The 57,671-nt window shown below is 49.4% G+C and carries 44 protein-coding genes; 34 read left to right on the forward strand and 10 right to left on the reverse strand.

The window, feature by feature from the left end; translation table 11 throughout:
* The first annotated feature begins 361 nt into the window (after positions 1 to 361).
* The 9 genes from B5F78_RS01300 (at position 362) to B5F78_RS01340 (ending at position 21,746) form a co-directional block, all read left to right on the forward strand.
* On the forward strand, positions 362 to 3,103 hold the full coding sequence (locus tag B5F78_RS01300) for a SusC/RagA family TonB-linked outer membrane protein (RefSeq protein ID WP_087405758.1): 2,742 nt from the start codon (positions 362 to 364) through the stop codon (positions 3,101 to 3,103).
* Positions 3,104 to 3,114: 11 nt separating this feature from the next.
* Positions 3,115 to 4,752, forward strand: coding sequence for a RagB/SusD family nutrient uptake outer membrane protein (locus tag B5F78_RS01305; protein ID WP_087398082.1), 1,638 nt, complete (start codon positions 3,115 to 3,117; stop codon positions 4,750 to 4,752).
* A gap of 100 nt (positions 4,753 to 4,852) precedes the next feature.
* Positions 4,853 to 8,833 carry a two-component regulator propeller domain-containing protein gene (locus tag B5F78_RS01310; RefSeq protein ID WP_087405759.1) on the forward strand — a complete coding sequence of 1,327 codons (3,981 nt, stop codon included), beginning with the start codon at positions 4,853 to 4,855 and terminating at the stop codon, positions 8,831 to 8,833.
* A 92-nt stretch (positions 8,834 to 8,925) separates the two neighbouring features.
* Entirely contained in the window at positions 8,926 to 11,496 is a 2,571-nt protein-coding gene (locus B5F78_RS01315) for a hypothetical protein (protein WP_087405760.1), read from the forward strand.
* Between the two features lie 73 nt (positions 11,497 to 11,569).
* Positions 11,570 to 14,545: a SusC/RagA family TonB-linked outer membrane protein gene (locus B5F78_RS01320; protein WP_087405761.1), complete on the forward strand. Its 2,976-nt coding sequence runs from the start codon at positions 11,570 to 11,572 to the stop codon at positions 14,543 to 14,545.
* 56 nt (positions 14,546 to 14,601) lie between these two features.
* Positions 14,602 to 16,188 carry a RagB/SusD family nutrient uptake outer membrane protein gene (locus B5F78_RS01325; protein ID WP_087405762.1) on the forward strand — a complete coding sequence of 529 codons (1,587 nt, stop codon included), beginning with the start codon at positions 14,602 to 14,604 and terminating at the stop codon, positions 16,186 to 16,188.
* Between the two features lie 57 nt (positions 16,189 to 16,245).
* Positions 16,246 to 17,946, forward strand: coding sequence for a DUF5114 domain-containing protein (locus tag B5F78_RS01330; protein WP_087405763.1), 1,701 nt, complete (start codon positions 16,246 to 16,248; stop codon positions 17,944 to 17,946).
* 86 nt (positions 17,947 to 18,032) lie between these two features.
* Positions 18,033 to 19,106, forward strand: a complete 1,074-nt coding sequence (locus tag B5F78_RS01335; protein ID WP_087405764.1) for a glycoside hydrolase family 53 protein — start codon at positions 18,033 to 18,035, stop codon at positions 19,104 to 19,106.
* Positions 19,107 to 19,265: 159 nt separating this feature from the next.
* A complete protein-coding gene (locus tag B5F78_RS01340; protein WP_087405765.1) occupies positions 19,266 to 21,746 on the forward strand; it encodes a glycoside hydrolase family 2 TIM barrel-domain containing protein in 2,481 nt (826 codons plus the stop codon).
* 810 nt (positions 21,747 to 22,556) lie between these two features.
* Here B5F78_RS01340 and B5F78_RS01350 read toward each other — a convergent pair.
* Genes B5F78_RS01350 through B5F78_RS01360 form a run of 3 tightly spaced genes read right to left on the reverse strand, consistent with a single transcriptional unit; the run spans position 22,557 to position 24,118 of the window.
* The gene (locus tag B5F78_RS01350; RefSeq protein WP_239473436.1) at positions 22,557 to 23,366 is read right to left on the reverse strand and encodes a DUF4099 domain-containing protein; all 810 of its coding nucleotides are present in this window, start codon (positions 23,364 to 23,366) and stop codon (positions 22,557 to 22,559) included.
* A 6-nt stretch (positions 23,367 to 23,372) separates the two neighbouring features.
* Positions 23,373 to 23,771, reverse strand: a complete 399-nt coding sequence (locus B5F78_RS01355; protein ID WP_230586222.1) for a helix-turn-helix domain-containing protein — start codon at positions 23,769 to 23,771, stop codon at positions 23,373 to 23,375.
* The gene (locus tag B5F78_RS01360; protein ID WP_087405767.1) at positions 23,768 to 24,118 is read right to left on the reverse strand and encodes a helix-turn-helix domain-containing protein; all 351 of its coding nucleotides are present in this window, start codon (positions 24,116 to 24,118) and stop codon (positions 23,768 to 23,770) included. Before B5F78_RS01360 ends, B5F78_RS01355 begins: the two co-directional genes overlap by 4 nt.
* Before the next feature lie 305 nt (positions 24,119 to 24,423).
* Here B5F78_RS01360 and B5F78_RS01365 point away from each other — a divergent pair, with 305 nt between their 5' ends.
* Both B5F78_RS01365 and B5F78_RS01370 read left to right on the forward strand, forming a co-directional pair.
* On the forward strand, positions 24,424 to 24,714 hold the full coding sequence (locus B5F78_RS01365; RefSeq protein ID WP_087247925.1) for a helix-turn-helix domain-containing protein: 291 nt from the start codon (positions 24,424 to 24,426) through the stop codon (positions 24,712 to 24,714).
* Between the two features lie 32 nt (positions 24,715 to 24,746).
* On the forward strand, positions 24,747 to 25,040 hold the full coding sequence (locus B5F78_RS01370) for a helix-turn-helix domain-containing protein (protein ID WP_032570631.1): 294 nt from the start codon (positions 24,747 to 24,749) through the stop codon (positions 25,038 to 25,040).
* Between the two features lie 89 nt (positions 25,041 to 25,129).
* On the opposite strand, the gene B5F78_RS01375 is transcribed toward B5F78_RS01370, so the two are convergent.
* Together B5F78_RS01375 and B5F78_RS01380 are read right to left on the reverse strand one after the other, a co-directional pair.
* Complete coding sequence (locus B5F78_RS01375; RefSeq protein WP_087247920.1) at positions 25,130 to 25,492, reverse strand: hypothetical protein; 363 nt, start codon at positions 25,490 to 25,492, stop codon at positions 25,130 to 25,132.
* A gap of 27 nt (positions 25,493 to 25,519) precedes the next feature.
* On the reverse strand, positions 25,520 to 26,755 hold the full coding sequence (locus tag B5F78_RS01380) for a site-specific integrase (protein ID WP_087405768.1): 1,236 nt from the start codon (positions 26,753 to 26,755) through the stop codon (positions 25,520 to 25,522).
* 349 nt (positions 26,756 to 27,104) lie between these two features.
* On the opposite strand from B5F78_RS01380, the gene B5F78_RS01385 reads away from it, so the two are divergent.
* The 11 genes from B5F78_RS01385 to B5F78_RS01445 all read left to right on the forward strand — a co-directional run bounded on the left by B5F78_RS01385 (position 27,105) and on the right by B5F78_RS01445 (position 40,730).
* Entirely contained in the window at positions 27,105 to 28,079 is a 975-nt protein-coding gene (locus B5F78_RS01385; protein WP_022039477.1) for a GNAT family N-acetyltransferase, read from the forward strand.
* Between the two features lie 18 nt (positions 28,080 to 28,097).
* Positions 28,098 to 29,096, forward strand: coding sequence for an aldo/keto reductase (locus tag B5F78_RS01390; RefSeq protein WP_087249924.1), 999 nt, complete (start codon positions 28,098 to 28,100; stop codon positions 29,094 to 29,096).
* Positions 29,097 to 29,943: 847 nt separating this feature from the next.
* Positions 29,944 to 31,206, forward strand: coding sequence for a metallophosphoesterase family protein (locus B5F78_RS01405; RefSeq protein WP_087405770.1), 1,263 nt, complete (start codon positions 29,944 to 29,946; stop codon positions 31,204 to 31,206).
* Positions 31,207 to 31,299: 93 nt separating this feature from the next.
* Positions 31,300 to 34,749 carry an AAA family ATPase gene (locus B5F78_RS01410; RefSeq protein ID WP_087405771.1) on the forward strand — a complete coding sequence of 1,150 codons (3,450 nt, stop codon included), beginning with the start codon at positions 31,300 to 31,302 and terminating at the stop codon, positions 34,747 to 34,749.
* A gap of 154 nt (positions 34,750 to 34,903) precedes the next feature.
* Positions 34,904 to 35,308 carry a methylmalonyl-CoA epimerase gene (gene mce / locus B5F78_RS01415; RefSeq protein ID WP_013618834.1) on the forward strand — a complete coding sequence of 135 codons (405 nt, stop codon included), beginning with the start codon at positions 34,904 to 34,906 and terminating at the stop codon, positions 35,306 to 35,308.
* 113 nt (positions 35,309 to 35,421) lie between these two features.
* Positions 35,422 to 36,975: an acyl-CoA carboxylase subunit beta gene (locus B5F78_RS01420; RefSeq protein ID WP_087207801.1), complete on the forward strand. Its 1,554-nt coding sequence runs from the start codon at positions 35,422 to 35,424 to the stop codon at positions 36,973 to 36,975.
* 138 nt (positions 36,976 to 37,113) lie between these two features.
* Complete coding sequence (locus B5F78_RS01425; protein WP_087405772.1) at positions 37,114 to 38,043, forward strand: OadG family transporter subunit; 930 nt, start codon at positions 37,114 to 37,116, stop codon at positions 38,041 to 38,043.
* A 21-nt stretch (positions 38,044 to 38,064) separates the two neighbouring features.
* Positions 38,065 to 38,493 (forward strand): acetyl-CoA carboxylase biotin carboxyl carrier protein, encoded by a 429-nt coding sequence (locus B5F78_RS01430; protein WP_022039469.1) that lies wholly within the window; start codon positions 38,065 to 38,067, stop codon positions 38,491 to 38,493.
* A 2-nt stretch (positions 38,494 to 38,495) separates the two neighbouring features.
* Entirely contained in the window at positions 38,496 to 39,656 is a 1,161-nt protein-coding gene (locus tag B5F78_RS01435) for a sodium ion-translocating decarboxylase subunit beta (RefSeq protein WP_013618830.1), read from the forward strand.
* Positions 39,657 to 39,885: 229 nt separating this feature from the next.
* Positions 39,886 to 40,140, forward strand: a complete 255-nt coding sequence (locus tag B5F78_RS01440; RefSeq protein ID WP_087405773.1) for a cyclomaltodextrinase C-terminal domain-containing protein — start codon at positions 39,886 to 39,888, stop codon at positions 40,138 to 40,140.
* Positions 40,141 to 40,235: 95 nt separating this feature from the next.
* A complete protein-coding gene (locus B5F78_RS01445; RefSeq protein WP_204428223.1) occupies positions 40,236 to 40,730 on the forward strand; it encodes a GNAT family N-acetyltransferase in 495 nt (164 codons plus the stop codon).
* Positions 40,731 to 40,836: 106 nt separating this feature from the next.
* Here the strand turns inward: B5F78_RS01445 and B5F78_RS01450 are convergent, their stop codons facing one another.
* The 3 genes from B5F78_RS01450 to B5F78_RS01460 form a co-directional block, all read right to left on the reverse strand.
* A complete protein-coding gene (locus B5F78_RS01450; protein ID WP_087207803.1) occupies positions 40,837 to 41,349 on the reverse strand; it encodes an ECF transporter S component in 513 nt (170 codons plus the stop codon).
* Positions 41,350 to 41,549: 200 nt separating this feature from the next.
* A complete protein-coding gene (locus B5F78_RS01455) occupies positions 41,550 to 42,728 on the reverse strand; it encodes a MalY/PatB family protein (protein ID WP_087405774.1) in 1,179 nt (392 codons plus the stop codon).
* 96 nt (positions 42,729 to 42,824) lie between these two features.
* Positions 42,825 to 43,388: a DapH/DapD/GlmU-related protein gene (locus B5F78_RS01460; protein ID WP_087405775.1), complete on the reverse strand. Its 564-nt coding sequence runs from the start codon at positions 43,386 to 43,388 to the stop codon at positions 42,825 to 42,827.
* Positions 43,389 to 43,550: 162 nt separating this feature from the next.
* On the opposite strand from B5F78_RS01460, the gene B5F78_RS01465 reads away from it, so the two are divergent.
* The 5 genes from B5F78_RS01465 to bla all read left to right on the forward strand — a co-directional run bounded on the left by B5F78_RS01465 (position 43,551) and on the right by bla (position 47,444).
* A complete protein-coding gene (locus B5F78_RS01465) occupies positions 43,551 to 44,927 on the forward strand; it encodes an NAD(P)/FAD-dependent oxidoreductase (RefSeq protein ID WP_022039463.1) in 1,377 nt (458 codons plus the stop codon).
* Positions 44,928 to 45,115: 188 nt separating this feature from the next.
* Positions 45,116 to 45,592: a GNAT family N-acetyltransferase gene (locus B5F78_RS01470; RefSeq protein ID WP_022039462.1), complete on the forward strand. Its 477-nt coding sequence runs from the start codon at positions 45,116 to 45,118 to the stop codon at positions 45,590 to 45,592.
* Between the two features lie 10 nt (positions 45,593 to 45,602).
* Positions 45,603 to 45,983 carry a hypothetical protein gene (locus B5F78_RS01475; RefSeq protein WP_087405776.1) on the forward strand — a complete coding sequence of 127 codons (381 nt, stop codon included), beginning with the start codon at positions 45,603 to 45,605 and terminating at the stop codon, positions 45,981 to 45,983.
* Entirely contained in the window at positions 45,980 to 46,528 is a 549-nt protein-coding gene (locus B5F78_RS01480) for a hypothetical protein (protein WP_087207809.1), read from the forward strand. Before B5F78_RS01475 ends, B5F78_RS01480 begins: the two co-directional genes overlap by 4 nt.
* Positions 46,529 to 46,559: 31 nt before the next feature.
* Positions 46,560 to 47,444: a class A beta-lactamase gene (gene bla / locus B5F78_RS01485; RefSeq protein ID WP_022039459.1), complete on the forward strand. Its 885-nt coding sequence runs from the start codon at positions 46,560 to 46,562 to the stop codon at positions 47,442 to 47,444.
* On the opposite strand, the gene B5F78_RS01490 is transcribed toward bla, so the two are convergent.
* On the reverse strand, positions 47,415 to 48,365 hold the full coding sequence (locus B5F78_RS01490) for a DMT family transporter (RefSeq protein ID WP_087249950.1): 951 nt from the start codon (positions 48,363 to 48,365) through the stop codon (positions 47,415 to 47,417). The two genes, bla and B5F78_RS01490, sit on opposite strands and share 30 nt — an antisense overlap.
* A gap of 122 nt (positions 48,366 to 48,487) precedes the next feature.
* Between B5F78_RS01490 and B5F78_RS01495 the strand changes: the two genes are divergently transcribed.
* From B5F78_RS01495 to B5F78_RS01525, 7 genes are all read left to right on the forward strand, one after another.
* Entirely contained in the window at positions 48,488 to 48,913 is a 426-nt protein-coding gene (locus B5F78_RS01495) for a PaaI family thioesterase (protein ID WP_087207811.1), read from the forward strand.
* Positions 48,910 to 50,049: an isochorismate synthase gene (locus B5F78_RS01500; protein WP_087405777.1), complete on the forward strand. Its 1,140-nt coding sequence runs from the start codon at positions 48,910 to 48,912 to the stop codon at positions 50,047 to 50,049. Before B5F78_RS01495 ends, B5F78_RS01500 begins: the two co-directional genes overlap by 4 nt.
* Before the next feature lie 363 nt (positions 50,050 to 50,412).
* The gene (menD, locus tag B5F78_RS01505; RefSeq protein ID WP_087405778.1) at positions 50,413 to 52,059 is read left to right on the forward strand and encodes a 2-succinyl-5-enolpyruvyl-6-hydroxy-3-cyclohexene-1-carboxylic-acid synthase; all 1,647 of its coding nucleotides are present in this window, start codon (positions 50,413 to 50,415) and stop codon (positions 52,057 to 52,059) included.
* Positions 52,060 to 52,071: 12 nt separating this feature from the next.
* The gene (gene menB, locus B5F78_RS01510; protein WP_022039454.1) at positions 52,072 to 52,893 is read left to right on the forward strand and encodes a 1,4-dihydroxy-2-naphthoyl-CoA synthase; all 822 of its coding nucleotides are present in this window, start codon (positions 52,072 to 52,074) and stop codon (positions 52,891 to 52,893) included.
* Between the two features lie 19 nt (positions 52,894 to 52,912).
* Positions 52,913 to 53,995, forward strand: a complete 1,083-nt coding sequence (locus B5F78_RS01515; protein WP_087405779.1) for an o-succinylbenzoate synthase — start codon at positions 52,913 to 52,915, stop codon at positions 53,993 to 53,995.
* A complete protein-coding gene (locus B5F78_RS01520) occupies positions 53,992 to 55,134 on the forward strand; it encodes an AMP-binding protein (RefSeq protein WP_087207818.1) in 1,143 nt (380 codons plus the stop codon). The genes B5F78_RS01515 and B5F78_RS01520 overlap by 4 nt, the downstream gene beginning before the upstream one ends.
* Before the next feature lie 6 nt (positions 55,135 to 55,140).
* Positions 55,141 to 55,713 (forward strand): helix-turn-helix domain-containing protein, encoded by a 573-nt coding sequence (locus B5F78_RS01525; protein ID WP_022039451.1) that lies wholly within the window; start codon positions 55,141 to 55,143, stop codon positions 55,711 to 55,713.
* A gap of 468 nt (positions 55,714 to 56,181) precedes the next feature.
* Here B5F78_RS01525 and B5F78_RS01530 read toward each other — a convergent pair whose 3' ends face one another.
* The gene (locus B5F78_RS01530) at positions 56,182 to 57,489 is read right to left on the reverse strand and encodes an inositol-3-phosphate synthase (protein ID WP_087405780.1); all 1,308 of its coding nucleotides are present in this window, start codon (positions 57,487 to 57,489) and stop codon (positions 56,182 to 56,184) included.
* Positions 57,490 to 57,671: the final 182 nt, after the last annotated feature.

The following is a 57,671-nucleotide window of genomic DNA, read 5'->3' on the forward strand; positions in this document are numbered from 1 at the left end:
CCGCTTCTGTTCTTCGTCAGATAGCCCGCTATCTTCCTCATCACAGAAGCGAAAATGCCTCAAAAACTCATCCCAAATCATCGCACGATAAATTCAAAACAGCTTCTAAGACAAAATTTGTTTGTGAAAAAAGAGGGTGTATCAAATTCCGGCACACCCTCTTTTTATTGAAATACCCTTATGAGAAACAGCTCTTTCTAAAAACCAACACAACCAGCATATAAATCGTCTATGTCCTGGCTCAAGCACATATTTGGGACAATTTGGGACAATATCCGAAAACTTATAATCTGTATCCATAATAATAGGAATTGTCGATAATATTACATATATTTGCATAAACCATGTTCCTTAGACGCTTATGAAAAAAGAAAAACACTTTTTGACAACATGTATTATCGTCTCTTCTTTTTGCCTGCAACCCTTGTCGGCACAAGAAAAAAAACAACATACGGAATCGATTCCCGATTCTGTATTGAACATCGGATATGCACAAGGCAGCCTGATAAACCTTTCAGGTTCGGTAGAACGGATTACCGAACAACAGATGAATAAAGAACAAATCACCAACCCTTTAGAAGCCATCCAAGGACGAGTGGCAGGACTTACCATTCTGAAAAGCAGCAACGGTATGGCTGCACTGGAATCTGTACGTATGCGGGGCACCACTTCACTGACTAGCGGAAACGACCCGCTAATCATTGTCGACGGTGTACTGGGTGACTTAACGATGCTGACATCCATTTACCCAGCCGACATCGAAAGTTTCACCATCCTGAAAGATGCATCAGAAACTGCCCAATATGGTTCTCGGGGAGCTTCGGGAGTCATCAATATTGTCACTAAAAAAGGGACGGCAGGGAAAACACGGATAAATTACAGCGGAAGCTTCGGCATAGCCCACGTCTACCGCCACTTGGACATGCTTTCAGGAACAGAATATCGAAGAGTGGCAACCGAAAACGGTCTGCACTTTCTGGACAAAGGTTATGATACAGACTTCCAAAAGGAAATAGAACAAACCGGATTGCAACAAAATCATAACATCGCATTTTATGGAGGAGGTGAAACATCGAACTATCGTGTCTCACTAGGCTTCCAGAACCGTGAAGGAGTTGTCCGACACGAAAATATGAAACTATTCACCTCGAATATGAATATGAACCAGAAATTATTGGATGGCTTCATTGATTGCGAACTGGGACTGTTCGGCTCAGTAAAGCGTAACCGCACCTTGTTCGATTATCAAAAGACATTCTACTCGGCAGCAACGTTCAACCCTACCTACCCCAACCACAAAAATCCTGAGACAGGAGGATGGGACCAGATAACCACAGCCAGCCAGATAACAAACCCCTTGGCGTGGATGGAAGTGAACAACCAGAATGCCACATCATATTTTAGTGCCCACGCCCGCCTGACCTTCCACCTGTTGAAAGACCTGAAGCTGGTTCTGTTCGGTTCGTACACATACAGTGACAGCGAAGACTCGCAATATCTTCCTACCAGTGTATGGGCACATGGGCAGGCTTACCGAGGCGACCGAAAATCTGAATCACTTTTGGGAAATCTGATGCTTACCTACCGCAAACACAAAGGAGTGCATTTCTTTGACGCACTGGCACTGGGCGAACTGGAGAAAGATATTTATAAAGGATTTTATACAACCGTGACTAACTTTTCTTCCGATGAAACCGGATTCGATAACCTGCAAGGCGGAGCACTCCGGCCATGGGAAGGCACCGGTTCATATTTCGAAGAACCGCATCTGGTTTCATTCTTGGGACGCGTGAACTATACATTCGACAACCGTTACGTACTGACCCTGAATGCACGTACAGACGCTTCATCCAAATTCGGTAAAAACCATAAATGGGGATTTTTCCCTTCGGCATCCATTGCATGGAACATTTCGGAAGAAGCATTCATGAAACGTTTCCGCTACATAGACAACCTGAAAATACGTATGGGATACGGGCTTGCAGGCAATCAGGCAGGTATCGATTCGTATACCACCATGGCATTAGTCCGTCCTAACGGAATAACACCTACTGGCAATGCCCCATTGGTCACATACGAAAACCTCCGGAACATCAACCCCAACTTAAAATGGGAAGTGAAACGCACGTTCAATGCAGGATTCGATGTGGGATTATACGGCAATCGGCTCCTGCTTTCGGTCAATTACTACAACTCGAAAACCACAGACATGCTTTATTCCTATAATGTAAGCGTACCTCCCTTTGCCCACAACACCTTACTGGCAAATCTGGGTTCCATGCGGAACAGCGGAACAGAAATATCCATAGGCATCACACCACTGAAAACACAAGACATGGAACTGAACATCAACGCAAACATTACTTTCCAACAAAATAAACTCCTCTCGTTAAGCGGCATGTATAACGGAGAATACGTCTCGGCTTCCGAATACACCGCCATCGCCGGATTAAACGGTGCTGGTACACACGGAGGATACAACAACATCGTGTATCAGATTGTAGGACAACCTTTGGGCGTATTTTACTTACCACATTGCGAAGGACTTGCAGCAGACGGAAAAGGAGGATATACTTATCAGATTGCCGACCTGAACGGTGGCGGGGTAAACCTGGAAGATGGCGAAGACCGCTACATAGCCGGACAAGCCATTCCGAAAACGCTATTGGGTTCGAACATCAGTTTCCGCTACAAAAATATAGACATTTCCTTACAGATAAACGGAGCATTCGGACATAAAATATACAACGGGACATCCCTCTCGTATATGAACATGAACAGCCTGCCTGATTACAATGTGCTGGCAGAAGCCCCCAAACAAATGATAAAAGACCAGACCGCTACCGATTACTGGTTGGAAAAAGGCGATTATGTCAACTTCGATTACCTGACTATCGGATGGACCATCCCTCTGAAACATACCCGTTTCCTGAAAGGAGTACGCCTGGCAGGCACTGTCAACAATTTGGGAACCATCAGCAGCTATTCGGGACTGACTCCATTAATTAACTCCAGCTTAGCAGACAACACGCTAGGGGTAGACGACAAACGTACCTATCCGCTTTCGCGCACATACACAATCAGTCTTAGTCTTAACTTCTAATTACGAGCCTTATGAAAAGACAGTATACCTTTATTTTTTTGTTGCTTTCCCTCTTGTTGGGAATGCCTTCGTGCAGCAAGTTTCTGGAAGAAGACCCACGCGACAGCCTTGACGAAGACACCGCTTACGAAACGTTACAAGAGTTATTCCAAAACGGAGTCTTGTCGCTCTATAACCATATCGGCGGATACAACGACAGTCAGGGACTGCAAGGAACCGGACGTGGCGTATACGACCTGAATACTTTCACAACCGATGAAGCCATTATGCCCACACGGGGTGCCGACTGGTTCGATGGAGGATTCTGGCAAGGACTTTACCTGCACCGGTGGGGAGTGAACAACGATGCGATACACGACACATGGGAATACTTGTACGGAGTCATCATTTTGTGCAACAAGTCGCTGAAGAAAATCCAATCGTACGCAGAAAAACATCCAGATGAAGACACCCGTATCTATGCTGCAGAAGTACGGGCACTGAGAGCCATGTTCTATTATTATACCATGGACCTGTTCGGTAATATTCCCCTGCTCTTATCTTCCGACCTACATGTCAGCGACATCGAACAACAAAAGCGAAGTCAAACATTCCGTTTCATCTTCGATGAACTGCAAGATGCAGTTCCTTTCTTAAGTAAAGAACGCAGTAACCAACCAGGCATCTATTACGGAAGAATCACACAGCCAGTAGCATACTTCTTGCTGGCCAAACTGGCATTGAATGCAGAAATCTATGCCGATGACCTCTGGACAGACTCCGACAAGCCAGACGGCAAACAATTATTCTTCGACATAGATGGCAACCGGCTGAACGCATGGGAAACCGTACAATATTATTGCAGGCAGATTACCTCGGCCGGATACAGACTGGAAGCAGACTACACACTCAACTTCGCTATTTTCAACGAATCATCGCAAGAAAACATTTTTGTCATACCGATGGACAAGACACTATATACCAACCAGTTCATCTATCTGTTCCGCTCACGCCATTACAACCATGCCAAAGCGTATGGCTTAGGTGGCGAAAACGGTTCGAGTGCTACCCTCGAAGTGTTGGAAACATTCGGATACGATACCCCTGATACAGATCCCCGCTTCGATTTCTGCTATTTTGCCGGTCCGGTAAAAGACCTTGACGGGAATCCGATATTGCTGGATGACGAGCAGACACCTTTGGTCTACGAACCTTGGCAAGTCAGTCTTGACCTGTCTGGAACCGCATACGAACAAACCGCCGGAGCCAGGATGAAAAAATACGAAGTAGACAAAACCGCGCTAAAGGACGGAAAACTAATCAACAACGACATTGTCCTGTTCCGCTATGCCGACGTGTTGCTGATGCAAAGCGAAGCCAAAGTACGCAACGGAGAAGACGGCAATGCCGAACTGAATGAAATACGTAACCGGGCAGGTGCATCGCCACGAACTGCTACCCTTGAGAACCTGCTGGCTGAAAGACAATTGGAATTGGCATGGGAAGGCTGGCGCCGTCAAGACATGATCCGTTTCGGTACTTTCACCCGTCCTTACAGTTTTCGCCCCCAGGTAGAAAACGAAACAAGCGGTTTTACCACCGTATTCCCCATTCCACAAAAAATACTTGGTATGAACAAAGCCATGAAACAGAATCCGGGATACGAATAACAGATTGGCTTGATATCACAGAAGCAAAATCCTTTGCCCCGAAGCCCGTTGTTACCTAAAAAAAGTTTATCTTTGCAATAAAACACTTAAAATACATGCCATGCAAAAACAGATACATACATTATTCATATTCCTTTTGAGCCTTTTGTTTGCGGAGCTACCGTCCGTCCAAGCCAATGGGAACCTTTCTGATTACAATTTGTTCCACCGGGTGGAATTAGAAACAGAAACAGCAGTGGTCACCTGCCTACTGCAAGACACAGAAGGAGTCTTGTGGGCCGGATCAGACCGCGGACTGTTTTGTTATGACGGCTACAACTCTCGTCCGTACTATCAATATGGCACCCCCAGCAACACGCGCATCTACTGCGGCGCGGTGGTGGACAACACCTTTCTCTATTTAGGAGCAGACAACGGACTGCTGATCTATAACTACCGGAAAGACCAGTATGCCAACCTTGGCATCACTTTTCCTAAAGACATCCGTGCCTTGGCCTGGTTTGACGGCTGCTGGTGGTTGGGCACACTGCATGGATTGTACACCTATTGTCCGGATTCGGGGAAGGTGACTGACGTGAGCGAGGGGTTGCCTCATCGAGCCGTGTACGCCTTGCTGCCAGCCGCAGACGGACGCCTTTACGTAGGGACATACGACGGTTGCTGCCGGTACTCGCCCCGCGACACGCCGACTTACACCCCCATTTCTCTTCCGGTCAGCAAAAGCAACCTCTTTGTCAACGCTTTGCTGGAAGACAAGGAAAGAGGATGCATCTGGATAGGCACGGAAGGGAACCTGCTGAGATATGACTACCAGACCAACGGAAGGGTGCAGACGGTGGAAGGCGTGGAAGGCAATTCGGTCAAAACGCTCACCCTCGACAATGACGGTTGCCTGCTGGCCGGAACAGACAACGGGCTCTACGTCTACGACGGGCAAAAGGCACTGGCACACATCACCCACGACTCACGCAACCCGCAGTCTCTCTCCAGCGACATCATCTGGACCATGCTGAAGGATGACGAGGGAAACATCTGGCTCGGGACAGACTATGGCATTTCCATGTCGAGAAGCCACGCCGCCCTGCGCCGCATTCCTCTCTCGTCCATCACCGGCACGGGCAAAGGAAACCGTCTCTACGCCATGCTCCACAGCCGCGACGGCAGTTTCTGGCTGGGCGGCACCAATGGGCTGATGCGGTTTTCCCAGTCTGCTCTCAATCCAAGCACACGGACGATAGGAACGTATGAATGGTACAAAATGGGGGACGCCCGTTTTCCTCTCTCACACAACCGCGTCCGCCAACTCTATGAAGACCGCGACGGCATCTTATGGGTGGCCACAGACGGCGGAGTCAACCGCTACGATGCGAAACGCCACCGCTTTGTGCCCTACCACATCGTAGACAGCACCCGCCGCTATCACGCCAACTGGGTTTACAGCCTTTTTGAGGACAACGACGGACGACTGTGGATCGCCACGTGCTTGGGCGGCATCTTCGTGGTGGACAAACAATCACTGCTCCGGGAAAAGCAGGATGTCTACGTGGCCCGGCAGATGTACACCACGGAGAACGGGCTTTCCGGCCTTTTCGTCAACCAGATGGTGCAGGATCATCGAGGACAAGTCTGGGTACTGTTTTACAACAACGCCAACAGCATCCAGAAGATCGACCCGCAGACCGGACGGGTGAACCGCGTGGCCTCCGAAAGCCTGAACGGCCAACAACCGCCCAACTACATCCTATGCAGCAACGACGGGCACATCTGGATCGGCTTCCAGGGAGGAATCATGCGCATCGACCCGGAGGACGACAGCATCCGCACCCTGAGCTTCGGCAACGGATTCCACCAAGAAGTGCTCTGCATGGCCGAGGCCGAGGGAAGAATCTGGATTTCCACATCCAAAGGCTTTTTGGTGGCCGACAGCGAAGCGACCTCCCTGCGCAGGCTGAACGTGGCCGAGCAACGCTTCACCTCCTTATATTATAATCCGCAAGAGCGGCTGCTCCACTTGGGCTATGTGGACGGATTTGCCGTGGCCTCTCCTGCCCGCCTGCTGGAGGAACGCCCTCATCGCCCGTTACGCCTGACGGGACTTTACGTCAACAACCGTCCCTACCGGCCCGCCAACGATGAAACAGCCGAGAGCATCCGCTATACGCGCCACCTCCGCCTGCAGCATCATCAGAACAACGTAGCCTTCGAATTTTCCGACCTTCCCTATTCGTCTGAAGAGAAAAGCCGCCTCATCCACCGCTGGGGAAAAGAGGATAACAAATGGATCGTCATGCAGGCCGATGCCAACCGCATTACCTTCAACAACCTCGATTATGGGAAGCACCGCCTGATGGTCAACAGGCTTGCCCCCGACGGACGCCCCAACGACCAGCCCTACCTGCTGGACGTGGAGATTCTGCCGCCTTGGTATGCTTCTCCGTGGGCAAAGACAGCCTATGTCCTGCTGGCACTGGCACTGGCCGCTTGGACCGTCAACTTCTTCCGTGTCAAAAACCGCCTCAAGCTGGTCCGTCTGGAGAAGGAAAAGATCTTGGAGCAATCTCAAGCCAAGATGGAATTTTTCACCAACCTCTCCCACGACCTGAAAGCACCGCTCAGCATGATCATCGCGCCGGTGAGCCGTCTCTTGCCCGCTATCCGAAACAAACAGGAGAAACTGGTGCTCGAACAGGTGCAGCGCAACGCCATGAAGCTGAACTCACTCATCCATCGCGGACTGGACATCGACCGGGTGGAAAGCGGACGAAACCTCCTGCTGATCCAGTCGCATATCGAGCTAGTGCAGTTTGCCCGCAATCTCTTTTCCATCTATGCTGACGACCCGTCCCGTGGAAAGGAACTGCAGTTTGAGTTCCAGTCCACCCAACGCGAAGTCTATATCCAGATGGATGCCGTCAAGCTGGACTCCATCCTGGACAACCTCCTCTCCAACGCCGTCAAGTACACCCCTGAAGGCGGAAAGGTGACACTGCGGATCGATTTGGACAAAAGCGGCAAGGAGGTCCGGCTCTCCGTGTCAGACTCTGGCGTGGGCATCCCGCTGCCGGATCAGCCATACGTGTTCCAACGTTTCTTCCAGTCGTCACGCACGGCAGGCAAGACAGCCGGCACCGGCATCGGCCTCTACTTGGTGAAGACCTATACCGAACTGCATGGAGGAAGTGTCAACCTGAAGTCATCGGAAGGCGCGGGCACCACCGTGACTGTCGTCTTGCCAGGCGTGGAGAGCGCATTGCCCGCTTCCTGCAGCGATGCCCCATCCACCGGAGGTTCCCCCGTCCCGGCAACCGTTGCTTCAGAGGAGGTCCCTCTCCCGGCAGACGCGCCGACAGTGCTGGTGGTGGAGGACGACCACGACACAGCAGAGTTCATCCAGACCGTGCTGCGCGCGCACTACCGCTGCCGTTTAGCGGCCAACGGGCAGGAAGGACTCGAACAAGTGGGGCAGAAAGTGCCCGACCTGGTCATCTCGGATGTAATGATGCCCGTCATGGACGGTTTTGAAATGGTGCGGCAGCTGAAGAAGTATGTCCCCGCCTCCACCGTTCCCATCATCCTGCTGACTGGAAAGTCCGACCAGCAGACCGAACTGGAAAGCATCCGCCTGCACGTCGATGCGTTCATCAGCAAGCCCTTCGAACCGAACATCCTCCTCTCGCGGGTGGAGCAACTTCTCTCCAACCGGCATGCTTTCGAGGCCAAGGCACGGATGGAAGCCATCGCCACACCCCAGGAAGTGGAGGCCGCCTCGGCTGATGAGGTCTTCCTGACCGACATCACCCAGCTGATCGAAAAGCACCTGTCCGAATCCGAACTGAACGTGAACGCCCTGTGTGAATGGAGCGGCATCAGCAACAAACAGATGTACCGCAAGGTCAAACAGCTGACCGGCCTGACCCCTGTGGAATACATCAAGTCCATCCGCATGAAGAAGGCGGCCATCCTGCTGAAGCAACATAAATTTACCGTGGCGGAAGTGATGTATATGGTGGGCTTTTCCAACCATTCCTACTTCTCCAAATGCTTCCAAAGTGCGTTTGGAGTCTCTCCGAAGCAGTATTAGTCCGTTTTTTATCCTTTTATGTCCGATTTGTGCTTTCACACACAAACGGCAGTATCTACCTTTGCCATCAGAAAACTTTTAAATTTGATGGCATGAAAAATTACATTTTCCTTTTACTTGCCAGCCTCGTGGCTGGCATCACATCGGTTCAAGCCGATGAGAAAATCGCCACCGTCTATGTGGACAAGCAAGGAGTGATGCGCTGGTCGGACACGAAGGCCGAGGCATCCTTCTTCGGAGTGAACTACACCCTGCCTTTCGCACACGCCTACAGGGCGATGGGGTATCTGGACGTGGACCGCAAGTCTGCCATTGACCGCGATGTCTACCACATGGCTCGTCTGGGCATCAACGCTTACCGCATCCATGTGTGGGACGTGGAAATATCAGACAGCGAAGGACATCTGCTGACCAACGAACATCTGGACCTGCTGGATTACCTCCTCTCCAAACTGGAGGAACGCGGCATACGCATTGTGATCACGCTGCAAACCAACTTCGGCAACGGTTACCCCGAACGAAACGAGCCTACAGGCGGCTATTCCTATCTATATGATAAATGCTCCGTCCACCAAGATCCGGATGCCATCGCCGCACAAGAGCGGTATGCAGCCGCTTTGGTGCGCCACGTCAACGCCTATACAGGCAAAAGTTATAAGGACGACCCCTACATCATCGGATTTGAAATCAACAACGAGCCTTGCCATCCCGGGACACTGGACGAGACCCGTTCCTATATCGAGACCATGCTCCGCGCCCTGAAGCGTGCCGGCAACCGCAAACCGGTGTTTTACAACGTCAGCCACAACGGGCACGTGGTCCAAGCCTATTATGACACCGACATCCAAGGCACCACCTACCAATGGTATCCCACCGGCCTGGTATCCGGCCGCACCCGTACAGGCAATCTCCTACCCGCCGTAGACCGGTATGACATTCCGTTTTCCAACGTAAAAGGGTTCTCCTCCAAAGCACGGCTGGTCTATGAGTTTGACCCCGGCGACGTCTGGAGCACCTATTTGTACCCCGCCACGGTGCGTACCTTCCGGTCTGCCGGTTTCCAATGGATCACGCAGTTTGCCTACGACCCCATCGACATGGCTGCCTACAACACCGAATACCAGACGCACTACCTGAACACGGCCTACACGCCGGGCAAGGCTGTGGGGCTGATGATTGCCGCCGAAGTGGCGCAACAGGTAGACAGGGGGGAGCAGTTTCCCGCCTATCCCGCCGACACGACCTTCCACGGTTTCCGCGTGAGCTATGCCGAAAACCTGAGTGAACTGGACGAGGATGGAAAGTTTTATTATACCAACAACACCCGCACACAGCCCCAAGACGCCACACGGCTGAAAGCCATCGCCGGATGCGGCAGCTCTCCCGTTGTGGACTACGAAGGCACAGGGATGTATTGGCTGGACCGGCTGGAAGAAGGAGTATGGCGACTGGAAGTAATGCCCGATGCCATGCAGGTGTCCGACCCCTTCGCCAAACCATCACTGGACAAAAAAGTGGTGCAGATTATAGATACCGCATGGGACATGACCCTGACATTGCCTGACTTAGGAGAAACATTCAGCGTGACAGGACTGAACGAAGGCAACACACGCCGGGACATGGCAACACACGGCCTCCTCTCCGCCCTGCGCCCCGGTGTTTATCTCTTGCAGCGGCAAGGGGCGACCCCGTCCCGTCAGTGGACAGCGGACAGCTTCTGGCGGAACATCCGGTTGGGTGAATACGTGCAACCCTCCTCAAGCTTGACGGCAGAGGAAGGATTCATCGTCCGACATCGACCTTTCAGCAGTGTGAATGCTGGAGAGGACATGCCTCTGGAAGCGCTCATTGCCGGAGCGGTGCAGCCGGATTCCGTCCTGATCTACACTGACCGCATCTCTTTTTGGAACCAGACCAACCCTTACCTCAAGATGCAGCATGCCGGCGGATATACGTGGAAGGCCACAGTGCCTGCCTCCGAACTGAACGAGGGAGTTTACCGCTACAACATCGTCGTCTTTGCCGGAGGACGGAAACAGACGTTTCCGTCAGGCACGGACAAAGAGCCACTGGACTGGGACTATACGGACTATACGTACTGGGAGACCCGCGTGCAGCACCCCGATGCACCCTTGCTGCTGATGGATGCCGCGTCGGCTTTCTCGGCCGAAACCTTCATCATGCCCGAATGGAGCCAAGCGGACATGTATCCCCTGCAACGGACCCTGATGGAGAAACAGGCCGCCTGCCTCTCCTATACACCCAAAGCGAAGGGGGAGACCTGCTTCTTGCGCCGCTACGTGAAGGAAGAGCTGGCTGGCCGGACAGACCGCCTGACGGCCTGCAAGACCCTTTGCCTGCACCTGCAAAACATCCCGCAAGGATTGCAGGTGGGAGTGGTCAGCTCGATGGGCTATACCTACATGGCCAGTTGTCCTCAAGTCGGTGCTGAAGGCATCGTGCGCATTCCGCTCACAGACTTGAAGTTGACCGACACGGCCTTGCTCCCGCTTGCCTTTCCGTCGTTTCTGGATCCGTTTTTCCATCCGGAAGTATCGCTTCCGCTGAAACCGGCAGACATCGAGACCCTGGAGCTGCGCCTCAACGGGCAAGAACCCGGTCAGGAGATCCTGCTGGAGTTAGGAGAAATCTGGCTGGAATGAACCATTCAAACAGACCACTAATCCTTACCAGAATATATCTTTTACTTTTTTCTAACAACTAAAAAAAACATTTATGAAAAACAAACTTTGGAACGCAAGCCTCAGACAACGGCTGTACGTATGTCTGCTGTGCATTGCTTGCTTGGGAATGGCATCTCCGCTCTGGGCACAGGGCAACCGCGAGGTGTCCGGACAAGTCGTGGATGAAACCGATTTGCCCATTATCGGCGCAAGCGTAGTGGTGAAAGGCACTACAACGGGCGTGATTACTGACATGGACGGTAACTTCATCTTGAAAGTCGCCTCCGATGTCCAAGAACTTCAAATCTCCTATGTGGGCTATACCACAGTGACAGTGGCCATACCTGCCAACGGCAAAATCCAAGTCAAACTGCAACCCGACTCGCAGATGCTGAGCGATGTGGTGGTCATCGGTTATGGTACGACACGCAAGAGCGACCTGACCGGCTCGGTGACCAACGTGCGAAGCGATGACTTCAACGCCGGTCTGATCGCCTCACCCGAACAGCTGATCAACGGAAAGGTGAGCGGTGTGCAGATCATGAGCAACAGCGGCTCACCCACGGCGGGCAGCACCATCCGCATCCGTGGCGGTGCCTCACTGACCGCCTCCAATGACCCGCTCATCGTGCTGGATGGCGTACCTCTGGAGACGGGCGGCATCAGCGGCAACAGCGGCAACTTCCTCTCGCTCATCAACCCCAACGACATCGAGAGCATGACCATCCTGAAAGATGCTTCCTCCACGGCCATCTACGGCTCGCGTGCCTCAAACGGCGTCATCATCATCACCACCAAAAAGGGCGGCAGCGGACGGCTGAAAGCCACGTTCAGCACCACGCAGTCCCTCCAGACCAAAACGGCTCTGACGGACATGCTGTCTTATGATGAGTTTGTGAACGCGGTCAATACGCAAGGCACTGCCGCCCAACGGGTCCTCTTGGGAACCGCCCGCACAGACTGGAACGATGAAGTCTACCAGCTGGCCTACGGCACAGACAACAACCTGAGCCTCTCTGGCAGCATTGCAGAGAACTTCCCTATCCGTGCTTCCGTGGGCTACTATGCGCAAAACGGCCTGCTGCAGACCGACAAGGCCAAGCGCCTGACCGGAAGTGTGTCGCTCAATCCCAGCTTCCTCGATGACCACCTGAAACTGGCCCTAAACGTGAAAGGCTCGCTCAACAACAACCGCTTTGCCAACACCAGTGCCATCTGGAACGCCGCCACGTGGAACCCCACCCTGCCCGTCTACTCCGGCTTGGACACATTCGGCGGATATACCGAAGCTACGGACAACACGGGCAAGATCGTGACCGGCGGAACGATCAACCCGGTAGGAGCCATCAAGCAAAATCACTCCACCAGCCGCGTCTCACGTTTCGTGGGCAACTTCGACGTGGACTACAAGATGCACTTCCTGCCCGAACTGAAATTCCACGCCACCCTGGGCTATGACTATGCCAAGGGACAAGGCGAGGTCTACGTGCCTGCAGAGGCTGCCCAATACAACAGTACCGATGGACGCGACTATGAATACGGTCCGCAGAAAAACATCAACCGCCTGCTGACTACCTACCTGAACTACAACAAGTATTTCGAAAGCTGGAAGAGCAGCGTGGACGCTACGGTGGGCTATGACTATCAATACTGGAAAACGACCAGCCCGGCATACGGAGAATTTAATACCGTAGGCATTTCTCAAAACGACATTCCGGCTTCCGACCAACGCCATGTGCTCCTCTCTTATTATGCCCGCTTGAACTACTCTTATGACTCCCGCTACATGCTGACGGCCACCGTCCGCCGCGACGGCACCTCACGCTTCAGCCCGGATAACCGCTGGGGCACCTTCCCCTCCTTTGCCTTGGGATGGCGCGTCACCGAGGAAGACTTCCTGCAGGACAACCCCGTGCTGAGCAACCTGAAGCTGCGTGCCAGCTACGGTGTGACCGGCCAGCAAGACGGCATCGGCAACTACAATTACCTGCCTGTCTACACCATCAGCCAGACCGGTGCGGAAGCCATGTTCGGCACGGAATACCACCATACGTTCCGCCCCGAAGCCTATGTATCTGACCTGAAGTGGGAAACCACCACCTCGTGGAACGTCGGCTTTGACTTCGGCTTCTTGGATGACCGCATCACGGGTAGCTTCGACTACTACACCCGTCAGACCAAAGACCTGCTGGCTACCGTGCCCTCACCCGCCGGTGTGAACTTCGACAAGAGCATCCTGACCAATGTGGGCAACGTGGACAGCCAAGGCATCGAAGTGAGCCTCAACGCCACCCCGATCCAGACGGACGACTGGAAATGGGATGTCAGCTTCAACATGACCTGGCAGAAGATGAAAGTGAAAAACCTCTCCCTCGTCGAGGGCGGCACCACGACCAACATCGAGGCAGGCGCCTGGATTGACGGCCACTGCGTGCAGGTGTTGAGCGAGGGCTATGAACCTTATATGTTCTACGTCTATAAGCAACTTTATGACGAAAAAACCGGCCGACCTGTTGAAGGTGCCTACGCCGACCTGAACGGCGACGGAATCATCGACACCAACGACCGCTATCGCTACAAGTCCGCCGCACCCGACTTCATCTTCGGATTCAGCACCTCGCTCAACTACAAGAAGTGGACGCTGAGCACCAGCCTGCGGGCCAATGTAGGCAACTATGTCTACAACGGCATGGCCATGAACACCGGTGCCTGGGAGACCATGAGCTACAACACCTACCAGCTGAACAACCTCCACCACAGCTACCTGGAGACGGGATTCCAAAGCCGCCAGCACCTGTCCGACTATTACGTGGAGAATGGCTCGTTCCTGAAGATGGACAACCTCTCGCTCTCCTACAACTTCGGCCGCGTGTGCCGCTGGTTCGGACTCAACGCCAGCCTGCTGGTCCAAAACGTGTTCTGCATCACCAAATATTCAGGAGCCGACCCCGAAGTGCCCAGTGGCATGGATGCCTCGTTCTATCTGCGTCCGCGCACTTATTCGCTCACCTTGGGCTTCGACTTCTGATGCCTGCTGCTGAAGAAACCATACCATCAACTTTCTATCATAAAAAATAATATATAATGAAAAGAATATATCATCTCCTTTGCGCCGCCTTGTTTTCAGCCGGCGCCGTGCTGACCACCTCCTGTGTGGGTGACTTGGACCAATATCCCCACATAGAGCCGACCTCAGCCACCGTCTACACCAGCGTGGACAACTACAAAGCCGTACTCGGCAAACTCTATGTGGCCTTCACCATCGCCAGCCAGCAAAAAGGCGGAGCAGGCACGGCCGATCTCACCACCAACAAGGGCTGGGACTACATGCGCAACTACTTCAACATGCAGGAGTGTGGCACGGACGAAGTGGTCTACACTTGGCTGGCCGGCGACAACATGACCGGACTGACCTACCTCAGCTGGGATGCCAACGACCTGATCGTCTCTGACATGTACTATCGCATCTATTACAACATCGCCCTGTGCAACGAGTTCCTGCGCAATGCCACAGACGACCGCATCGCTTCCTTCAGCGAGAGCGAACAAGAGGAAATCCGCCACTTCCGCGCCGAAGCTCGCTTCCTCCGCGCCTTCGCCTATAGCCACGCCATGGACTTCTTCCGCAACGTTCCTTTCGTGACCGAGGCCAACCCCGTGGGCAGCTACATACCCCCGCGCTACACCTCCGCCCAAATCTTCGACTTCGTGGAAAGCGAACTGCTGGCCATCGACGAAGACCTGCTGGACCGTTCCGCCTGTGAATACGGACGTGCCTGCCGCCAAGCCGCCTACGCCCTGCTGGCCCGCCTCTACCTCAATGCCGAGGTCTACACCGGCGAAGCCCGCTGGACAGACTGCATCACCTATTGCCAGCGCGTGATCAATGCCGGCTACACCTTGGAACGCGACTACGCCAAGCTGTTCAACGCCGACAACCACCTGCGCACCAACGAGATCATCTTCGCCTTCCCCGTGGATGCCACCCACACCACCTCTTGGGGAACCACCACTTACATGGTATGCGGACCCATCAACAATGCCTCTTCCTTCCAGGTGCCCGCCGACTATGGTGCCGTCTCCGGCTGGGGCAACTTCCGTCTGCGTCCAAGCCTGCCGTCACTCTTCTCTGAAGGCGACAGCCGCGCCATGTTCTTCACCGAGGGACAGACGATGAACATCGATGTGGTGGAAGACCAAAACAACGGCTACCTCCCCGTAAAGTGGACCAACCTGACTGATGCAGGCGAGGCTGCCTCCAACACGGATGCCGATGGCGTATGTACGGACTATCCCGTCTTCCGCCTGGCAGATGTCTACCTGATGTTGGCAGAAGCCGTGGTGCGCGGCGGACAAGGAGCCACCCGTTCCGAAGCCTTAGGCTACGTGAACCTGGTGCGTGAACGGGCCTACGGAGACATCACCGGCAACATCGTGGAAGCACAGATGACCACCGACTTCCTGCTGGACGAACGTGCCCGCGAGCTTTATACAGAGAGTGTGCGCCGCACCGACCTCATCCGCTACAACCGTTTCACCACCGCCGACTACCTCTGGCAGTGGAAAGGCGGCACGCACGACGGACAGGCCGTGGACAACCGCTTCAACTACTACCCCATCCCTTCAACGGAGCTTACGGCCAACCCCAATCTTTTCAACGAAGGGTATTGAGGGCTTAAGTTTTAGTATTGACACCATCCATTTAACCCCTAAACGAATATAGAAAACATGAAAACCATATTCAAAAATACCTTCTTCTCCCTGCTGGCTCTCCTGACCATGGCAGCCTGCGAGAAAGATGAGGACAAGATATACGTGAACAGCATCGAGCCGGGCCAACTGATTGCCTCGGAAGATGCCATTGTGCTGGCTCAGGAAGAAAGCGACAAGATCGTACTTTCCTTGGCGTGGTCCACGGACAATCTCGTGGCCAGCAATCCTGAAGTGGGTGTCCCCGGCGGACAACTCTCCATGGCACTTGAAGCCTCGTTGGACGAGAATTTCTCCAATGTGGTCGAAACGACAGAAAATTCTTACTCCAAAGCCTACACCGGTGCCTCGCTGAATGCTTTGGCCCAAAGCGTAGGAGCACAGCCCGATGTGGCCTCCAACATCTATTTCCGTCTGGCAGCCCGCTCGGGAGCCAACATGGAACCGGTCTATACCAATACGGTAGCCGTGAGTGTCACACCTTATTCGATAGACATGAGCCATGCCTTCGTGCTGGATAACTCGCAGGCACCCACCGGCATGAGCCTCTACTCGTCGCAGTCTGACGGACACTACGAGGGCTTCCTCGGCGTATCCGGCTGGTACAACTTCTACTTGCAAGAAGGCGATGGACATATCTGGGGAGCCGCACCAATCGATGGCAATCCCTTCACCCTGTCCGATGCCGAAAACAAGTGGAACATCTGGTTCCCCAACCCAGCCGGCTGTTACTATGTGGTGGCCGATGTGAACGAGCTGTACTGGACAGCCCTCTCGCTTCCCGCCCTGAACCTGGCAGGCGACATCGCAGGCGAACTTACCTTCGACCGTTCCAACAACCGCTGGACACTGCCCTTCCAGGCCACTGAAGCAGGCACGGCCACCATCCGGCTCTCAGCAGACGGAAGCCTGTATGACAGCAACAGCGCTACCGACGATGCAGCCGCGACACCCCAGTCCATTGCCTTTGCACAAGAAGGGGATGCCATCATGCTGGCCGACCAACCTGGTGACATCACTGTCAACATCCCCTCCGCAGGCGACTGCACGCTGATCATCGACCTGAGTGATCCCGCCCATTGGACAGCTACGGTAGAGACCGGCGGCCAAGAGGAGGAAGAAGCCGCACCGCTGATCTTCCTACCCGGCGTGGATGACCTGGCCAGCGGCAGCTGGACGTTTGACAACTACCTGCGCCTCTATGACAATGCCACCCAGTCGTATGCCGGCGTGGCCAACGTCAACTCCGAATGGGGCTACCAGATAGCCATCGAACGCGACAACTGGAATGACATCTACGCATTGGCCGAGGGCGATGCCTACGCCGGCACGCTCCTCTTCAAGAGCAGCACCAACCTGCCCGCACCCACCCCGGGGCTCTACTTCATGAATGTCTCGCTGGCTGCCCTGACCTACAGCCTGACACCCGTGCAGACCGTCTACTACAGCGGCTTCAACGACAACTGGGACCTGCACACCCTGGCCGCCACCGACACACCGGGTGTCTACACGGCCACAGTAGAGGTCACGGGCGAGACGCCTTGGGGCTTCCAGATCGTGCTGGATGAAGCTTGGAGTACCACACTGGGCGGCGGCGACGGCATCCTGCTCTACCAAGGCGTGGACAGTGTGCCCAACATTCCTTTCAGCGGCGAGCCGGGCACATACCTGCTGACTGTAGACCTCGTACAGGCCACTTACACCCTGACAGCCCAATAGATCCTATATAATCATCCGGGGTGACGGCATCACCGACAGCCGTCGCCCCCTCATTCATTACCTTTTAATATAAAAAATAGACAGATATGAAACTGAAACACTTATTTCTGTCAGGCTTGCTGCTCTTAGGTACAGCTGCCTGCAACGATGACAACGATACACCCGTCTTCCCCGAAGACCCCGTATATGACATGAGCGGCTTCGTCCGAGGGGCCGATGTGAGCTGGCTGACGCAAATGGAGGCATCGGGAGTCCGCTTCTACACCGCCGACGGACGCGGCACTGAATGCATGAGCCTCCTGCGCGAACTGGGCTTCAATGCCATCCGCCTGCGTGTCTGGGTGAACCCGGCAGACGGCTGGTGCAATCAGGATGATGTACTGGCCAAGGCTTGGCGCGCCCATCAGTTGGGCTACCGCCTGATGATCGACTTCCACTACAGCGATACCTGGGCCGACCCCTCCGCCCAGTTTAAGCCCGCAGCCTGGGAGGGACTGGCCTTGGATGAGCTGCACGCCGCCATCCGCACCCATACCCAAGACGTGCTGAATGCGCTGAAGGCTGAAGGCATCACCCCGGAATGGATACAGGTGGGCAATGAGACAGGACCAGGCATGCTGTGGGACACCGACCAGACCCTGAGCGGAGCCGCCTACGACATCCAGTCCAACGGCATCACCTACCCCGCCAACCCGACCAACTACGCTGCCTTCATCACCACGGGCAGCCGCGCCGCAAAGGAAGTGTTCCCCGAAACCAAAGTGATCGTCCACGTGCAGAGCGGTGATGACAACGGACTGTTCCAGTGGAACTTTGGCCTGTTGGAAGAGAACGGGGCGGAATACGATGTCATCGGCATGTCCCTCTATCCCGATGCCGACAACTGGCAGGAGATGCTGGATGCTTGCGTAGCCAATATGCAGGACGTGTCCACCCGCTACGGCAAGGAAGTGATGATCTGCGAGACAGGCATGAACTGGGACGAGGACGAAGCTGCCCTGGCCTTCCTGACCGAACTGCTGAGCCGCAGCCGGGAAATACCGGCCTGCTTGGGAGTGTTCTATTGGGAGCCGCAATGTTATTCGGGATGGAACGGCTACTTCAAGGGTGCCTTTGATGACAACGGCCGTCCCACCATCGCCTTGGATGCTTTCAAATGATAATAGCGGAGCATTGGAGCTACTTTAAGGAAAAGAATGCATCACTTTCATGCCTGCCTTTTCTCTAAATAAAAACAAATTCATCATGCTGCTGATGTAGGATCCGCAGATTTTATCTACATTTGCTGCATACACATATTTTTACAACCTGATTGGAACATGAAAAAGAAACAATGCTTATTCTTGCTCGCGGCATGGCTGCTGTCGGTCCTGCCCGCACAGGCACAACGCACGGAGACCGTACTGGAAAAAGGCTGGAAATTCACCCGAGGTGACGTGCCCGAGGCCGTTGCGCCTTCGTTTGACGACAGCGGCTGGCAAACTGTCAGCGTGCCCCACGACTGGGCCATCTACGGCCCCTTCGACCGGAAACACGATCTTCAGAACGTGGCTGTGACGCAAAACTTCGAGACGGAGGCTTCGGTCAAGACCGGACGCACCGGCGGCCTGCCCTACATGGGTGTGGGATGGTACCGAACCACCTTCCAGACACCTGCCGACAAGCACGTCACCCTGCAGTTTGACGGTGCCATGAGCGAGGCAAGGGTCTATGTCAACGGACAGGAAGTCTGTTTCTGGCCGTTCGGCTATAACGCCTTCCACTGCGACGTGACCGGCCTGCTGGCCACAGACGGCACTCCAAACACACTGGCCGTTCGCCTGGAAAACCTCCCGCAGTCTTCCCGTTGGTATCCGGGAGCAGGCTTGTACCGCAAAGTGCGCCTGGTGCTGACAGATGATGTGCACGTGCCGGTATGGGGTACCCATCTCACCACCCCGCATGTCAGCGAAGCCTATGCATCGGTGAAGCTGCTCACCACCGTGGAAGGAGCCGACGGACGCGAAGTGCGCATCGTGACCGAACTCATCGGGCCGGACGGGAAAGTGGCAGCCACGAAAGACCACACCCGCCGCATGAACGCCGGCATCGCTTTCGAACAGAATTTCCTGGTGGAGCATCCGAAACTTTGGTCGCCAGAGACGCCGCACCTCTACCGGGCCGTCTCGCGCATCTATGTAGAAGGCAAACAGGTGGACGAATACACCACCCGCTTTGGCATCCGCAGCATTGCCGTAGTGGCCGACAAGGGTTTCGTGCTAAACGGGAAAGTGCGCAAGTTCCGGGGCGTGTGCAACCACCACGACCTTGGCCCGCTGGGTGCCGCCATCAATGAGGCAGCCCTGCGCCGCCAGCTAACCCTGCTGAAAGACATGGGCTGCGACGCCATCCGTACCTCCCACAACATGCCTGCCGAAGAGCTGGTGGAACTCTGTGACGAGATGGGGTTCATGATGATGGTGGAGCCTTTCGATGAATGGGACATCGCCAAATGTGAAAACGGCTACCACCGCTTCTTCAACGAATGGGCAGAACGTGACATGGTGAACATGCTGCACCACTTCCGCAACAACCCCTCCGTGGTGATGTGGAGCATCGGCAACGAGGTGCCCACGCAATGCGAAGCAGAGGGATACAAGGTGGCCGCCTTTCTGCAAGGCATCTGCCACCGCGAAGACCCCACCCGCCCCGTCACCTGCGGCATGGATCAAGTGACATGTGTGCTTAACAACGGATTTGCCACCCTGCTCGACGTGCCGGGCTTCAACTACCGCACCTTCCGCTATCAGGAAGCCTACCGCCTGTTGCCACAGTCTGTCGTGCTCGGCTCGGAAACAGCCTCGACGGTCAGCTCGCGGGGCGTGTACAAGTTTCCTGCGCTTCCCAAGAAAAATGCCACCTATCCCGACCATCAGTCATCGAGTTACGACCTGGAGGCGTGCAGCTGGTCCAATGTGCCCGATGAGGACTTGGCCTTGGCCGAGGATTATCCTTGGACGATGGGACAGTTCGTGTGGACAGGATTTGACTATTTGGGCGAACCTTCCCCCTATGACACCAACGCCTGGCCCAACCACAGCTCGCTGTTCGGCATCATCGACCTGGCTTCCCTCCCCAAAGACCGCTACTACCTCTACCGCAGCCTGTGGAACAAGGAGGCCCACACCCTGCACCTGCTGCCCCACTGGACATGGCCCGGCCGTGAAGGCCAAGTGACGCCAGTCTTTGTCTACACCGACTATCCGGAGGCCGAGCTTTTTGTAAACGGCAAGAGTCAAGGGCGTCTGCGCAAACTGACTGCCGCCGAAAGCAAAGCACTGGAGGGCAAAGACAGCTTGGCCCTGCAACGCCGCTTCCGCCTGATCTGGGACAAGGTGGTCTACGAACCGGGCGAACTGAAAGTCGTCGCTTACAAGGCTTCGGGAGATACAGCCGACATCAAAACCGTCCGCACGGCCGGCAAACCTCATCATCTGGAGCTGGTGCCCGACCGCACCCAGCTCAAAGCCGACGGCAAGGATCTGTCATACATCACCGTGCGTGTGGTGGACAAGGACGGCAACCTCTGCCCGGCAGACAGCCGCCTGGTGCGCTTCTCTGTCAAAGGAGCGGGCAGCTTCCGTGCCGCAGCCAATGGCGATGCCACCTGCCTGGACCTCTTCCACCTGCCACGGATGCACGCTTTCTCAGGCCAGCTGACGGCCATCGTGCAGAGCGGCGAACAAGGCGGAAACATCGAGATAGAAGCCAAAGCTCCGGGAGTACGTTCCGCCAGACTGACATTGAAATGCCTTGAGTGACGCTCCCAGCATTGAATCTTTCTACACACAGGCTTGCCCGTATATCCGTTATGGGCAAGCCTGTGCTTTTTCGTCCCCGTCCTTTCCCCCATTTACCTCACAGGCGGGTTTCATCGGATCTTCACGGCTCATTCATTTAAACCTCATACCATCGGCATATGATCTGTTCAAGCTTCGCAAGTGTAGGTGATTGATTCCCAGATTTGCGTGCCGAAGGCTAAAGAATCAGTGTGATAAAGGGTCTGCTCATAGTTCGTTTATACCATTTCCTGAAGTTACAATTTAGTAACCCGCCCTTGGCGGAGCCCTCTTTTTACCCAAACGCACTTGTTAGCAGAATCCTTGTTTTGCTAACAAACTGATGGGAATACTCGATATTTGTTTACAGTACTTTTTTCAAAACGCCAAAATAGAATCGAATTTTGCCCAAAATCTGTATAAATATGCTAAAAACGACCTTTCCGAGCGTATTTTGAGTGCAAAAAGCATACAAATTGGGGTGCGAAATGTATACATGGCGGTTGAAGCAAACAGATGCCGTTTTTTGTCAGTTTTCTTTATCTAAAGGCTCCGGAAGGCTGCCTGAAACCCTATTTTAAATGTAAGCATCTCGCTATTGCCCTATGGTACTGCAAATTATGAAATTTCGTTTCGTTTTTTTCGAGCAAGCCGTCCTGTGCTCGGAAATACGTGATTCTCGTGCGGTTTGAAATGCAAAGTGTCAGTTTGTCAAATTCAAGTTTTTCATCCTTCAGACGCTGATTGATGAGAGCGAGCGTTGCATACGCATATACAAAACGGTCAGACCGGTTAAGGTTCGCGCGTTGCACCGGCCTTGCAAGTGAAGGTGTAGCCGTTGTGGGGGATGTCAAGGCGCGGCTCGTGGCGCACGAAGTGGGGAGTGAGTTTCAGTTTGCCGTCCTCCATTTTCTGGAATGAGAGGCGGGCTTGCAGCTCGTAGCTCTCGTAGCCGAAGGTCGGCTTCACCGTCACCAGTCCCGTCTTGCCGTAGTTCATCAGGGCTTTCAAATCCTTTTCTGAAAGCTTTTCCTTGTCGATGCCGCATTTGAGCAGCTCATTCCAGTCCACTTGGTCGTCCGCTATCAGGTTCGGCTTCTCCTGTTTCTGCGGTTGCTGCTCATCTTGCGCTTCAGCCGTTTGAGGCTGTTGCACTTCCTGTTTCTGTTCTTCTTTTTTCTGTTCCATTTCTTCTGTCTTTTTAAGGGGTTCATTGTCGCTTTCTTGTTTTACATTCTCCGTTTCCGCCTGCTTCCGGTATTCCGAAGTGTCCACCTTGTGCGCCGAGAGTATCTCCGCGTTCGCCACAGGGTCCTTCAGGAAGTCCTTAATGACCGGCAGTAGCGTATCCACGGCCTCCGCCGCCACCCGGTAGAAGCCGAAACGTGTAGGCTCCTTGCACTGGCGGTAGAAATTCCTGAAGAAGTTGTCCACCATGTCACCGTGGCGGTCGAAGCGCAGGAAGTCCTGCGAGTGTTCCGCCTTTGCCGGAGCCGTCTTCGGATAGCCCTTGCTGTCCAGCCCGGCTACTACGCTGATTTCGCCCGTCTTCTCGTCGCGGACGACCAGCACGTCTTTCTCGTTTTTCTTTTTCTGTTCCATTTCAGTTTAATTTTTACGGTTCGTTCTTTTGTCATTTGATTTTCTTTTGGTATTGTCCGCCTTATCCTGAGCCCTGTCACGGAGTATTTCCCGCATGTGGGTGCTGATGAACAGTTCCACGTCCGCCCTGCGGTAATAGGTCTTGTGGCGGTGCATCCGGTAGGGCAGCAACCCGTCGCTGCGGTAGCGTTGCAGGGTGCGTTTGCTCACGTGGAGCAGCATGCACACGTCTTGGTTGTCCATCGTGTCCTCTTCCAACAAGGCGGTGCCCTGTGGCTTTTCATTCACGTCACCGCGCATGGCGGAGAGCATCTCCTCCTGACGGTCGAGGCGGCTGAACACCTGCCTCATGCAGTCCTCGAAAGTGCGTCTGTCTAAAAACTCCATAGCCGTTCCTCCTTTCATTTCCTGCCCGCCTTTCCGCCCGTGCGGAGCCGGTAGTTGTGTTTCAGTTCCTCCGGTTTCTCCGGTGAAGTCTTGACCGCATTCTCCCGGATGATGCGTTCCACTTCTTCCGGAGGGTAACGGCAGTCGCCCCGGATGATGACATACCCGATGCGCTTCTCGTCGCGCAGCCGTTGCAGCGTGCGGCGGCTGACACAGAGCAGGCGCATCACTTCGCGGCTGTCCAGAAGGCAGGCGGTATCGTTCCGCTGTCCCTCCATGCCTTGCCTCCTCACATGGGAGGCGATTTCCTCGATGCGCCCTACGATGTCCTTGTAGGCGGCGCTTTCCATCGTGATGATTTCCATATTCCTCAATCTTTTAATTGTTAGTGAATCAGTTTGTCGGGAGCAAAATTCGGCCATTCCAATGGGGCGGGCACGGTACTTACCCGTAACTTACGGGAGATTTTTATGGATTTTCCGCCTTGCAGGGGCTTCAACGGGCATTTTTATCATGGAAAACCGCCAAACCGACATTCCAAGCCGTCTGTTTCCGTCATGTCCTGATGTGGCACAATAAAAAGAGCCACAAGCTGCCACTGTTTCCTTGCCCGGTCGGTTCCGGCCCACGGCTGTGTAACTTTGCGGCAAACCGATAAAATTTTGAAAGAATGGAAATAGTAATCATTGAGAAGACCGCCTTCGATATGCTCCTTGCCGGAGTGAAGGCATTGGAGGACAGGGTGAGGACGCTTGCCGAAAAGGGCGGCGACCGCCGCCTTGCCGAATGGATGGACACGGAGGACGTGTGCCGTATGCTGAGCATAACCCCGAAGACCTTGCAGGCCATGCGCGACAGGCACGGCATTGCATATTCCCAAATCGGACGCAAGTTCTATTACAGGCCGGAGGATGTGGAACGGCTGTTGCCCGTTCCCGAAACGGGACAACCGTCCGTCTGACACTTGAAGTGTGCCACTAAATCCTATGTAAGATGAATGACAATGTATTGACAAAGGACTGCGGCGTACTTGCCGACGCCATGCAGTCCGTCCGGAGAAGCCTGAAAATGGCGGACAGGCTCGCCGACGGATACATCCCACCGATGGGCGGCGAGCGTTACCTCACCGACAGGGACTTGGCACGGAGGCTGCACGTGAGCCGGCGCACCTTGCAGCAGTACCGCCACGAGGGGATATTGCCCTATTTCCTGTTCGGCGGCAAGACGCTCTACCGCGAGAGCGACATCCAGAAGGTACTGGAACGTAACTACCGCAAGGCATACTGACGCTTGCGGCAAGTAAAAAACATCGGGAGACGGATACCCTCATGCGGGTTGCCGCTCCCGATGTTCATTTCAGGCCGTGCCTGTGCCGTTCAGCAGTATGCCCCATGCGGATGATGCAGGAACAAGACCGTAGGCTCTTTCTTGGAACACGCCACCGTCCGGGCGAGCCATTTGCGGAACAGTGCCGCCTGCCCCGTGTCGAACCGGAACGACAGGGCTATGACCGTTTCCATGCCGTAAATCTCCGTATAACCTTTTGCTTCCTGTAGCCGTATGCGCCGGCATGAACCGCCGTCCGCGATGCCGTCCTTTTTCAGTTTCCTTATGGCGGCTTCCACCGACACGCCGCGCACATAGAACAGGCCTGCGATTTCTCCGGTCGTCATCCACACTTCGGCATCGGGCAGGACTACCGTCTTTTCTTCTATTGTTATGATGCCTCTCGTTTCCATGTTTCTTTTCGTTTTCAGGTTCAACTTCTAAATGGCTTGGCAGATGAACTGTTCCATCGGGGCGAGTTTTTGGGAGAGCTGTTCCATGTCCCGGCTCATCTTCTCAGCTGTGATTTTCGCATAGATCTGGGTCGAACGGATGCTTGTATGCCCCATCAGTTTCGACAGCGTTTCAATGGGTACGCCGTTGGAAAGACATATCGTCGTGGCATACGAATGCCTACTTTGGTGCCAGGTCACGTTTTTGTTTATCCCGCATTGTCTGGCTACCTGTTTGATGCCGTATTTACAGATGTTATAGCATGGGACAGGCAGCAGCTTGCCGTCTTTGGAAACGCCTTTGTATTTGTCGATGATGTGCTTCGCCACGTCCAGCAGGCGGATGTTCGTCGCCACACCGGTCTTCTGGCGGCTTGTCTTTATCCACAGGTGACCGTCGAAAGAGACTTGCAGGTTCTCTTCCGTGAGGTTCGCCATGTCACGCCAGCTCAATCCGGTGAAGCAGCAGAAGATGAAGAGGTCGCGTATCAGTTCATAGTTCTTCCTCTTGAACGTGCAGTTTATCATCTGCGTGATTTCCTCTTTCGTCAGGTAGCCGCGTTTCGTTTCCTCCTTCGTGATGTGGTAGGCATAGAACGGGTCACGCTGCAACCAGCCGTTGTTGATGGCGGTGAAGATGATGCTCCGGAAAGGCATCATGTACGACCACACGGTGTTGGTGCAATGCCCTTTCTCCACGCGGAGGAACAGCTCGAAGTCCGTGATGAAGGCGGGCGCAAGCTCTTTCAGGGCGATGTCCTCCACTTTGTACCGGGTTTTGATGAACTCCGACAGGTGCTTGTAAACCACGCAGTATTTCCAGTAACTGCGTTGGCTCTTCATCTTGCCCACTAATTTGGCGTAGTCCTCGTTGTGCTGCCGGAACACGGCAAGCAGCGTCTTGTGGTTCATGCCCATGCCGAGGTATTCGTTGCGTACCTTCTCCGCCGTGACATAAGTGTCACGGTCGAACACGTCCTGATAGGCCTTGTTCACACCCACGCGGATTTTGTCCAGCATACGGTTGCCTTCCAGAGCCACGTTGCTCCTTCCGGTCAGCCGTCCGGTTTCCACGCTCCACATCTTTTCCTCCACGTCCAGCTTGCAACTGAACTGTGCGATTTTCCCGTTCACCGTGATACGGCACATGACCGGTATCAGCCCGTTCTTCTTCGGTGCGTTGCGCTTGAGGTAAAATAAAATCTTGAATGTCGCTCTACTCATAGTTCCTACTTTTTTATGGTTGCAAAATTACCTTGTGTAGAGCTGTTTGCCTGTATGTAAACCGCAGCAGACCGAAGCAATCGAATCTGCCGCAAGACTTTTTCATCCCGAACCTTGCCAACTGCCTGTATAATTGCAGTTCTTGCCATGTTTTGCCGGGCTTTTCCATTCCGTTACCCGTTCGGATTTCAGGTAACGAGCTGGTAACGCAATTACGGTTCAAGTTGGCTTTTTCCCGGTTTCAGTTGGCACTCACTCAAATCGCCAAAATCCCATAAATCATTAACTTTCAATCATATTTCCGTGATTTGCTCAGTATCTCACTTTTTTGTATTATCTTTGCACTATCATGGCTATCCAAGTGAATATATACGAACAGTCGAAAGACATCCCGGACCTTCCAGGAACCAATGTTTTTCATTCTACCGAGTTGTTCCAAATATTAGAACAAACTCCCGGTTACCGTCCGGTACTGCTAGTAGCTTGGGAAGGTAATAAAGCAGTAGGCAAACTACTCTGCATTACCCGGCGTAACGCACGGATTACCGGACTATGTAACAAAACGTATGCTTACGGGACAGGCGAATATTTCCACTCGGCTGTGAAAGACGAGACCATTTTCGGCAAATTTCTTTCTTACCTTACGGTACGTTTTCAGGACGATTCGTTCTTTCTGGAATTCCGTAATTTGGAACAATCGCTTTTCGGTTACAAATACTTCCGCCAAAACGGATATTTCCCTGTACGCTGGTTGCGGGTACGCAATTCCATTCATCATACTGCATTAGACAAATGGGCCAGCCCGTCCCGCAAGCGCCAGATCGCACGCGGACTGAAAAACGGAGCCCAAATGGATGTAGTAAACAACCGCAAAGACCTTGAAGAGTTCTTTGCCATGCTGAGAAAATACTATGCTTCGAAAATTCACCGTTTCCTACCCGACCTCCGTTTCTTTATTTCCCTGCTAGAACATCCTACCCGAGATAAACTGGGACAAATATTCGTCATTCGCTACAAAAACAAAATCATCGGCGGCTCTGTCTGCCTTTTTTCGCAAGACACTGCTTACTTACTATTCTCTGCCGGAATGCGGAAAAGCTATCCCCTACTCTATCCAGGCATCTTGGCTGTATGGAAAGCCATGACTTATTCACGCCAACACGGATACAGACATTTCGAATTCATCGAAGCTGGCATTCCTTTCAAAAAATATACATACCGTGACTTCATTCTCCGCTTCGGTGGCAGGCAAATCAGCACACGCCGATGGTTCAGAATCAGATGGAAATGGCTGAATCGGATACTCATTCATTTTTACATATAATCTTAAAAAAACGACTCTATGAATAATTATGTTTACGCAGCAGACAAAAACCGTTATGAATGTGGCATGAAATACCGGCGTGCAGGAAAAAGTGGCATTCTCCTGCCGGAAATATCACTGGGAATGTGGCACAACTTCGGAGACATAGATATCTTTTCGACTTGTAAAAACATCGTCCATTATGCTTTCGACCATGGAATCACACATTTCGACCTAGCAAACAACTACGGTCCCTCAGCAGGCTCGGCAGAAGAAACATTCGGGCAAATCATGCAAAAATCAATGGCACCTTACCGCGATGAACTGTTTATCTCAACAAAAGCCGGACACGACATGTGGCAAGGTCCTTACGGAACCTGGAACTCACGCAAACATCTTATAGCCAGCCTCGACCAAAGCTTAAAACGGATGCATCTGGAATATGTAGATATTTTCTACAGCCACCGCTATGACCCGGAAACACCTTTGGAAGAGACCTTACAAACATTGGTAGACATCATACACCAAGGCAAAGCACTCTACGTAGGTATCTCTAAATACCCGAAAGACAAGGCAGAAGAAGCCTACAACTACCTACAATCGCAGCACATACACTGCCTGTTATATCAAGGAAGATACAATATGTTCGACCGTAAAGTAGAACAAGAAGGCATACTCGACCAAGCACGACAGGCTGGCAGCGGATTTATCGCTTTCTCACCACTTGCTCAAGGACTGTTGACAAACCGCTACCTGAATGGTATCCCCACCGACTCACGCATCGCACGAGGCGGTTTCTTAAAGAAAGAGTCCCTTACCCCTGAAACAATCGGCAAAATAAAAGCTTTAGACAAAATCGCAGCTTCACGTGGACAAACACTGGCTGAAATGGCACTAGCCTGGTTACTGAAAGATGACCTGGTTACTTCGGTCATTATCGGTGCCAGTTCCGTACAGCAATTGCAAGACAATCTAATGTGCTTGAAGAATACAGCATTCAGTTCCGAAGAACTCAAGCAAATAGAACAAATACTTTAAGAAACCGTTTTGAATCTATCGTGCGATGATTTGGAATGAGTTTTTGAAGCATTTCTGCTTCTGTGATGAGGAAGATAGCGGGCTATCTGACGAAGAACAGAAACGGGAAGGATCAAAAAATCACCCAAAGCACACACGAAAATGAATAGAAAAACTTTTTGAAGAAATTCAAAACAGCTTCTTCTAAGGAAATATGAATGGCCGCCATTAGCCAATCCGTCCGAGTCGGAAACGCAGTAGTACTGCATTTGCCGATGAAGTATATATCCGTAGGCGAATGCAGTATATATTCAATCACGAATGCAGTATATATTCAATCACGAATGCAGTATATATTCAATCGCGAATGCAGTATATATTCAATCGCGGATGCAGTATATATTCAATCGCGGATGCAGTATATATTCATTTTTCAGGGGTATATATTGGTTTTTGTCGGACATGCATTTTAAGACAAACATATAGTCCATCCGCTGTAAGATTATTAATCTTACATCAGATGAAGTTATCTGCTGCTGAGAAAGAATATAGTTTAGAAGCTGTTTTGGATTTATCGTGCGATGATTTGGGATGAGTTTTTGAGGCATTTTTCGCTTCTGTGATGAGGAAGATAGCGGGCTATCTGACGAAGAACAGGAGCGAAAAGGACCAAAAAATCGCCCAAAGCACACACGAAAACGGATACATCAAGCCAAGAAAAACTTTTTGGAGAAATTCAAAACAGCTTCTTAGAAAGCAGAAGCAGGTGCTTGGGAAATTAAAAGACCCCCAATTGCATATTCTCGTTTTTTCTTGCATATTCCAACTATTTTTGATAACTTGCCTTTAGAAACCTATAATTACAAGCATGAAAATACTTCATACTGCCGATTTGCACTTGGGACAAATCATTTATCAAAATTATGAACGGAACGATGAGCACGATTGCTTTTTCTCACAATTGGAACGATGGTGCCAAGAAGAACAGCCCGACGCCTTAATCGTAAGTGGGGATGTATTCGATATCCAACAACCTTCGGCTGCCGTCTGGAAATCATTTACCGACCGTTTTGTACGCTTACACCAAGCCTCCCCTACCATGCATCTGGTCATCATCGCAGGCAATCACGATTCAGCCTCCCGCATCCAATCTAATCATGAGATATGGAAGCTGGCTAATACACACCTTATAGGAACACCGCCACCTGCCGATTTTACATCGGCAGACGAATGGCAAAAAAATTTCATAATCAATCTGCCGAACGGGTACATTATTGCATTACCTTATATGACTGGCGAACGTACCTCCATGATTCAGTCACTGCTGGACTATGTAAAAGCGGAAAATACTGAAGGGAAGCCAGTTATCATGACAGGACATCTTACTGTCAAAGGAAGTGATATGACAGGACACGACTTCGATATCGGGCACATACGTACCCAAGAAATTGCTAGCTTAGGCACAGGATACGACTACCTGGCACTTGGACACATACATAGACCGCAAACCATCGGACACAGAGATGACAACCAGCAGACAGACGTAACCTACCCTGCCCCTGTCATACGCTATGCAGGCAGTGCCCTGCACGTAAGTAGCGATGAAAACTATCCTCACACCGTCAGTGTCATAGAAATAAAAAGTCATGGAGGCAATGTACGTATACGGCAATTACGCATCAACGAATTACGTCATTTCTATCTTTTACCTGCCAATGAAACTGCATTTGCCAGTGCCGAAGAAGCACTGAACGGCATCAAACAATTTGCCGAAAAAGGTGGAAGAGGATACATCCGCTTGCAAATGGATTATGCAACATCGTTACCTTCAGATTTCAATCAAATGGTCTACACCATCACCGATGCTTATAACGGTGAATTGCGCTACAATCCGAAAATAAAATGGACAGGAACTTCAGAAAACAACACTGTCGAGGCAACCAAACCCAAATTTGAAGTAGCCGAAATACAACAGATGACAAATCCGGTTCTCTTTATAGAAAAAACCAAACAACAATATCCAGAACTCGACATGGATGAAGTACGTCAGGCATTTGTCGAAATAGAAGCGGAAGTAAAACGCATGGCAGAAGAAAGCAATGCTTCGCGCAAAAAAACAATACAGAATTAACCGCATAAACAGCAGATTCCGAAGTCTGTAAATCATTCATTGCCAGCAAATGCATACCCCATACAAGACTAAAAACTTGATAATCAAATAATCATGAAAATAAAAGAACTACATATCAGGAACATTGCTTCCATAGAGAAAGGTGACATTGATTTTGAAAACGGGTTACGTGATGCCATAAGTGGCGAAACCGCCCCGCTTTTTCTTATCAGCGGAGATACCGGTGCCGGAAAAACTGTAATACTGGATTGTATCTCAATGGCTTTATACAAGAAAACTCCCCGCATAGACGGAGTGGCCAACGCTATGAGAAATGATTATGTCAATGCCGAAGGAGAAACCCTGCGGGTAGCCAGCATCGAGCAATATACCCGCTTAGGAATATCCGAACGTGAAGAATGTTACAGCGAAGTGATATTCGAAGGAAACGATGGAATGAACTACCATGCACGGCTTTCCCTTGGCATGCAGCGAAGCCGTAAACAGCTGAAGCATCGACAGCCTAAATGGGAAGTTAAAAAAGGAGACAACGACTGGATATCCGGCAATACAGAAGTAGCCAACACCATCTTACAGGCAGTAGGACTTACCTTCGAACAATTCGGACGCATGGCCATGCTGGCACAAGGACAATTCGCAACATTCCTTACCGGTAACAAATCCGAACGTGAAGCCATCTTGGAACAACTGACAAATACCGAACGTTTCTCAAAATACGGTGCCGCTATCAAAAACCTCTTCGACAAAGCCCAGGCTATCTACAAGCAAACTCAAACTGAATATGAAACAGAAAAAACACATATTTTAGACAAAGAAGAAAAAGAAAAACTGCTTGCCGAACAATCCAATATAAACACTCAAAAACAGACACTGGAAACAAAAATCCGACTAAACGAACAGCAACTCACTTTAGTCAATACCATCAATCAATGCCGCAAAAACCAAACGTTAGCTCAAGAAGAACTGGAACAACTGCAAAAACGCTTACAAGGGGAAGAATACAAAGCAGACATGAAACTGGTCAAAAACTGGGACAACACCACTGCCCAACGCCAAACACTCGTCAAAATGCAAGAAGCAAAAGTCAAAAGGGAACAATCGCTTTCCCAAGAACCCATGTGCCAACAAATGTTCAACCGACTTTCCGCCGATTTTGCCCAACGCAACCATGACATGTCCCTACTATCCGACAAAACCGAAAAGTTACACCAATGGATAACGGCACATCAAAGTCAAGAAGAAGTGTATAGCAAAACCGGAGAAATCATTCAAAAGATACGACAATATGAAGACACCAACAAAGAAATACAAACCATCGCCAGACAGATAGAAACTGAAACCGCCCGGACAACGACCTTAAAAAACATTGTAGAAAAGACCGCACAGGCAGCAGCAAATACAGATAACGCAATAGCTGACATACAAAAAAACATAGAGACCTTAAGCAAACAGCGTGAAATGCTGAACCCGGTTTTGATAAACCAAAACCTTGAACAGGCAAACATGAGAAATACCAGGTTGAAACAGCTTCAGCAAACCCTACAGAACATGGAGACTGATACAAACAATCTGGAAAAACTTGATAAAGAAATTAAAGGACAAACCGAAAAACTGACCATTTTCCATCAAGCAGTCCAAAAAGCCGAAAAAGCCTATCTGGCTGCTAAAGAAAAAGACGAAAAAGCCAATAACCTGCTCCACACCATGCAAACCAGTCTGGAAGAACACCTTGTCACGTTACGCAAACGTCTCATTGCTGAGCAGGCAGACATCTGTCCCTTGTGTGGACAACACATCAATCACATATATCTTGACGAAGACTTCAAAGCCGTGCTTACCCCTCTTGAAAAAGAGAAAAACATTACAGAGGAAAACCTGTTGAAAGCTACCACAGCATATGATGAAGCAAAAAAAAGATACAACACAGCATCTGGCATGCTCGAAACCCAAAGACACATACTGGCTGAGCAAAAGAATAAAGCCGATGCTACCAAAAAACAGGCACTGACCGTGGCAAAACAATCGGGTCTGGATATAACGAAATCCATAGCACAACAGGTCAACATAGCCATAAACGAAATCGGACAGATCCTCCACCAACTCAAACTGCAACAAAAAGATGCCGAAGAATTACAAAACAAGATTAATCTGTTGCTGAATGAGAAGAAGAAGCTTGAAATCCAAAAAACAACAGCCGATAAAGCTAAAGTCCAGGCAGACAAAGATTTTTATGCCAACGAGCAACATATACATCAATTACACGAACAAAAGAAAGCTGGAGAACGGACCGCAATCAACCTCTTCACTGACTTGAACGCAATATTGGCAAACTGGATGCCCGGTTGGCAACAAGACACCTACAGCACCAAAAATATTCTTTGCCGTGATGCTAACGAATACGCAGATATGAAAAAAAAGTTTGATACAGCTGCACAACAATTACAAACAGCAAAGGCTACAGCAGTCTCCATCGGAAACACAAGAGACAAAATCCTCCATTTACATGCCGGATGGGACACTTCAGCTTCTCCTGCCACTTATCCATGCAGTGACATCAATGATGAATGGACCAGGCTTTATATTGAAATTAATACAATAGCCAAAGACACGTGTGAGTGTACTGCCATTATCACAGCTTGCGAAACCACACTGGGTATATATTACAAGACATCAGGCACAGCCGAATCTGATCTTATTGCCCTCGTTGGAAAAGAAAAAGAAATACCAGAGGCACGCCAACGTATCAATGACCTCCAGGCAAGTATCACCTCACGACGTGATGCCATTGCCACAATGCAAAGGCAACAGACTGAAGCTATGGAAAAGCTAGGTATCTGTGAAGGACAAGATATCCCAGACCTTACACTGCTACAGGAAGAAAAAAACATACTTGCACTTACCCGTGACCAGCTTGTAAGTGAACAGGCAACTATCTGCAGTAAACTGGAAGAAGACAAACGCAACGAAGATAACTTCAAAAAGATAACAGCAAGACTGGAAGCTGTAAAAAAGAATTTTACAAAATGGGACCGGCTAAATTCCCGCTTTGGAGGAACTCGTTTCCGCACACTTGTACAATCCTATATCCTGCGGCCGTTACTCAACAATGCAAACATCTATCTCGCACAGATTACCGACCGTTACAAGCTGACATGCAGCGAAGAAAACGAACAGCTTTCCATTTTAGTCTTAGACTGTTACAACAAAAACCAAGTGCGCAGCGTAACAGTGCTTTCGGGAGGCGAACGCTTCATGATTTCATTGGCATTATCGCTAGCACTCTCGTCGTTGAACCGTCCGGACATGAATATAGACATTCTGTTTATTGATGAGGGCTTCGGCACACTTGATGAAAAAAGTTTAGACTCTGTCATGTCTACCCTTGAACGACTACAGGAAATTGCAGGACAAAACGGGCGACGTGTCGGCATCATATCGCATCGTGAAGAGTTAGACGAAAGAATCAATGTACAAATCCGTGTCATAAAAAAAGGAGAAGGACGCAGCCGCATCGAATTGAAAGGAACAATGCCTGTCAAGTAAATATCACCATCTGTATGCCGTGAGAAAAACCAGACATGCATCTTTTCTGAAAATAAATCGAAGAAAGATTTCGTTTTTCAGCACATTTTTCTTTTCTTTGTGCAATCAATGCGAATAAATTAAAGAATTTAATACTTTATAAAAAACAACATTTATGAAAATTTCCCACATCGAACACTTGGGCATTGCTGTAAAAAGCATCGAAGAAGCCCTTCCGTATTACGAAAAAGTTCTCGGACTGACCTGCTACAACATAGAGACTGTAGAAGACCAAAAAGTAAAGACCGCTTTCTTGAAATGCGGAGACACCAAAATCGAATTGTTGGAACCGACCAGTCCGGACAGTACCATCGCCAGTTTCATTGAAAAGCGAGGCATGGGCATCCATCACCTTGCCTTCGCCATCGAAGACGGAGTGGCAAACGCCTTGGCAGAAGCCGAAGGAGCGGGCATACGCCTGATTGACAAGGCTCCGCGCAAAGGGGCGGAAAACCTGCAGATTGCTTTCCTGCATCCGAAATCGACGATGGGTGTACTGACTGAATTGTGTGAAAAATAATATTATAGGTACTAGTTGACTAGGTACTAGGCGACTAGGTTCTGAATACATCAGTAAAACAATTTAAAACCTAGCTCCTAGACAACTAAAATCAAACACTAAAACTTAATGCCATGAGTAACCAACTTGAAAAAGTAAAAGAACTGATCGAGCTGCGTGCCCAAGCCCGTCTGGGAGGCGGCGAGAAAGCGATTGAGAAACAACACGCAAAAGGGAAATATACAGCACGCGAACGCATTTCCATGCTGCTCGACGAAGGCAGTTTCGAAGAAATGGACATGTTCGTGAAACACCGTTGCACCAACTTCGGCATGGACAAGAAACAATACTTGGGCGACGGCGTAGTAACCGGATACGGAACCATCGAGGGACGGCTGGTGTATGTCTTTGCACAAGACTTTACCGTATCGGCAGGCTCGCTGTCGGAAACCATGTCGCAAAAGATTTGCAAGGTGATGGATATGGCGATGAAGATGGGCGCACCCGTTATCGGACTGAACGACTCGGGCGGCGCACGTATCCAGGAAGGCATTAACGCGCTGGCAGGATATGCCGAGATATTCCAGCGCAACATTCTGGCATCGGGCGTGGTGCCGCAAATCTCCGGCATCTTCGGTCCCTGCGCGGGAGGAGCCGTTTACTCTCCTGCCCTGACCGACTTCACCCTGATGATGGAAGGAACGTCGTACATGTTCCTCACCGGACCGAAAGTGGTGAAGACCGTTACCGGCGAAGACGTGACTCAGGAAAACTTAGGAGGCGCCAGCGTGCACTCTACCCGCTCGGGCGTAACACACTTTACCGCCGCCACTGAAGAAGAAGGATTGGCCCTTATACGCAAGCTTCTGAGCTACATTCCCCAAAACAACCTTGAAGAACCGCCTTACGTGGACTGTACCGACCCGATAGACCGGTTGGAAGACTCATTAAATGAAATCGTCCCCGACAGCCCCAACAAGCCTTACGATATGTATGAGGTAATCGGAGCCATTGTCGACAACGGCGAGTTTCTGGAAGTGCAACGCGACTTCGCCAAAAACATCATCATCGGTTTCGCCCGCTTCAACGGACAGTCGGTGGGCATCGTAGCCAACCAACCCAAATTCCTTGCAGGCGTGCTCGACTGCAACTCCTCACGCAAGGGCGCACGCTTCGTCCGCTTCTGCGACGCGTTCAACATCCCCATCGTGTCACTGGTCGACGTGCCGGGCTTCCTGCCGGGTACCGGGCAAGAATACAACGCCGTCATCCTGCACGGAGCCAAACTGCTGTATGCATACGGCGAGGCTACGGTGCCTAAGGTGACCGTCACTCTCCGCAAGTCGTACGGAGGCTCGCACATCGTGATGAGCTGCAAGCAGCTGCGCGGCGACATGAACTACGCATGGCCTACTGCCGAAATCGCCGTCATGGGAGGCGCAGGAGCCGTAGAAGTGCTCTATGCCAAGGAAGCCAAGGAAGCTGCCGACCCGAAAGCCTTTATGGCAGAGAAGGAAGCCGAATATACCAAGTTGTTTGCCAACCCATACAATGCGGCGAAGTACGGGTATATCGACGATGTCATCGAACCGCGCAACACACGTTTCCGCATCATCCGTGCCCTGCAGCAATTGCAAACCAAGAAGCAGACCAATCCGGCAAAGAAACACGGGAACATTCCTTTGTAAATGAGTTTATAAGTTTTTGAGCTTTTAAGTTTTTGAGTTCTTGAGTTTCTCAACTTACAAACTTAAAAACTTAAAGACTCAAGAACTTACAAGCTCAAGAACTTAAGAACTTAAAAACTCAAAAAAACGCGTTTAATTATGAATAAATATATAGCCGGAATATTTTTCGCATCCGCCCTGCTGGGAGCATTCAGTTCGTGCACCACGCCGGAAGCCAAGAGTAAAATCGTCATCAACGAAGTGCTGGTAGACAATCAGGAAAACTTTCAGGACGATTACGGCGTGCATAGCGGATGGGTGGAAATATTCAACACCTCTTACAACAGTGTCAACCTTGCCGGATGCTACCTGAAAGTAAGCAGCGAGCCAGGCGACACCCTCTCTTATTTCATTCCGAAGGGCGACGTGCTGACCGCCATCAGCCCGCGCCAGCATGCGTTGTTCTGGGCAGACGGAGCACCGCGCCGAGGCACCTTCCATACCAATTTCGTACTGAGCAAGACGAAAGACAACTGGATAGGGCTGTACGATTCGGGCAAAAAGCTGCTGGACGAAATCGTGGTGCCGGCAGGAGTCCTGAAGACAGACCAGTCGTATGCACGGATAAGCGACGGATCAGACGAATGGGAAGTGAAGGATGACAGCGAAACCAAATACGTCACTCCCAGCACGAACAACCAGACGCTGGAAGGGAACCCGAAGATGGACAAGTTCGAACAGCACGACTCGGCAGGATTCGGCATGACCATCACCGCCATGAGCGTAGTCTTCATCGGGCTTATCCTGCTGTACGTCAGCTTCCGGATTATCGGGAAAATCGCCGTCAAGCTGCGCAAGCGCAACGCCATGAAGGCACACAACATCACCGACAAGCAGGAAGCCAAGGAACGCCGGCTGGGCGAAGCGCCGGGCGACGTGATAGCCGCCATTGCCATGGCGCTGCATGAAGCGCAGGGAAGCGACCACGACGTGGAAGAAACCATCCTGACCATCAGCCGTGTGAAACGGAGCTACTCGCCGTGGAGCTCGAAGATTTATACACTGCGCGAAAATCCTCACAAGAAATAACCCTCTAACGAATAGATAACCATGAAAGAATATAGATACAAAATCAACGGAAACTTATACAAAGTGACCGTAGGAGACATCGAAGAAAACAACGTACACGTAGAAGTAAACGGTACGCCCTACACCGTAGAACTGGAGAAGCCTGCAACCCCGAAAATCAAGCCGGTCATCCGCACGGCTTCCACCACGCCTGCCGCTCCTCCTCCTGCCGTAACCCGCCCCACAGTGTCGCAAGGCAAGTCGGGCATAAAATCTCCGCTGCCCGGAGTCATCCTCGATATCAAGGTAAAGGAAGGCGACACGGTGAAACGCGGACAGACCCTGCTGATACTGGAAGCCATGAAAATGGAAAACGACATCAAGTCGGACCGCGACGGCAAAGTGACTGCCATCAACGTGAGCAAAGGAGAATCTATTCTTGAAGGTACAGACCTTATAATCATCGAATAACTATGGGAGAATTCATCAATTTCTTACAGAGCAACCTGGCTGATTTCTGGACGTATACCGGCTTCTACAATGCCACTTACCAGCATTTCATCATGATAGCCGTCGGTATATTCTTCATTTATCTTGCCGTGGCAAAGGAATTCGAGCCGATGCTGCTGATTCCTATCGGATTCGGTATGCTGATAGGCAACATTCCGTTCAATATGGAAGCCGGACTGCAAGTCGGCATCTACGAACAGGGTTCGGTACTCAACATCTTATACCAAGGAGTGACATCGGGCTGGTATCCGCCGCTCATCTTCCTCGGCATCGGTGCCATGACCGACTTCTCGGCACTGATTTCCAATCCGAAGCTGATGCTAATCGGCGCGGCAGCCCAATTCGGTATCTTCGGTGCCTACATGATTGCCCTCGAATGGGGATTCGACCCCATGCAGGCAGCCGCTATCGGCATCATCGGTGGCGCAGACGGCCCCACTGCCATCTTCCTTTCATCGAAGCTGGCGCCCAACCTGATGGGAGCCATCGCCGTGTCTGCCTACTCCTACATGGCACTGGTGCCGGTTATCCAACCGCCCATCATGCGCCTGCTCACCACCAAGAAAGAGCGTCTCATCCGCATGAAAGCCCCGCGTGCCGTGTCGCATACCGAAAAGGTCCTGTTCCCGATTATGGGTCTGCTGCTGACCTGCTTCCTGGTGCCTTCGGGTCTTCCCCTGCTGGGCATGCTCTTCTTCGGCAACCTGCTGAAGGAAAGCGGCGTGACACGCCGTCTGGCAGAAACTGCACGCGGACCGCTGATTGATACCATCACCATCTTGCTGGGACTGACCGTAGGTGCCTCTACGCAGGCTTCGGAATTCATCACCTGGGATTCACTGAAGATTTTCGGGCTGGGTGCCTTGTCCTTCGTGATAGCCACCGCATCGGGAGTGCTCTTCGTCAAGATATTCAACCTGGTATTGAAGAAAGACAACAAGATTAATCCGCTTATCGGAAATGCCGGCGTATCTGCCGTGCCCGACTCGGCACGCATCTCGCAAATCGTAGGCGCCGAATACGACCCGACCAATTACCTGCTGATGCACGCCATGGGTCCGAACGTAGCCGGTGTCATCGGTTCTGCCGTAGCGGCAGGTATCTTGCTTGGATTCTTAATATAAATGAAGTACGAAATATCAGTTGACAAGGAGACAAGGCTTTAGAAAACATTCCATTCGAAAAACTATTTAAAACCTTGTCCACCTTGTCAACTGAGACCTCGTCACCCTGTCAAAAACTTGATTTATATCATAAAAACCGCATAAAACCTGCAATTTTAACCCTTTTCTTTCCGCTTGTTTAGAATGAAAACTCTACCTTTGGAGTGCAAAACTAAAACTAAACAAGAATATGTCAGAAAACAAAACTGTAAAGTATCACATTCCCGAACAAGGAATCTACGTGTACGCCCGTACCAGTGAAGGCAAAACAGAAATGATTATCTTGAATAGTACTAACAAAGAACAAGTTCTGCCGTGCCAACACTACAATGCTTTAACTCGCGATTCTAAAGGAGGAACAGTCCTCACTTCCGGTAAAAAAGTGGATTTCACTAAAAATCTTATCATACCAGCAAATCAATCGCTAATTATTGAGTTCAAGTAAAGGACGTTAAAGCTTATTTATTACATACCAACAAAAAAGGTGGAGCATCAGTTTTGTTTCACCTTTTTTGTATTTTACTAAAGCCACTTTACAATATGATACAGACCATACGCCCCGCCATCCTTACCGATATAGACCGCCTGATGAAAATATTTGATACAGCCAGGCACTTTATGACGAGTACCGGAAACCCCAACCAATGGATAAACGGATATCCGCAACGTGAACTGGTTGCTGAAGAAATCAACCAAGGTAATTGTTATGTTTGTGAAAACGAAGAGAATGTCCTTGTCGGTACTTTCTGTTTTGTTCCCAGTCCGGACCCCAACTATGCACATATCGAAAACGGGAAGTGGCTGAATGACGAACCTTACTATGTCATCCATCGTCTGGCATCCGATGGCAGCGAAAAAGGTATCTTTTCCGCCTGCCTTGATTGGTGTACCGCCCGTGCATCCCAACTACGTGCCGACACTCATGCCGACAATAAAGTGATGCAACATCTGTTGGAAAAGCACGGTTTTGTTCGTTGTGGCATTATTTATGTATCCAATGGTACACCACGTATTGCCTACCAGCGGAAAGGGTAATTAATGTGCTAATGTAATAATATGAAAATGTGCCAATGTGAAAATGAATTAGCACACTAACTCATTATTACATTAGCACATTTTCATATTTGCACATTATTAAAAATCACTTCTGAATCAGATAACGGATGAAAGCATAACCTCCGAATACTTGCAACAACATGCCCGGAATACCTATACGGAAATCCTGAACGGCAGCATAAAAGCCATCGGCAAAGAATGCCCATTCGCCTAACGTACCTACCACCTGATAGAATAAAACTACAGCCAATAGAGCCAGAACCGATACTTTCTGGAAACGATGAGCCATGAATCCGGCACCTGCAGCCAGCAAGACAGATTTCAGCAAAATGGCAGGAAGTACCGCAGGAGCAGGCATACCGAACAATGCCGAATTAATCAATGGCGAAGCGATAGCAGTAAGCAAACCTACCTTCCATCCATATTTATATGCCCCTACCAAGGTAAAGAAATAAATCGGCAACCACGTCATTCCTCCTTGTGGAGCCAAATGAAAAAGCTGAGGCAAAGCAATATTGCCTGCCACGAAAAGCAAAGCCGCAAGATACGTCTTCGAATTCGAATACGATAACGAATAAAGTTTTACTACAGATTCCATAACACTTTAATTTTAATAATTAAATAAATATTCAGGTTTAGAATGTCCGTAATCAGCCTCCCATAATGATGTGCCAAATGAATATATACTTACTTTGCCATTGCAGTTATCTTCATACGCTGTAGCAGTTATCTGAAATGGCTTATGAAGTTATCTTCGTTTTCTGTAGGCATGGTATAGTTGAATATGGACATCCATTTTCAGTTTTTCTTCACCTTCTTTTCTACAAAACAGCCAAAACGCCGCAACCCTTCTTCTACCCTGCTGCGCGGACAAGCCAAGTTCCAACGCATAAAGCCTTCACCCGCTTCTCCGTACATCGTACCGGCATTGAGCCACAGCTTTTCCTCGTCCAACAACTGCGTTTCTATTTCTTCTGCATTCAGTGCAAGCACTGAGCAATCCATCCATGCTAAATACGTCCCTTCCAGTTTTATCAACGGGAACTGTGGAAGACGCTCGTTACAGAAATGCTGCATATACTGATAATTGCCTGCAATGTATGCATTCAACTGTTTCAACCATTCAGCTCCCTCTTCACTATAGGCAGCTATCAACGCCGCTACTCCGAACGGATTTACATCACATACCTCATTAATATTGATAGCACGGTCTACTTTCTTACGAAGCTCTTCACTCCACAATACAATGTTGGCAATTTGCAAACCAGCCAGATTGAATGCCTTACTGGGAGATATGCAGGTAGCCGAATGTTGCAGGAATTTCTCGCCCAATGACGCGAAAGGCGTATAGACATATCCCGGCATGACCAGTTCGCAATGTATTTCGTCAGCCACGACAAACACATCGTGACGGAAGCAGATCTCTCCCATACAGCGCAACTCTTCGGGTGTCCATACCCGCCCGGCAGGATTATGCGGATTACATAACAGAAAAAGTTTAACCTTCGGGTCGGAAACCTTTTCTTCCAAGTCGGCATAATCAACACGGTATGTATCTCCTTCACGCAACAAAGGACTTGTCACGATTTCACACCCATTGTTGCGAATGGAAGAAAAGAAACAATTGTATACAGGTGTCTGTACCACGACTTTATCTCCCGGACAAGTCATTGCCTTGATGATGGCAGACAATGCTGGAACGACCCCGATGGTATATTGTATCCATTCACGGTCAATGCTCCATCCATGTTGCCTGGAAAACCAACGGATAATGGCTTCGTAATATGTATCAGGCACCTTTGTATAGCCGAAAATACCGTGCGCCACCCGCTTTTGCAATGCTTCGATAATAACTGGAACCGTCTGGAAATCCATATCAGCCACCCACATTGGAAGCACATCCTCTCCAACAGCCGAATCCCACTTATATGAACCGGTATGACGGCGGTCGGTTAATTCATCGAAATTGTATTTCATTGTCTTCAGTTGTTTTTTCAGTTACAAAGATAGGCAGTTCCATCCATATCCTTGTATCCTGTTTACAGATAATACTACCCATTTTACATAAATTTATCAGTCTATCCTGCGAATCACTTTCGCCGGCACTCCACCAACAATAGTATTGGCTGGTACATCCTTGGTCACCACTGCACCGGCAGCCACGACCGCATTGTCACCGATAGTCACCCCCTGCAAAATCGTGGCATTCGAACCTACCCACACATTCTTACCCAACACGATAGAGGCAGGATAAGTGTTTTTCCTGTCTGTCGGAGCAATGCCATGATTCAGTGTAGCAAATACCACATTATGCCCTATCTGACATCCATCGCCCAACGTTACGCCACCATGATCCTGAAAATGGCAACAGGCATTGATAAACACATGTTTGCCGATAGTTATATTTTTCCCGAAATCAGTATAAAAAGGAGGAAATACCCGTAAATTCGGATCGACAGGTTTTCCAAACAACTCGGATAATAATGCCCGTACTTCGTCAGGCGTATGATAAGCTGTATTCAGACGAAAGGTCACTTTACGCGCTTCGCCACTCATTTCATCCATAAAGCGGCCGATTTCTTCCGTTGCCAATGCTTTACCGGTCTTTACATAAGCCAAAAAGTCTTCCAATTCCATAAGTTTACCTATATTTTGTTCTACAAATGCAAAAGTAATGAAATATCAAATACCGGATTGTATACGAATTACAGAAATTTTTCTCTAATTTACCGCCAAACATATGTTTAAATCCTGATAAAGTTGTAACTTTGCACCAGCTTTACACAAAAACAAAATGATATGAGTTTCAACATTGAAAGAGAAAAAGGTAAAAAGAGAGTTGTCATTGTAGGAGGAGGATTTGGAGGCCTCAAACTAGCAGACAAGTTGTCTAAATCCAATTTCCAGGTAATCCTGATTGACAAAAACAATTATCACCAGTTTCCGCCACTCATTTACCAGGTGGCATCTGCCGGCATTGAGCCGAGTTCTATCTCGTTTCCTTTCCGGAAAATATTCGGGAAAAAATCTCATGTAAATTACCGTATGGCGGAAGCCCGGCTGATTTTTCCTGAAAAGAACATCCTGCAGACTTCTATCGGTAAAGTAGAATACGATTACTTGATTCTGGCTGCTGGAACCACTTCCAACTTCTTCGGGAACCAGAACATTGAAAAAGAGGCCATTCCGATGAAGACTCTACAAGAAGCAATGGGATTACGCAATGCCCTACTGGGCAACTTTGAACGAAGCGTGACTTGCGCTACCGAACAAGAACGCAGAGAATTGTTGAATATCGTTATTGTCGGTGGAGGAGCTACCGGTGTGGAAATAGCCGGAGCATTGGCTGAAATGAAACGGTATGTGCTTCCGAAAGACTATCCGGACATGAACGAAAACCTGCTGCAAATCTATTTGATAGAGGCAGGCAGCCGCCTGCTGTCGGGTATGGCTCCCGTATCTTCGCAAAAATCGGCAGAATTCTTGCGTGAAATGGGCATCAACGTATGGCTGGACAAAAAAGTGCTGGACTACCGTGACCACAAGGTTATTCTGGAAGATGGGACACAAATACCTACCCGTACTTTCATTTGGGTAAGTGGTGTACGTGCCAATGCTATCGGCAATATGCCATCCAGTTCCATCGGACGCGGAGGACGCATCAAAGTAAATCAATATAATAAAGTTGACGGTTTCGACAACATATTCTGCATCGGCGACCAATGTATCATGAACGGCGACAAGGACTATCCTTACGGACATCCGCAACTTGCACAAGTAGCCATCCAACAAGGAAGCCTGCTGGCTGAAAACCTGATTCGCCTGCAGAAAGGAAAAGCCATGAAGCCTTTCCATTACCGCAACCTGGGAAGCATGGCTACCGTAGGCCGCAACAAGGCTGTAGCCGAATTCAGTTCCTTGAAGACCCAAGGTTGGATAGCCTGGTTCTTGTGGCTGGTAGTCCACCTGCGTTCCATCTTAGGAGTACGAAACAAAATCAATGTCCTGCTCAACTGGATGTGGAGCTACATGACCTATGACCATTCACTCCGCCTGATTCTTTATCCGCGCAAAGCTCAAGAAGTCATTGAGCGTGAAAAACGTGAAGCCGAGACCCACTGGGGAGAAGACGAAATGCAACAAAACGCAACTGACGAAAAAAGCCAGTCCAAATAATAAACCAAGGTACAGGAATCAAATATTGATACCCCAACCATTAAACTTGAAACAGACTTGTCTTTCCAAACAGGGAAACCTCGGAAACGACGAGCCTGTTTCGGATAATTATTTATCTTTACACAGTCAGGAACCGATACACTTTATCAGCCAGACATCCTCAAACATTATCCTATATAGTTGAATGCATGAAAACAACTTACCCAACCCGAACAGTCACGATAAACGACATAGACGAACTACGCAATCTGTTCCGCTCTACAATACAGGCTGTAAACATTCAGAATTACACACCTGCAGAAATAGAAGACTGGGCATCATGCGGTGACAGTACAATCCACTGGAAAAATCTGCTATCCACACTCTATTTCCTTGCAGCATTAGATAGTGAAGGACGTATCATTGGCTTCGCTTCTATTCGGGCTGATGGCTATCTGCACTCAATGTTTGTTCACAAGGATTGGCAAAGAAAAGGCATAGCATCCCAGCTCCTGTCAGAAATAGAAGCCTATGCATGCCGTTTCGGTATAACACAAATCACGTCAGAAGTCAGCATTACGGCACGTCCTTTTTTTGAAAAACAAGGCTATAGTGTGGAAAAAAGCCAAAAGAAACGTGCCAAACGATTGGAAATGATAAACTATGTAATGAAAAAAGAACTATAAAGACCTCTATATGAGAATTTTAAGATCATTGCTTGTTTGGCTTTGCTTCATTCCTGCCGCCATTCTCAATGGTGGTGTACGGCAGTATTGCCTGCATCCCTTGTTGCATCAATGGGCCTTGCCCGTAAGCGGTGTTCTGTTAAGCGGACTTATCATTCTCTTGACATGGCTACTATTACCTCGCGTTGGCATATTGAATCAAAAAGAACGTTATGCCATTGCTTGCCTATGGACGGTCTTGACTATCACTTTCGAACTTATATTCGGAACAAGCACCGGACAAACTTTCCATGAATTGGTATCGGCATACAATCCGATGACAGGTAATTTATGGATACTTGTCGTACTGAGTACTGCCCTTTCACCTGTTATCATAAAAAAAAGTATATGAATTACACCTTAACCATCCTCCGGCAAAGGCTTTCCGGCAAAATTCATGAAAATGATATCCTGGAAATCTGCCATGCCACCCAAGGTACAGATGGCAATGCAGCAAAACTTACACTTTACCGTCTCTTATTCGACAACAATAAACGGATAGCCGAAAATGCTGCATGGATATTTACACACTTCGATTTACATAATAACGAATGGCTGTATGACAAACAGAATGAACTGATAAACGAAACACTGCATACTGCCAGCAATACAAAACGCCGTCTACTGCTGACGTTGCTGCTGCGACAACCCTTTCCTCCCGAAAACCTCCGCACTGATTTCCTTGATTTCTGTTTCTCGCAGATGCTCAGTCCCCAAACAGCCATCAGTATCAAATCTCTGTGCATGAAACTGACCTACGAACAGTGTAAACATTTTCCGGAATTACGAACAGAATTACGTACGACACTGGAAATGATGGAACCTGACTTTTTACCTGCCGGAGTACGTACTTCACGGAAAAACCTGTTGAAGATACTGCAAAAAGAAAGCAACTGACAAAATTTTCACCCAAATTCGAACTTTACAAATGATGAAACTACTCCTTTTTATTATACTCTATACCTTTTGCACATTATCCTCGCAAGCCACTCATCCACTGCAAGAACAAATCCAACAAATCACAGCAAACACAGATGCACACGTGGGTGTAGCACTCATTATCGATGGAAAAGACACCATAACAATAAACAACGATGACCGCTATCCGCTAATGAGCGTAATGAAATATCACCAGGCACTCGCCGTGGCACATTACCTGGACAAGCACCACCTGCCCCTTTCTACCTCTGTCTTCATCCGCAAAGAAGACTTACGACCCGATACTTACAGCCCGTTGCGCGACCGTTATCCGGAAGGGAACATCAGTTTGCCAATCAGCGAATTGCTCACTTATACCCTCCAGTTGAGCGATAACAATGCCTGCGACATTCTGTTCGACTACATAGGCGGTACGGAAGAAACAGACAAGTATCTCCGCACTATCGGATGCGACCAGTTCGCCGTTACAGCCACCGAAGACGACATGCACAAAAATCTGGCTCTATGTTATAATAACTGGAGCACACCACTCTCTACCGCCCGGCTGATGGACAGATTGGCTGCCGAAACTTTGCCGATTGATACCTCATATACCCACTTTATCCGCGAAACCTTACTTGACTGCCAGACAGGAAAGGCACGTCTGCCCTTCCCTTTACAAGGCACCGAAACACGTATCGGACATAAAACCGGCACCTCCGACCAAAACGAACAAGGCGAATGGATAGGAATCAACGATGCCGGTTTCATCCTGCTTCCCAACGGCAAAAGATATACCCTTGTCGTATTCGTGAAGCATTCCAAGCTAAGTTTCGAAGCTACTGAGAGAGTGATAGCCGATATATCAGCGGTTGTCTTCCGTACCCTTCACTGACGCCTCATGAGCCTCCAGCTCGGCACGCGAACGGCTCATTGTCACCAAATAGACACCGCCGAATATCAATAAGATGGAAACTCCTTTTACCCAGTTGAAAGAATCCATTCCCCAGCAAATTGCCACGATGCATGCTACAACAGGCTGTACATAATTGTACATGCCTGCCACTGTAGGACGCAGGTTCTTCTGTCCCACTACCACCAGGATGTAACATAAGAATGTACTCCCTACCACGATGAAGGCAAGCGAACCGATTTCCATCAAGCTCAGCCCAGCCCAGCCCGCGGCAAGCAAATCATTGTACGAAAACGGAAGCAGACAGATGAAAGCATACGTAAACATCCATTTCATCAGCGTGAAAACCGAATACTTGCCTACGAAATTCTTGAACAGCACCAAATATAATGCATAACTCAACTGTGCCATCAATACCAGCAAATCACCCCAGATGCTCTTGTCGCCCGATACAGTTGAAGACGTCCCTGCATGTGAACTGCCCATGATTAGCAACAACGCTCCTGTAGCACCGAAAGCAATACCCAGCACCTTTTTCCCTGTAATCGGCTCTTTCAGAAAAATAGCAGCAAGCACCATCGCCCACAGCGGCATGCTGGTAGTGATAATGGAAGCATCGGCAGGCGAAGTAAGCCCTACCCCGAAGATGAAACATCCTTGATTGAACACAATGGCAAGCAACGAAGCCACAAACAGCTTTGCCAAATCCTTATGTCCCACATGCTCCGGTTTGCGAAAAAATGAAACAATCCAAAACAATACCATCGCGCCAAACACGCGCAAGTCTGTCACGACCAACGGTGTAACCAGTCCACCCAACATAACAAGTTTTGCCAGTGGCGACATCAGCCCCCACATGGCATTGGCACAAAGCATCGCTCCGTGTCCTTTTAGTTTTTGCATTTCCATAACAACATCTTATTAAATCGGATGCAAAAATACATCAGAATTTGAATCGAAAGATAGAAAATACCACAAAATAAATGTACCTTTGCATGGTTATTAATTAAAAATACAGGAAGAATATGCAAATAGAACCTGGCAAACCATACGAACTAAAAGAATCCATAGGAAGATTCTTAGGCATCAAACTGGTGGAAATGAAAGACGGACATGTAAAAGCAACCATGCCCGTAAACGACAATACAGCACGTCCTTGCACCCCTGTCGACATACTGAACGGAGGAGCATCACTGGCTTTCGCTGAAATCGTCAGCGGATATGGTTCGATACACTTGTGCGCTGAAGACGAAGAGCCGGTAGGCATACAGGTCAGCGCCAACCATGTAAGCATGACTCCCGTAGGAGAAGGACGTTACGTGGAAGCTCATGCGAACATTGTACACCGGGGACGCACACAGCATGTATGGAACGTGGACATCATCACTCCCGAGGGCAAACTGGTGTCTACCGCACGTGTTGTCAATCTTATCATAAAGAAACGGCCATGAACCAACCTTCCATTTACATACACAAACTGATAGACAACCTGACACGAAGCACGGTAAACTTTGCCCTCTACCGTCAACCGTGGACTGATATGCCTATATTGGTATTGCAAGAAAGCGGAAACACACAAATCATTGACAGCCTGACTGATTTGAACGGACAACGCGGTTTTCTGTTGGCTCCTTTCCGCCGTACAGAGCAACATCCCATTGTTTTGATTCGCCCAACTCATGTTGAACATGATTGGGAAGCTATCAGCGAAACATTAACCCGTTTGGTGCAGGATCGAACAGACCTCATTCCTACCCAGACCGAATTGCCGTTTTCTAAAACAGCATCTTTCATCACCCAGGAAGCTTCAGATAAAGAATGGGAAAATTATCGTCAAGCATTCGAACGATTCATTGCTCCCTTACAGCAAAAGCAGTTCCAAAAACTGGTATTGTCACGCCGTACTTTTCTGGAATTGCCTGACGGCTTTTCGCCTCTCACCTCTTTTATCAATGCTTGCAATAATTATCCACGCATGATGATTTCCCTTTGCCATACCCCTGAAACTGGTACCTGGCTAGGAAGTACTCCGGAAATCATCCTTAGCGGACATGGTACCCAATGGCATACAGTCTCCCTTGCTGGCACTATGCCCATGCAAGGAGATGTCATACCGACCGACTGGAGTGATAAGAATATACGCGAACAAGCTTTTGTTAGTGACTACATACGTCGTACCATAAAACAGTTTGGAAATAAAATCACTGAAAAAGGTCCTTATCCAGCACGGGCTGGTCAACTGGTGCATTTAAAAACTGATTTCAATTTCATTCTGAAAGATGCCTCACAAGTAGGAAATATCTTGTACGAACTACATCCGACACCGGCAGTATGTGGACTCCCTAAAAACGAAACATACGAATTCATCAACGAAAACGAAGGATACGACCGACGTTATTATGCCGGAATTATCGGTTGGCTTGACCCGGAAGAAGACACTTCACTTTACGTCAATCTGCGCTGTATGAATATTGAAGGTAAAAGAAGTACGCTATATGCCGGAGGAGGTATCCTATCCTCATCCACACTAGAGTCTGAATGGGAAGAAACACAACAAAAATTAAATACCATGCTAAGTATACTATAATAAAAGAGAAGAAGATGAATAAAAACAGGCTATTGGATATCATAACAAATCGGGTTTTAAACACATCTGCACATTAATAATATTATTAATAATAATGAATATCCGCAATTAGCCAAGCCACTGAATTGCAAACGCAGTAACACTGCATTTGCCGATAAAGTATATATCCGTAGGCGGATGCAGTATATATTCAACCGCAGTTGCAGTATATATTCATTGTTTCAGGGGTATGTATTGGCTGTTGGTGGACATGCATTTAATAATAAATACGAACGTACGTATAAATCTGCAACCGCACATATAATTTGCATAAAAAACAGTTGTAGGAAAGCGCACAAAAAGCTATTTGACAAAATAAAAAGCATGTATACTCATAAGAAAAATATATTACAGCTAGCTGCCTTGCTTCGTGCACATGGCATCCGAAGAATTGTACTTTGCCCGGGAAGCCGAGACATCCCGCTGGTACAAACATTCGCCCACATCCCCGATTTTGTATGTTACCCAATGACCGACGAACGAAGTGCCGGCTTCTTTGCCATTGGCCTGGCACTTCACGACAATACGACCGTTGCCGTATGCTGCACATCCGGAAGTGCTTTGCTCAACCTGCATCCAGCAATATCTGAAGCTTATTACCAGCAAGTACCTTTGGTGGTAATCTCCGCCGATCGTCCAGCTGCTTGGATTGGACAAATGGACGGACAAACCTTGCCTCAACCTGGAGTATTCGGCACGCTGGTCAAGAAATCGGTCAACCTACCTGATATTCAGACAGATGAAGACGAATGGTTCTGCAACCGCCTCATCAACGAAGCTTTACTGGAAACCTGCCATCACGGCAAAGGACCGGTTCATATCAACGTGCCTGTCAGCGAACCATTCTTCCAGTTTCCCGTTACACAATTGCCTGATGTGCGTGTCATTTCCCGCTATCAGGGTTGGAACAATCAGCTTGCCGACCGTCTCCGGCAATACACCAGACGTATGGTGGTGGCAGGACAGATGAACCGTCGACGAACATTTACCCCCGAACAATATACCACATTATATAAGCATTTCGCTTGGATTGTCGAAAACATCAACAATCCCACCCTGCCCGAACAGGCCATCACACATATCGACCAACTGCTCTATTCAATGGATAACAGCGCACAAGAAACTATGTGTCCCGAATTACTGATTACCTATGGAGGGCATATCATCTCGAAGCGTCTGAAAAAATTCTTACGTCAGCATCCGCCTATGGAGCATTGGCACATAAGTGCTGACGGAAATATAGTCGACCTGTTCGGCTCGCTCAGCACGGTTATCGAAATAGAACCGCACGCATTCTGGCAACAAGTGGTACAGCTACAAAACCTTCCCGGCTCTGATTATCCGCAGACGTGGAGAGCAAAAGTACAGAACCTCGACCACGCCATTTTCGCCTATTCGCAAATGAAAGCCATCGGCGAGGTTATCCGCAGGCTTCCTAACCCTTGCACACTCCATTTAGCCAACAGCTCGACAGTGCGTTACGCCCAACTGTTCGATTTGCCCACAGGCGTAGAAGTACAGTCGAATCGGGGTGTAAACGGTATCGAAGGTTCTTTATCAACGGCAATCGGATACGCTAGTGTTTCAAACCAGCTGAACTTTATCCTGATAGGCGACCTAAGTTTCTTTTACGATATGAATGCCTTGTGGAATCCGAACTACCGGAACAACGTGCGCATCTTATTGCTGAACAACGAAGGAGGCGAAATCTTCCACGCCCTGCCTGGGCTTTCCTTGGACGAGCACACACACCACTTTGTCATCGGCACACACCATGCATCCGGCAAAGCATGGGCAGAAGACAGGGGATTCGATTACTTATGCACCCACAACGATACCGAGTTGCAGACTGCATTAGACGTATTTACACAACCTAACCCTACTCCTCACCCACTGTTACTGGAAGTATTTACCGACAAGACCCGCGATACAGATTTATTAAAAGCATATTATCACAAACTGAAACAATAAAACATACGAATTATGGCACAAAGAGAATGGAAAACCATCAAGGAATACAACGATATTCTTTTCGACTTCTACAACGGCATCGCAAAAATCACTATCAATCGCCCCAGATATCGCAATGCATTTACTCCTGATACGACCAACGAAATCAGTAATGCATTGGTCTACTGCCGCGAATGCTCCGACATCCGCGTAGTCGTACTTACCGGAGCTGGTGATAAAGCATTTTGCTCGGGTGGCGACATGCACGTGAAAGGACACGGAGGTTATGTAGGCAGCGATGGAGTACCCCGTCTGAATATCCTTGACGTACAGAAGCAAATCCGCTCCATCCCGAAACCTGTCATTGCCATGGTAAACGGATACGCCATTGGAGGCGGACATGTGCTCCACGTAGTATGCGACTTGAGCATTGCCTCCGAAAACGCAATCTTCGGACAAACCGGTCCACGCGTAGGTAGTTTCGATGCCGGATTCGGCTCTTCTTATCTGGCACGTGTGGTCGGACAAAAGAAAGCGCGCGAAATATGGTTCCTCTGCCGCCAGTATTCAGCTCAAGAAGCATTGGAAATGGGATTAGTCAACAAAGTCGTACCATTCGACCGTCTGGAAGACGAGGTGGTGGAATGGGCAGAAACCATCATGCAGCACAGCCCACTTGCCATTCGGATGATAAAAGCAGGACTGAATGCCGAACTCGACGGACAATCCGGTATTCAGGAACTGGCCGGCGACGCGACAATGCTTTACTATATGACCGAGGAAGCGCAGGAAGGAGGAAAGGCCTTCTTGGAAAAGCGCAAACCCGACTGGTCTAAATACCCGAAACTGCCATAATTATTAAAACACCTCGCTTATGTACACCATAAAAATCATCCCCCGCACCTTGCATTTCAAACAACCTGCCGGGACTTCACGCGGTGTGTACCGCACCCGTAACGTCTGGTACCTGATATTGAAAGATTCAGAAACCGGTAAATACGGCATCGGAGAATGTGCTCCACTGCCAACACTGAGTTGTGATGACATACCCGACTATGAGGACGTACTGACCTGCCATTGCCTGCAAACGGCCGAGCACGGCATCATCGACTACGAGGCTCTGCGCACTTATCCGTCCATGCTGTTCGGACTGGAAACCGCATTCCGCCACTTACAAGCAGGCTGTCTGCAGTTCTGGGACACTCCTTTTACTAAAGGTAAAGAAGGTATTCCCATCAATGGACTCATCTGGATGGGAAACTTCAATGAGATGTATCATCGTATCGAAGAAAAAATGCATGCAGGATTCCGATGCATCAAGGTAAAAATCGGGGCTATTGATTTCGAACAAGAACTGGAACTGTTGGCTCACATCCGCCGTTACTTCTCACCCGAAGAAATCGAACTGCGGGTAGATGCCAACGGTGCCTTTTCGCCTGATGAAGCTCCAGCCAAACTGGAACAGCTCAGCCATTTCCACTTGCATTCCATCGAACAGCCCATCCGTGCCGGACAATGGGACACACTGGCGAAGCTATGCCAGAACACTCCCATACCAATAGCACTTGATGAAGAATTAATCGGTATAAACCTTCCAGAACAAAAGACCGAACTGCTTGACCAAATCCGCCCGCAATACATCATCCTAAAGCCGTCACTGCATGGAGGCATGAACGGCTCGGAAGAATGGATACGATTGGCACAAGAAAGAGGGATCGGTTCGTGGGTAACTTCAGCACTCGAATCAAATGTCGGACTGAATAGTATTGCGCAATGGTGTGCTACCATGCATCCTCAAATACCGCAAGGACTGGGCACAGGCATGCTATTCACAGACAACATTCCCTACCCACTTCGCATCAAAGGTGACTGTCTCTGGTATTTGCCCGAACAACCTGAGCCGGACTGGAATGCATACTTCAATTGGCAAGGAAACGAAAAAATATATAATTCATGAATGACTTCAATACAGAAATATCCCGACAAACCATAACCATCAACGGGAAAACTTATACTGCCGATGATGCACGAGCCACAGCCGGTTGCTTCAGCCGGCTGCAAATCCTTTTCCGCAAACCTGCGGAAAGCGACAATTTTCTGGCATCACTGGCCGATTTTCTAACCGAATGGTTCAACGATGAAGATACGGTCAGCGTACACACATCTGGCTCCACCGGCACCCCCAAAAAACTCTATGTGGAAAAACGACGCATGATGAACAGTGCAATGCTGACGGTTTCGTTCCTCCGGCTCCACCATGGTGACACAGCCCTGCTTTGCATGCCACTGAAATACATTGCCGGAAAAATGGTCGTGGTACGTGCCTTGGTGGCCGGTCTTGACCTGATTCCAATCACTCCCTGCGGACATCCTTTCCAACAGCTGGATATTCACCCGACATTTGCCGCCCTGATTCCAATGCAAGTATTCAATTCATTGCAAGTTCCTGAAGAATGCGAACGGATGAAGGCTGTCGACCAACTCATCATCGGCGGAGGAGCCATAGACCCAACTATCGTGCAAGCCCTGCAAACCTTTCCCAATAATATATGGAGCACATATGGCATGACAGAAACCCTTTCACATATCGCACTACGAAAACTGAACGGCAAAGGAGCTTCGGAATGGTACACCCCACTCGAAAACGTCACACTTTCCCAGTCAGACGAAGGAACATTGGTTATTGATGCTCCTTGGGTCTGTCCGGAACGACTCACAACCAACGACATTGTTGTATTTAACGCATCCGGACAATTCCGTGTCATCGGCAGGAAAGACAATACCATCAACACGGGAGGAGTAAAAGTACAAATCGAACAGATAGAAGCAATCCTGCAACCTTTGCTTCCACTACCATTCATGGTAACCTCGGTACCCGATGTCAAGTTCGGCGAACGCGTCGTGCTACTTGTACAAGCCTCTGGCACATCTCTGCCAGACAACGAACAAAAAAAGTTCGACAAGGCTTTCCAATATTTACCAGCTTACTGGGTACCGAAGCAAATCATACTCACCGACAAACTTCCATTGACAGAAACAGGGAAGCCTGACAGAGCAAAAGCCAAAAGAATAGCCAGTGACACCAACACACCATAAGTTTCTATGAACTGCCATACTACCATCCATATCAAAAATATGGTGTGCCGCCGGTGCATCATCATCGTGAACCAGATTTTCCAAAAGCACGGCTTCGAGCCTTCCAGCATCGAACTGGGTACGGTCATACTTGCGCAGCCGCTACCAAAGGAAACAGCCGGCATCATTCGCAAGGAATTGACAGACTGCGGATTCGAATGGATTGACGACAAGCGTACACGCATCATCGAACAAGTACGCACCGCCGTCATTCAATACGTACACCATGATGACCTCCCAGAACAGCAGAACCTGTCCGACTACATCAGCCGTCAATGCCACCGTGATTATAGCTCACTCAGCAAGCTGTTCACCGAAACCAACGGCATTACCATCGAAAAATACTACATTGCTCAAAAAATAGAACGTGTTAAAGAGCTTTTAGTGTACGATGAATTATCTATCAGCGAAATAGCAGACAAGCTACATTATTCCAGTTCAGCCCATCTCAGTTCTCAGTTCCGTTCCGTCACCGGACTTTCGCCCACCCAGTTCAAGCAATTAAAACATCCCAAGCTCAAACCACTGGATGAAGTGTGAATACATCAAAACAAGAAAACTTTTAATAAATGCCCGCAAACAGCCAATATATACCTCTGAAAAATGAATATATACTGCATCCGCGGTTGAATATATACTGCAACTGCGGTTGAATATATACTGCATTCGCCTACGGATATATACTGCATCAGCAAACGCAGTACTACTGCATTTTCAACTTAGCCGGATTGACAAATTACAGGACATTCATAAAACTTTCACAGGAATTTGAAACTCATTGAAAAAGACAGCGAGATACTGCTCTACCCAACAATATCTCGCTAAAATATAGAGCCTGTTGCTTTTTTAAACAGGCTCATAAATTATCAAGAGATGACTATTTACGGAATATCCCTCTCCAAACGACTAAGAAGCTGTTTTGAATTTCTCCAAAAAGTTTTTCTTGGCTTGATGTATCCGTTTTCGTGTGTGCTTTGGACGATAAATTCAAAACAGCTTCTAAAAACATTAATCGATTTCTTCGTCAGCTTCATAACCGCCCATTTCCCGAAGGGCATTCTTCAGCATCACATATTGCTGGAAGAGATGATTGACAGGAACTTCATGCTGTGTATAGTCGTGCATCGGACTCTTGAGGAAGAAACTCAAGAAACGTTGGATGCCGTAACGTCCGGCACGTGCCGCTAAATCGCTCAACAATACCAAGTCAAGACAAAGTGGAGCTGCAAGAATAGAATCACGGCATAAGAAATTTATCTTGATCTGCATCGGATACCCCATCCATCCGAAGATGTCAATATTATCCCATCCTTCCTTATTGTCATTGCGCGGAGGATAATAATTGATACGTACCTTATGGTAATAGTCCGAATACAAATCCGGCTGATTTTCAGGCATCAGAATAGATTCCAGGGTAGAGAGTTTACTTACTTCCTTAGTATGGAAATTGGCAGGTTCGTCCAAAACCAGTCCATCCCGATTGCCCAAAATATTTGTAGAGAACCACCCCGACAATCCCAGACAACGTGTACCGATAATCGGCGCAAAACCAGATTTCACCAATGTCTGCCCTGTCTTAAAGTCTTTCCCGGCAATAGGCATCTTTGTCTTTTCTGCCATTTCCCACATCGCAGGAATATCCACTGTCGTATTGGGAGCTCCCATAATAAACGGTGCACCTTCGGCAAGAGCCGCATAGGCATAACACATGGATGGAGCAATGTTTTCACGGTCATCATTCTTCATTGCCTGTTCAAAATCAGCCAATGTCCCGTGCACAGATTCGTTCACCGGCACATAAATTTCAGTAGAAGCTGCCCACAATACCACAATGCGGCTGCATCCGTTCGCTTCCTTAAAATCACGTATGTCTTTGCGCAAGGCTTCCATCATATCCCATCGCGTAGCACAATCCTTCACGTTTTTCCCGTCCAGACGTTTGGCATAATTATGGTCGAAAGCTGCTTTCATCGGCACGATTTTCTCCAACTCATCTTTCACCGGATTAATATCCTTTTCCTTTAACACTTCGCAATTGATTGCAGATTCGTATGCATTGGCCGGATATACATCCCATGCGCCAAACACAATGTCATTCAAATCTGCCATCGGGACAATTTCATTATAATGAAGGTATTTCTTATCGGTCCCACGTCCTACACGAATCTTGTCATATTGAGTCATCGAACCAACAGGCTTTGCCAACCCTTTTCTTACCATCAAGACACCTGTAATAAATGTAGTAGCTACAGCTCCTAGACCAACACACAGCACACCTAATTTCCCAGTGGCAGGTTGTACATTCACTTTTCCCATTTTCTAATAAGTTTTTCGGTTTTTATATTAACATTAATAAGGTAATGAATTTTCTTTTCACTTACATTTGCCGCGTAAAGGTAGACTTTTTATCAATAAAATAAATGTCTTTTGCCTTTTTTGTTGCTTATTCGGCAAAAATAGAACATTATTCCTATAAAAACAACCATAGAAATGATAAT

It is taken from the genome of Bacteroides sp. An279 (assembly GCF_002159615.1).
Lineage (GTDB): Bacteria > Bacteroidota > Bacteroidia > Bacteroidales > Bacteroidaceae > Phocaeicola > Phocaeicola intestinalis.

Excerpts from the sequence above, each read along its gene's own strand:
- B5F78_RS01370 (WP_032570631.1), top strand. The coding sequence starts at position 24,747 with ATGAATGACAATGTATTGACAAAGGACTGCGGCGTACTTGCCGACGCC.
- B5F78_RS01390 (WP_087249924.1), top strand. The coding sequence starts at position 28,098 with ATGAATAATTATGTTTACGCAGCAGACAAAAACCGTTATGAATGTGGC.
- B5F78_RS01495 (WP_087207811.1), top strand. The coding sequence starts at position 48,488 with ATGCAAATAGAACCTGGCAAACCATACGAACTAAAAGAATCCATAGGA.
- B5F78_RS01305 (WP_087398082.1), top strand. The coding sequence starts at position 3,115 with ATGAAAAGACAGTATACCTTTATTTTTTTGTTGCTTTCCCTCTTGTTG.
- B5F78_RS01435 (WP_013618830.1), top strand. The coding sequence starts at position 38,496 with ATGGGAGAATTCATCAATTTCTTACAGAGCAACCTGGCTGATTTCTGG.
- bla (WP_022039459.1), top strand. The coding sequence starts at position 46,560 with ATGATGAAACTACTCCTTTTTATTATACTCTATACCTTTTGCACATTA.
- B5F78_RS01520 (WP_087207818.1), top strand. The coding sequence starts at position 53,992 with ATGAATGACTTCAATACAGAAATATCCCGACAAACCATAACCATCAAC.
- B5F78_RS01350 (WP_239473436.1), bottom strand. The coding sequence starts at position 23,366 with ATGGAACAGAAAAAGAAAAACGAGAAAGACGTGCTGGTCGTCCGCGAC.
- mce (WP_013618834.1), top strand. The coding sequence starts at position 34,904 with ATGAAAATTTCCCACATCGAACACTTGGGCATTGCTGTAAAAAGCATC.
- B5F78_RS01320 (WP_087405761.1), top strand. The coding sequence starts at position 11,570 with ATGAAAAACAAACTTTGGAACGCAAGCCTCAGACAACGGCTGTACGTA.
- B5F78_RS01525 (WP_022039451.1), top strand. The coding sequence starts at position 55,141 with ATGAACTGCCATACTACCATCCATATCAAAAATATGGTGTGCCGCCGG.
- B5F78_RS01310 (WP_087405759.1), top strand. The coding sequence starts at position 4,853 with ATGCAAAAACAGATACATACATTATTCATATTCCTTTTGAGCCTTTTG.
- B5F78_RS01530 (WP_087405780.1), bottom strand. The coding sequence starts at position 57,489 with ATGGGAAAAGTGAATGTACAACCTGCCACTGGGAAATTAGGTGTGCTG.
- B5F78_RS01465 (WP_022039463.1), top strand. The coding sequence starts at position 43,551 with ATGAGTTTCAACATTGAAAGAGAAAAAGGTAAAAAGAGAGTTGTCATT.
- B5F78_RS01490 (WP_087249950.1), bottom strand. The coding sequence starts at position 48,365 with ATGCAAAAACTAAAAGGACACGGAGCGATGCTTTGTGCCAATGCCATG.
- B5F78_RS01315 (WP_087405760.1), top strand. The coding sequence starts at position 8,926 with ATGAAAAATTACATTTTCCTTTTACTTGCCAGCCTCGTGGCTGGCATC.
- B5F78_RS01300 (WP_087405758.1), top strand. The coding sequence starts at position 362 with ATGAAAAAAGAAAAACACTTTTTGACAACATGTATTATCGTCTCTTCT.
- B5F78_RS01360 (WP_087405767.1), bottom strand. The coding sequence starts at position 24,118 with ATGGAAATCATCACGATGGAAAGCGCCGCCTACAAGGACATCGTAGGG.
- B5F78_RS01330 (WP_087405763.1), top strand. The coding sequence starts at position 16,246 with ATGAAAACCATATTCAAAAATACCTTCTTCTCCCTGCTGGCTCTCCTG.
- B5F78_RS01375 (WP_087247920.1), bottom strand. The coding sequence starts at position 25,492 with ATGGAAACGAGAGGCATCATAACAATAGAAGAAAAGACGGTAGTCCTG.
- B5F78_RS01335 (WP_087405764.1), top strand. The coding sequence starts at position 18,033 with ATGAAACTGAAACACTTATTTCTGTCAGGCTTGCTGCTCTTAGGTACA.
- B5F78_RS01470 (WP_022039462.1), top strand. The coding sequence starts at position 45,116 with ATGAAAACAACTTACCCAACCCGAACAGTCACGATAAACGACATAGAC.
- B5F78_RS01405 (WP_087405770.1), top strand. The coding sequence starts at position 29,944 with ATGAAAATACTTCATACTGCCGATTTGCACTTGGGACAAATCATTTAT.
- menD (WP_087405778.1), top strand. The coding sequence starts at position 50,413 with ATGTATACTCATAAGAAAAATATATTACAGCTAGCTGCCTTGCTTCGT.
- B5F78_RS01440 (WP_087405773.1), top strand. The coding sequence starts at position 39,886 with ATGTCAGAAAACAAAACTGTAAAGTATCACATTCCCGAACAAGGAATC.
- B5F78_RS01380 (WP_087405768.1), bottom strand. The coding sequence starts at position 26,755 with ATGAGTAGAGCGACATTCAAGATTTTATTTTACCTCAAGCGCAACGCA.
- B5F78_RS01455 (WP_087405774.1), bottom strand. The coding sequence starts at position 42,728 with ATGAAATACAATTTCGATGAATTAACCGACCGCCGTCATACCGGTTCA.
- B5F78_RS01475 (WP_087405776.1), top strand. The coding sequence starts at position 45,603 with ATGAGAATTTTAAGATCATTGCTTGTTTGGCTTTGCTTCATTCCTGCC.
- B5F78_RS01355 (WP_230586222.1), bottom strand. The coding sequence starts at position 23,771 with ATGAAAGGAGGAACGGCTATGGAGTTTTTAGACAGACGCACTTTCGAG.
- B5F78_RS01340 (WP_087405765.1), top strand. The coding sequence starts at position 19,266 with ATGAAAAAGAAACAATGCTTATTCTTGCTCGCGGCATGGCTGCTGTCG.
- B5F78_RS01445 (WP_204428223.1), top strand. The coding sequence starts at position 40,236 with ATGATACAGACCATACGCCCCGCCATCCTTACCGATATAGACCGCCTG.
- B5F78_RS01410 (WP_087405771.1), top strand. The coding sequence starts at position 31,300 with ATGAAAATAAAAGAACTACATATCAGGAACATTGCTTCCATAGAGAAA.
- B5F78_RS01500 (WP_087405777.1), top strand. The coding sequence starts at position 48,910 with ATGAACCAACCTTCCATTTACATACACAAACTGATAGACAACCTGACA.
- B5F78_RS01365 (WP_087247925.1), top strand. The coding sequence starts at position 24,424 with ATGGAAATAGTAATCATTGAGAAGACCGCCTTCGATATGCTCCTTGCC.
- B5F78_RS01425 (WP_087405772.1), top strand. The coding sequence starts at position 37,114 with ATGAATAAATATATAGCCGGAATATTTTTCGCATCCGCCCTGCTGGGA.
- B5F78_RS01460 (WP_087405775.1), bottom strand. The coding sequence starts at position 43,388 with ATGGAATTGGAAGACTTTTTGGCTTATGTAAAGACCGGTAAAGCATTG.
- B5F78_RS01480 (WP_087207809.1), top strand. The coding sequence starts at position 45,980 with ATGAATTACACCTTAACCATCCTCCGGCAAAGGCTTTCCGGCAAAATT.
- B5F78_RS01385 (WP_022039477.1), top strand. The coding sequence starts at position 27,105 with ATGGCTATCCAAGTGAATATATACGAACAGTCGAAAGACATCCCGGAC.
- B5F78_RS01430 (WP_022039469.1), top strand. The coding sequence starts at position 38,065 with ATGAAAGAATATAGATACAAAATCAACGGAAACTTATACAAAGTGACC.
- B5F78_RS01515 (WP_087405779.1), top strand. The coding sequence starts at position 52,913 with ATGTACACCATAAAAATCATCCCCCGCACCTTGCATTTCAAACAACCT.
- menB (WP_022039454.1), top strand. The coding sequence starts at position 52,072 with ATGGCACAAAGAGAATGGAAAACCATCAAGGAATACAACGATATTCTT.
- B5F78_RS01450 (WP_087207803.1), bottom strand. The coding sequence starts at position 41,349 with ATGGAATCTGTAGTAAAACTTTATTCGTTATCGTATTCGAATTCGAAG.
- B5F78_RS01420 (WP_087207801.1), top strand. The coding sequence starts at position 35,422 with ATGAGTAACCAACTTGAAAAAGTAAAAGAACTGATCGAGCTGCGTGCC.
- B5F78_RS01325 (WP_087405762.1), top strand. The coding sequence starts at position 14,602 with ATGAAAAGAATATATCATCTCCTTTGCGCCGCCTTGTTTTCAGCCGGC.